Raw genomic sequence first — 48457 nt, 5'->3', positions numbered from 1 at the left:
GGCAACCCCCGGGGGCGCCGCCCCCGCGCCCCCGGTTGTGGCCCCCCCGCGTGCGGCCCTGGGGGGGGCCTGGGGGGGGGGGGGGGTGGCGCGGGGCGGGGCCGCCCACCACCGCGACGTCCTTGTGGTGGCCGGCGAAGGCGTCTTCCCCGCCCAGGAAAGCAACCGCCCGGTGGGCCGCCGTGGCCAGGTCGTCGCTGAGCCCGGCGGAGAGTTCGTCGACCCGGTCGTGGTCGATGTACCGCTGCTCACGCAAGGACGTCAGGTGGCCTTGAGCGCGGCGGAGTTCGGTGAGGTGCCCGATCCAGGCGTCGGCGCTGTCCAGGGTCTCGCCACGCCCGCGGCGCACGAGCGCGGCGATGCGGGTGACCGCCTGGTCCAGGGCGTCGGCGGCCTGAGCGGTCAGGGCCGTGATCGCCGCGAACTCTTCCAGGATCTGTTCGGCAGTGCCCCGGACCTCGGCCAGTGGCTCGTGCAGTTCCCCGAGGCCGTGCTCAGTGAGCCAGTGGTGGCGATCGGCCGTCCGCACGCACGCCGCGGCGACGGCCTCGTACACGGCGGCGTTCGGGGTCATCTCCTCCGCCATGCGGGCGACCGAGAGGCAGTCGGCTATGCCGCGCACCAGATCGGCGTTGCCGACGCGGTCCAGCGGTCCGGTACCGCTCGGCCGGCCGAGGGCGTACGTGTCCGTGGTGTAGGGGGTGTCCCATACCTGCACCGGGTGGACGCGGGCCGGTTCGGTGGAGTCGGCGCGCAGCAACACCAGGGTGCCGTCGTCGAGGAGCGCGTACCCGTGACAGGACAGCGGGCTGCCGACCTCCTTCCGGATGACGTTGTACGGGAGGAGCACGGTGCGGCCCTCGGCGGGAGCGTGGAAGACGTACAGCACGTCCTCGCCGTTCGGTGACCGGACGACCCGATCGAACTCCAGGCCCTCGGTCGGAATGTCGAAGGTCCGCACCGCGCCGGTGGCCAGGCAGTAGCCGCCCGGGAAGATCACCCCTTGCTCGTCGGGCAGGGTGAGGCAGGCCTGCCCGAGACCGTCCAGCCGGATCACCTGGTGCGTTCGGGTGTTCGTGGCCAGGTACCGGGCGGCGTTCTCGTTGTACGGGCGGACTCGCAGCAGGATCAGCGCTCCGGCGCGGGCATGGGCGATGTCGGCGTCGGCCAGCGCCTGCAGCGGCTCGTCGACCGGCTCGGAGTACACCTCAACGCCGGTGCCGCTGTCGTTCTGTGTCCTGACCGTGAGTGTGCCGCCCACCGTGGACACGAAGACCTCGCCCTCGATCGACACGTGTGGGTGACGGCCCAGGACGTGGTCGTCGCGGGTGGTCTCCCGCCACGCGATGTCGTACGCGGGCGGCACGACGTGGTCGCGCTCGCCGCGGGCGTCGAGGTACGAGGCCGTGCCGTCGGCGGACACCTGCCAGCGCAGGACACGGATGTCGGTGAGGGCCGGACCGGTCCGGAACACCGCGAGCAGCCGGGTGCCGAGGACCCGTAGCCGGAGCAGGCGGGCGTCGCGGTAGTAGCGGTACAACTCCGCCAAATCCTGCCGGACACGTGGGTTATCCAGCAGCCCGGAAACGGTGTCGGTGCCTACGGCCTCGAAGTCGCCCAGGTCGTGAAGCGAGAACACGTCCCCGACGGAGCCGCCGCTTCCTGGTGCGTCGTGACCGAGCAGCAGTCGTCCGCCCACAGTCGCGATGTCGCGCGGGACACACGCGCCCGCAGTGCACAGGCGCCCGCTGCGGGCCAGCCGTAGCCCCCCGGATCCGAAGGTCTCCACCCGGCGGGCGTTCAGTGCCTGAGTCCTGTCGGACAGTTGGCGCGCGGCGGCGGTGAGCCGGGTGCGCAGTACCTCGTACGTCCCGGCTTCCAGTCCGCCGTGCTGCTGCTCGGTGACCATCGTGTACGTGCCCCTCCGTTCTCCTCGGCCGGCTGTCAGGCGTGGGCCGTGCCGTTGAGGCCGGCGACCGGGGTCTGGTCGAGTCCGAGCTCTCGTGCCGTGTCGAGCAGTTGCCGGAACTGCCCGCTCTGGGTGCCTCCCGCGCTGATCAGGCGCATGAGCAGGGCGGAGACCGTCAGGTCGCGGACCCCCGCGGCGTCCACGGAGCCCAGCACGCGAGCCAGGTCGTCGGCGATGTTGGACTCGCCGTCCAGCCAGGGACGGGCCAGCGCCTGGACGGTGTCGGAGTGCCCGACGAAGGCGTCCACGCTCCTGCCGAACGAGACGGACTTCACCAGCCGGTCGAAGAACACGCTGTCCCCGCCGACGATGTCGATCTTGGCCTTCTCCAGTCCCGCGCCGACCAGCGCCGCCTGCGCCTCGGCGATCTGCCGCTGGACGTCCAGTCCCGCCAGGCGGATGTCCTTCTCCGCGGCCAGCCGCAGCCGGTACTCCTCGTGCCCGCGCGACGCCTCGTCCAGGGCGGCCATCGCGGCCGCCTTCTCGGTGAGGCCGGCGGCCTCCGCCTTCAGCTTCTCCCCGATCTCGGTCGCGGCGGCGTGCGCCTTCTCGACGGCCACGGCGGCCTCGGCCCGTCCGGTCTTCTCGATCGCCTCGGCGTCCTTCTCGCGGACCTGCACCGCTGCCAGGCCCTCCGCGGCGGCCTCCGCCTGCACGCCCTCGGCGAGCCGGACCTTGGCCTGGGCGTCGAGCTCGGCCGCCTGCCTGCGGGCTTCGGCCAGCGTCAGCGTCTCGCGGGCCTTGTGGTGGGCCGCCGCCTCGGCCGCCTCCGCCGCCTTGATGTCCTTGACCAGCTTCTCCTGGGCCTCGGCCTCGGCGTGGATGACGACGGACTGGCGGGCGCGCTCGGCCTCCTCGACCGTGCGCAACCGCTTGATGCTCTCCTCCTGCTCGGCGACGGTGCGGTCGACGGCCACGCGCTCGCGGATGACCTCGGCGATCTCCCGCTTCTCGCCCTCGACCTCCTTGTCCTTCGCAATGCGGGTCAGCTCGGTCTCGCGTTCGCGCGCGATGACCTCCAGCAGCCGGTCCTTCTCGATCCGCTCGTTCTCCACGGCGATCACCCGCTCGCGGTTCTTCTGCGCGACGGCGACCTCGCGGGCCTGGTTCTCGCGCTGGATGCCCAGTTGCTCCTCGGTGCGCAGGAAGGCGCCCTGGGCGTTGAGCCGCTGCTCCTCCTGAACCTGCGCGGTGGTCGCCTCCTCCTTGGCGCGCAGGGTCTCGACCTCACGCCGCTGCCGGATCTCGGCCTCGGCCTGGCGGCGCTCCAGCTCCAGGATGGTCTCGCGGGCGTCGACGTTCTGGCGCGTGATCTCCTTCTCCTCCGTGCGCTGGAACTCGTTGGTCCGCACGTGCTCGATCGCCGTCAGCTCGGTGATCTTCCGGATGCCCTGGGCGTCCAGGATGTTGGCGGCATCCAGCTGGGTCATCGGGGTCTGCTCGAGGAAGTCGATGGCCGCGTCGTCGAGGTGGTAGCCGTTCAGGTCGGTGCCGATGACCGAGATGATCCGGTCCCGAAACTCCTCACGCTTGGTGTAGAGGTCGACGAAGTCCAACTGCTTGCCGACCGTCTTCAGCGCCTCGGAGAACTTGGCGGCGAAGAACTGCTGGATCGTCTCCTGGCTGCTGGCCCGTTCCGTGCCGATGGACTGGGCCACCTTGATGACGTCCTCGACAGTCTTGTTGACCCGTACGAAGAAGTTGATGTGGATGTCGGCGCGGATGTTGTCTCGGCAGATCAGACCCTCGCGGCCGGTACGGCGGATCTCCACGGTCTTCACCGAGATGTCCATGACCTCGGCCTTGTGCAGTACGGGCAGCACCACGGCCCCGGTGAAGGTGACGTCGACCTTCTTGGCCTTGGAGATGATCAGGGCCTTGCTCTGCTCGACCTTGCGGAAGAGCCGGCTGACGATCAGGAGCATGCCCAGAACGATGAGCAGGACGACGGCGACGAGCACGCCGATCCCGATGGTGATGGCATCCATCAGCGATCCTCGGTGAAGAGATACGGAAAGTGAGAAGACGGGTGGGACGGCGGGCTCAGAGGGCCGGACGGCGATCCGGGTCGAGCGCGGCGTCGTACGGCGCGACCAGGAAGTACTCCCGGACGGCGTCGTAGTCGAAGATCAGGGCGGTGCTGCCGCCGATCAGGCCCTCGTCGGGTCCGGCGGTGCGTACCTGGAGGACAGCGGTCGATCCGTCGTCGGCGGTGACCTCGGCCTGCCCGAACCCGGCGGTGACGCGGCCGGTACGGACGACACAGATCTTGCCGACGAAGTCGGCGCGCGACGGCGCGCGTTCTCGGGGCACCAGCCGGCGCAGCGGCATGAGCAGCGCGCGCGTGCCGGCCCAGGAGCACACCAGCGCTCCCGCCAGAACGGCGGTGCCGGTCAGCGGCCCGCCGCCGGTCAGGACCCGGCCGGCCAGCGCCGTGAACCACGCGATGGTGATCAGCAGCGACAGCGTGACGGTGAGCGGGACCCCGCCGAGCCCGAGGCCTGCGAGGAAGCCGGCGAAGCCCCCCGTGTGCTCGTGTCCGTCGTGTCCGTCGTGGTGGGCGTCGACGCCCTCTCCCCCGTGTCCCCCGTGCCCCCCACCGAGGGCGTCGACGTCAAAGCCACCGAGCAGGACACTCCCCCAGTACCCGATGACCACCACGAGCGCGAAGCTGAACAGGGCCGTGGGGTAACCGAGCGCGGCATCGACGAACTCGCGCATCCCCCTGCCCTCCCCTGCTTCGTGCAGTGGCTCCGTTGTCGGTGCCATGACGATGGTGGCAGGACGGGTGACCGGTGCACATTGCCGGTTCCCGGCAATCTTTACGCTTCGTTGACGGCCTGTTGACGGCGCGACCCGCGGGTCAGAGGGGCTGGTCGGGCCGCCTCCGTAGCGGCCATCCACCTCAGCAGCCTTTGGTGCCCACAGGTGCCCTCGCCGAGATCAGGGCACGAAAGGATCGGCGTCGCGGGGGCCCATTACTGACCCCTGCGTCTGATGATGGTCCCTCGTGCAGGGACGAAACGCACGCGCGATTCCTTGCGCCGTACTGTTCAGGTGAAGTGAATTCGTGTCAGCCGACGCTTTGGAACAGGAATGACACCATCGCTCTGGTCTATTTCCGGCTTGGGTGAGGGGCGCCTTGAGCCCTGATTGCGTCTACCTGCTCGGTGCGCCTCCGTGATCGCGGGCGTAGGTCTGAAAGATCTCGCGGGTGGTGCCGGCAGTGTGGAGGAAGCGTTGCTCCAAGATTGCTGCGAGATCGTCGAGGGCAGCCGTGAGGATGTTGGCGGTGAGATGGACGTCAGCACGGTGGGCGGCACACCCGCGCTGGGCAAGTTCAATCGCATACTCTGCGTGGACGGCTAGGGATGTGGTGTCCTGACCGTCGTGGAAGTAGTAGGACTCGGCGTACTGCAGGAGGTCTACGCCGATCCGAGCGACCTCAGTTGCCAGCCCCGCGAGGAGGATGGCGCCGCTGTCGGTGTCCAGCTGCTCGCTGGTGGGGTCGGTGGTTCGAATATGGGAGATTCTCAGCGCGAGAGCCCGCCGTCGTGCCAGAGCTGGGTAGATACCCAGGATCCAGGAGACCGTAGCGGTCAGCAGAGCGAACCCCACCAGAGCTTCCAGGGGCCCGACGATGCGTAGCCATCCTGCTGTCGGTGCAATGTCGCCCAGGCCCAACGTCGCCAAGGTGACCAGGGAGATGTATACAGCGTCCACAAAGCTGGCGTGTTCGGCGGGTTCCAGGCCAGTTGCGTAGGAGAAGGCCTCTGGTAGGTGTGGCCAGTAGATCAGCGTCCACCCCAGGGTTACCCCGCCGGCCCACATCGCCACTACGGTCACTATGCCGAGCGGTCCTGCGAGCCCTGCCTGCCGCCGGCGTGTACTGAGCCGTGAAGAGAGCCTCCATAGGATCGTCATGACGAACCGGCTCAGACCTCCGTGACGAGTGGGGTGCCACAAGGTGTGGAACACATCTCTCAGGATGATTCCGACGGTTCCCGCGCCGACCAGCGTGATCAGCCATTTCATGTGACCTCCCGACGTTGCGGGTGCAGCGGGAGTCGGCGAGCACAGCGACTCCACCGCCGGTGACGGCGCCGTCTCGACTACCTGTCCGGGCAGCCCTACCTGGGGGATATTGTCGCTGGTCGATATCCTTCATGAAGGCAATTACACCGTCGCATCCGGTGCCTTCTGCGGTGTACCTCCCCCCCCCCGAGGTGCTTCCCATGGCTTGGCGCAGCCGCGGGCGACGGCCAAGCCGAGGTCAACACCGTTACCTCGGGGCCTCGCAGCGGCACTGCCAAGCCCTTCTTTCCCTCCGCCGCAGCGCCCTGGTCAATGAGGCCGAGGCGGACTCCCGGCGTCCCCGACTGACCGGTGAAGGTGAGAAGGCGCCCCCGTCCGGGACCGGTCCGGATCGCCCCGCGGGGGCCGGGGGGCACGCAGCGGCACCCGGCCCTCAGGTCCTCCTCAGGAAAGGCTCAGGGTTCCACCAAGCGACGGGGTGGCGGCCAGCCCGATGATCGAGCTGTCCCGGAGACCGGGACGGGGGACCGGGCTACCCGAGATGCCGATCTGTGCTGCCGGGCGTTGCGGCGTGGGTTCGCTCGGCACACCTGTCGCTGTGTCGCGGGCCGCGCTACTTCGCTCCGACGAACCGTTCGGTGTCCCCGCCATGGAGACCACGGAGGGTCCCGGTCACCGCAGCGAACTGAGAAGAGAAGAGGAGATCCAGTGATCTACAAGAGCAGGCATCCGGACGTCGACATCGTCGATCGCCCCGTCCATGAATGGGTGCTCGGTGATGCGGCCCGGCGCGGAACGAAGCCCGCCATGGTGGACGTGTCCAGTGGACGCACGCTCACCTACGGCGAGTTGGCCGAGCTGGTCCGCGGGCTGGCGGCGGGCCTTGCCGCCGAGGGCATCGGCAAGGGTGACGTGGTCGCGTTGCACTCGCCGAACACGGTCCTGTTCCCCGTGGTCTTCTACGCCACCACGACAGCGGGCGGGACGCTGACCACGTTGTCACCGCTGGCCACACCGGCCGAGATCGCCAAACAGCTGATCGACGCCGAGGCGCGGTTGATGGTGAGCCTGTCGGCACTGATCGAGACTGCCCGGGCCGCCGTAGGGCTGGTCAGGAGGATGACCGGCCGGAACATCGAGATCCTGGTCTGTGACCGGGTCGATGGTCACCGTTCCGTAGTGGAGTTGCTGGGCGACGGCGACGTACCGGCCTTCGAGCTCGACCCGGCCGCCGACGTGGCCGTGCTGCCCTATTCGAGTGGCACGACGGGTGTGCCCAAGGGCGTGATGCTGACCCACCGCAATCTGTGCACCAACCTGGCGCAGCTGAGTGCCCTGCATCAGGTCGGCGAGGACGACCACGTCATCGCGATCCTTCCCTTCTTCCACATCTTCGGGCTGACGGCGCTGATCAACAGCGCGCTGCTGCGTGGCGCGACGGTGTACGTACACGCCCGATTCGATCTCGACGCGTTCCTGACCAGCCTGGAGCGCGACCGCATCACGCACGCCTACGTCGCCCCGCCAGTCATGCTCGCGCTGGCCAAGCACCCCGCGGTCGGGAGCCTGGACCTGTCGCATCTGCGGCGCATCATCTGCGCGGCGGCACCGCTCGACGCCGGACTGCAGGCGGCGGTGGCCGATCGGCTGGGGGTGGAGGTCGGGCAGGCCTACGGCATGACCGAGCTGTCTCCCGCGTCCCACATCCATGCCGACGGCAACCGGGACGAGCCCGTAGCGTGCGTGGGGCACCTGCTCCCGTCGACACAGGCACGCCTGGTCGATCCCGATACCGGGCGGGACGTGGCGGAAGGGGCGCCCGGCGAGGTGTGGATCCGCGGGCCACAGGTCATGAAGGGCTACTTCGGTCGCCCGGAGGACACCGACGCGACGGTCGACGCCGACGGCTGGCTGCACACCGGCGACATCGGCCGGGTCGACGAGAACGGGAACTGGTTCATCGTCGACCGGGTCAAGGAACTCATCAAGTACAAGGGCTACCAGGTGGCCCCGGCCGAGCTCGAAGCCATCCTGGTGCAGCATCCTGGTATCGCCGACGCGGCCGTGATCGGTGTGAACGACGAAGAGGGCAACGAGATACCCAAGGCGTTCGTGGTGCCCGTCACCGGGGTGCCGGTATCTGCCGCCGACGTGATCGCCCACGTCGAGGGTCAGGTCGCCCCGTACAAGAGGATCCGCCGGATCGAGTTCATCGAGGCGGTGCCAAAGGCACCCTCAGGCAAGATCCTCCGGCGCCTGCTTCGGGATCGGGAGCCGGCCCGCCCCTGAGCGGCCGCCGTGCGCGTCGGACCGGTGCTGGGGACGTGGGGTTGAGCGCTCAAGTCGCCTGCATTTGAAGCGTGTTGTAAAGTTTTTGTGTGGGCGGCGCGGTTTATCTCTTCGGTCAGTACACGCTGGACGCGGACCGCCGGCGACTCAGCCATGGCGGGCAGGCGGTCGACACCGAGCCCCAAGCCCTCGAACTCCTGTGCCATCTGGTCGAGCACCGCGACCGCGTCGTAACCGAAGAAGAGCTGCGCGACCGGGTGGGGCACGGGCATGCGGTCAGCGAGGCCACACTCGTCGGCTGGCTCCGGGCGGCTCGTCTCGCGATCGGTGACAGTGACACACGACCGCAGCTGATTCGTGCCGTGCACCCGCACGGCTATCGGTTCGTCGTTCATGCGACGGTGCATTCCACCACGCCCACGGTTCCCGGCGTCCCTGCAGTGGCGGAGGCGGACCACGAGGTCATCCGCTTCTGCCGGTCCGTGGACGGCACACGCATCGCCTACGCGGTCACCGGCGAGGGTCCACCTCTGGTGAAGACCGCCAATTGGCTGACACACCTTGACCTCGACCGGACCACTCCGATGTGGGCGCACTGGTTCGACGGTCTTACCCGCGGCCGGCAGCTCATCCGCTACGACGAGCGAGGCTGCGGGCTCTCCGAGTGGTCGGTGCCCAGCTTCTCCCTTGACGACCTGGTCGCCGACCTCCACTCCGTGGTCGACGCCGTCGGCCTCGACCGCTTTCCTCTGCTCGGGGTGTCACAGGGCGGTGCGGTGGCGGTCGCCTACGCCGCGCGCCACCCCGAGCGGGTCAGTCATCTGATCCTCACCTCCGCCTATGCCCGGGGACAGCAGATCCGTGCGGGCACCGACAGCGAGCGCGATGCGGCCGAGGTCGACCTCAACCTCGCTCGTGCAGGCTGGCGGTCGCGAGAGAACAGTTTCCTTCGCTACTTCGCCTCGCAGTTCCTCGCCGACGCCACTCGCGAGGAATGGGACGCGTTCGCCGACTACCAGCGGCAGACGACCTCGCCCGCCAATGGTCTGCGCTTCCTGGAGGAATTCACCCGCATCGATGTCTCGGGCATCGCAGGCGACGTGACCTGCCCCACGCTGATCATCCATTCCCGTGATGACGCGCGGGTCCCCGTCGCACAGGCCCTGGAACTGGCCACGCTCATCCCCGACAGCCGGCTCGTCCTGCTCGACAGCCGCAACCATCTATACACCGCCGCCGACCCGGCCTGGCCCACTTTCCTTACCCACCTATACAACTTTCTCTCCGAGCGGACGTGAAGGGCCCTCTGGGTCTCTGGCCTGCTGGCCGGGCACGGGCATGAACGTGCCCGCCCCCGGAACGCGGTGGTGCCGCCGCGGTGAGGTTTTCTTCACCGCGGCGGCACCAGAGGAGCCGGATCTCGGGCCAGGGACCCGTCAGGTGGAGGTCAGTGCTGGATCTTCGTGACGTCGACCTCGGCCAGGGCCTTGAGGTGGAGGCCCAGGTCTTGCAGAGCCGGCGATGACCATCTTCACGGACGATGGTCTTACCGGTCCGATGGCCCCGGCCCGCGCGGAACGGTTCTGGAAGAACGCCGAAATCGCGCGTGACGCGAGCGATTTTCGCGCGGGCCGGGGAGGCTTCGACGGCACCCCCGTGGGGTCAGCCGATGACGATGTCGCAGTCAGCCCTGCCGCGGGCCGCGATGTCGGCGAAGTCCGCCTGGATGGCGGGGTCGTATGCCGCCGAGCTGATGGTGCGGGTCTTCTTGCCGGGCACGGCCTTCTTCCCGGTCGAGTGCGAGACGCGCGCCGCGTCCCACGTCAGGTCACAGGTCCAGTGGAAGGTGCGGACGAGCAGGTGGGAGTTGTGCCCGCTCCCGGTGACGGACCAGTTGCCGTCCGCCTTCACCACGAAGGTGACGCTGCCGCTGACGTCCCGGCTGCTGTCGCTCGTGGCGAACGTGATCGACTGGCCGTCCGCGGCGACGATCTTGGTGGTGTCGTTGGCGTGCGCGGGAAGCGTTCCCAGCAGCAGGGAGCCCAGGCCGGCCCCCGTCGCGATCAGCAGCGCCAGCCCCCGACGAGTCCGGGCCGTGCCGGACGTCCTGGTGTTGTTGAGCCGCATTTTCAGTCCTTCTCTCTCGCGTATGTCGCGTGTCTGAGGTGAGTGCCGGGTTGGGTGTGATTCCCCCATGACTGCTCCTCGGCCCGGCACTCCCCAATCATTGGGCTCAGTGGCAGGTCAAGGCTTGGCGGAGGTCTGAGGCTTGCCTGAGGACGGGCTGAGGGTGTGCTGAGGGCGTTTTCCTCAGCACTGGCGGGGTTGGTGAGACGTGTGTGAAAACGACGTCCGATGAGCTGGATGCGAAACTGGGTGTGCGAGGCCGCGGGGATGCTTCCCCACACGCCGCAGGCCGCACGTCGCGACACCGAGCATCGGCGACATCGGACCCTGGATATCGCCGCGTCTGATCGCTTGTGGACCTTCCCTCGAGACGGTCTGATCGCTCATCCTCACCGTCAGCCCGAACCGGCGATATAGGCTGCGCGGCGCATGGTGCTGCAGGCTCGCCCACATGTCGGCGCGGGCCCGCTGTGGAATCAGTCTGAGCAAGCCCGAAGGCAGTCACGGCACGACGTGTGAGTCTCCGTCAGCTTGGAGGAGATTGTGGTCCCCGGCTCTGGGGCCATGCGGCTCACTCGCTCAGGAAAGCGTCGATGTGCGCCAGGAACTCATCCCAGGCTGGCTCGGACGCCGTGAGCAGGTGATTGCGGCTGTCGAGCAGGACCAGCCGGCTGCCGGGAATGAGAGCGGCCAGCTCGTTGGCCTGCGAGACCGGCACCCGTTCGTCGTCGCGGGAATGGAGGATCAGCGTCGGACAGGCCACCCCGTGGGCTATGTCGGACACATCGATCCGGGCGAACTCCTCCAGGAAGCGGATTCCGTTGGCCGGGGAGGTCGTCTGCCGCTGGAACGCGGTGAACTTGTCCCAGTCGTCCGGTGTGCCCTCGGGCAGGAACTGGGAGGCGAAGACCTGCAGGAACCGGGGGTCCTGATGGGTCCATCCCACCCGGGCCACGTCCAGGTCGAGGGCCGCCTCGGCGGCCTCGGTCTCGGTTCGGGCCCGGACCTGGCGTCCACGGGAGTAGGCTCCGGCGAGGATCAGGCGGCTGACCCGCTCCGGATGACGTACGGCGTACGCCACCGCCACCGCACCGCCCTGGGAAACCCCGATCAGCGGGAACCTGTCGACGCCCGCCGCTTCGACCACGGTCTCCAGGTCGTGGACCCAGTCCTCGAACGTGAAACTGGGGACCACCCAGTCGGAGAGGCCGCACCCGCGCTCGTCGTAGCGGATCAGCCGGCGGTTACGGGCGAGGCCGCCCAGCCAGTGCGACCACACCGGAGTCGTCCACTCCAGGTCGAGATGAGACATCCAATTGGCAGCCTTGAGCAGGGGCGGGCCCGAACCGATGGCGGCATACGCGATGCGCGTGCCGTCACCGGCCCGGCAGAACCGGATGGTCTGACGCCCGGCGCCGGTCGGTCCGCCGACTGTTGCCGCTTCGGTGCCGATTCTCTGGTCGCGGCCTGCGGGAGAGGTATCGCCGACGGCTGTCACCGGAGCCACGAACTGACAGCCCCGCCGGTGCACGGTACGGATCAGCTCCTGACGGCTGCCGGTGTCACCCACGGCCCGACGCGCGGTCCGCAGTGCCGTCGTGAGCGCGGCCTCGCTGACGAAGCGGTCACCCCACACTTCGTCGAGCAGCTCCTCCTTGGGAACCACCCGGTCCCGGTGCTCCACCAGGTGGCACAGCAGGTCCAGAACCCGGGGCTCGACGTGAACCGGCTTGCCGGCACGTCGGAGCTGGTGCCGAGCCACGTCCAGCTCGAACTCCCCGAAGTGATACTTGTCCCCCTGCACCTTTGCAGCGTACAACTCCCCCTTGTGGACGTACACATGCCCGATGGTGGCTTGATTCGGGGCCCTCGTGCCAGGACGCACCCGATCTGGACGTACCAATGAACCGAAGCCGGACCATCGACCGTCTGCTGTTCTGGGTGTGCTCGGCAGGTACGGCCTTTCCTCTGACTGCGATTCCGACCGCTCTGATCGGCCAGCCCCAACAATGGTTCCTCGCGGGGACACACGTCATGCAAGCGGCATTCCTTGCCGGTGGAGCGAGGCACTTTGCGAACAAACAACGCAAACAGCGCGAAGGTGCATGGCAACCGCCTGACTCCGTGGGGCCGACCTGAGCGGTCAAAGTGAGGTGACCGATTCACGGGGGATTGCCTGGACGCCCGTGTGGAGCAGGTTTCGGCGTGCAAGAGAGAGGGCCCCGGGGTACCTGCCAGTATTCCGGGGCCTTCGTTTGTCGCTTCTCCGTACGGTTCAACGACCAGACCCCATCATGGTCACGCGCTTGGGTGTCGAAACTGCGACATTGCTGCCGGTGACTGGGCGGTGGTCAAGTAGGGCCGGTGAGGACGTGGCTGGGCTGTACTTACAGGGACGCGGGTCATGCCAGGAAGCCAACGATGTAACGGGTGACATGGGCGGTGTGCCGTCCGCGTGTCGTGCCGGGGGAGGCCTGCGGTCCCCGGGAGCCGCGGAGACTGACTCCATGCCTGGGAAATCCTTCTCGCGGCCAGACTCTGCTGGCCCGAGCGAGCCGGAGCAGATCGGGGCCATGGCGACCCTCACAGTTCTCGCGGGCGCTGTCGACGCGATCAGCTTTCTCACCTTGGGCCATGTCTTCACCGCGCTGGCCACGGGCAATCTGCTGTTCTTGTCTTTCGCCCTCACTGGCAACGGTCACGTGCCCGCGGCCCGGCCCGCCGTCGCGATCGCCGCTTTCACGCTCGGGGCGGTGACCGGATCGCTGTTCACACGACGGCTCCTCGTGCACGGTCGGCGCTGGTTCCCCGCGGCGCTGGCCGCCGAATCCGTCCTGCTCGCGGCAGCCGGCACTCTGGCCTTGTGGCGGCACGGCACCGGCTCCCTCAACGACGACCCGGACTATCTGGTCATCGCTGTCGTGGGTCTGGCCATGGGCATGCGCGCGGACGCCGTCCTGCGCGCCCGCATCCCGGGTATGCCGACCCTGCTCGTCCAGATGTCGCTGATCCGGCTGCTGCACGACTTCACGTCAGGCGACGACGGCATGATTGCGGGCAGTGACCGCCAGATGGCCCGGCTCCGGCTCACGGCGACGATCGTCGGAATTTTTGCCGGAGGTCTCCTCGGCGCGCTGATGGTGCCGTGGGGAACCGGCCGTGCGCTACTGACCGTCGCTGTGGGCGTTGCGGTCGTTGCGTGCGTCAACATGCTGCTGCCCCGCTGCCGCCAGCGAGGCTCGGCAACGTAGCGCTCCGCAGTACGGCGGGGTGGTCGCAGTCCACCCCGCCGTGCATGGTCGCAGAGGCAATCGGTGCAGCGGCAGAGTCGAGCTTCCTGCTCGACTCTGCCGCTGCCACCGAGTGGCGCGGCACCGTGACCTCATGCCGGCAAGGGCACCAATCCTTGTCACGAAGCACTGCGGGCGTTCACGGCGGCGGGCTCGGAACCTCGAGCCCCTCCTGCCCCGTCGGCGTGCCCGCGGTGACAGCGCAGCCGGGAACGATGCCCAGCGACGTCAGGACGGAGTGAACCTGCGCGGCGTGGGCGGGAAAGCCCGTCCCAGGACTCAGCGCCAGGTCTGTGACGCTCCGCCGCAGTTCGGAGAGTCCATCGAGCACGTCGTAGGAGACGGAGCGGCAGCTGGAAGAGGTATTGGTCGGCCCCGTCATCGATCGGTCCCCTCTCGTTCCAGCGGCCGTCCGACCAGGGGTGAGTGAAGGCACCCACACCTACTCACCTCTCATGTTTCGAGACTGTCCCGTCGTGCTCAGCTCAACGGCGTGAAGTCGCGGGCGCCGATGTACTCCGGGCGCCGCGCTGGGGCCGCGAAGGGTTCCGTGGCCGCGTTCTCCACGCTGTTGTAGACGATGAAGACGTTGCTGCGCGCATAGGGTGTGATGTTGTCCCCGCTGCCGTGCATGCAGTTGCAGTCGAACCAGACTGCCGACCCGGCCGGGCCGGTGAACAACTCGATGCCGCGCCGCCTCGCCATGCCGGTCAGGGCCTCGTGGGAGGGGGTGCCGGCCACCTGCATCTGGAGCGACCGGCGGAAATTGTCGGGCGGCGTGGCGCCGGCGCAGCCCAGGAACTGATGGTGCGAACCCGGCATGATCATCAGTCCGCCGTTGCACACGAGGTTGTCGGTCAGGGCGATGGAGACCGACACGGCGCGCATGCGCGGCAGTCCGTCCTCGGCGTGCCAGGTTTCGAAGTCCGAGTGCCAGTAGAAGCCGGTCGCCCCGAAGCCGGGCTTGAGGTTGATCCGGCTCTGGTGGACGTAGACATCGGATCCCAGGATCTGGCGCGCTCGGTCGGCCAGCCGGGGGTCCCGCACGAGTTGCGCGAAGGTCTCGCTGATCTTGTGGACCTCGAAGAGCGAGCGCATCTCGTCGGATGCGGGTTCGACGATCGCCCGGGGATCGGCTCGAACGGCCGGATCGGATCGGAGCCGTTCGAGCTCGGAACGGTAGACGTCGATCTCCCGCGCGGTGATCTGGGCGTCGACGGTGAGGAAGCCGTCGCGCTCGTAGCCGCGCAACTCCGTCGCCTCGATGGGGCCGGGACCCTCCGACCACACGACCGGATCAAGGCGCGGCGTGAGAACTTCCGACATACCGCGGGTGGGATAGGCATCGGTGTGCGTCATCGGGACAGTCATGCTCGGTTCACACCCCTTCGGTCTCGGTGATCAGTGGATAGGCACCGGTGGAGTCGTGTACTTCCCGCCCGGTGACCGGGGGGTTGAACACGCAGACGAACCGCAGGTCGGTGGCAGGCCGCACGGTGTGCCGCTCGTGACCGTCGAGCAGGTACAGGGTGCCTGGTGAGAGGCGGTGTGTCATGCCTGTCTCGTGGTCGGTCACCGCGCCCGTGCCGTCGATGCACAGCACGGCCTCCACGTGGTTCGCGTACTGCATGGTGGTCTCGGTACCCGCGTACATCACCGTCTCGTGGAGTGAGAAGCCGGCACCGTCTCCGGCGAGGACGATGCGCCTGCTGCGCCATGTGCCGCCCTCGGCGGAGACGTCCCGGTCGGTTCCTTCGAGTTCGTGCAAGGTCCGGACGATCACTGTCGTTGTCTCCTCTGTTGCTGTCAGCAGGTTTCGTCGACGGCCTGCGCGAGCAGACCGAGGCCCTGGGCGAGCTCCTCGCGGGAGATGGTCAGCGCGGGCAGCAGCTTGACGACCTCGCTCTCCGGACCGGAGGTCTCCACCAGCAGGCCGAGCTCGAAGGCTCGGGCGCACACCTTCGCGGCTCTGGACCGGTCGGGGAACTCCAGCCCCCACACGAGCCCCCGCCCGCGGTGCACCGCGCCCTCGTGCCGTGAGCAGATCGCCCCGAGCGCCGCCCGCGCGACCTCGCCGTGGGCCCGTGTCTGCCGTGCCAGCACGTCGTCGGACCAGTAGGACCGCAGGGCGGCCGCAGCCGTGACGAAAGCGGGATTGTTGCCCCGGAAGGTTCCGTTGTGCTCGCCCGGTTCCCACACGTCGAGTTCCGGCCGTAGCAGTACCAGGGACATGGGCAGGCCGTACCCGCTGATCGACTTGGAAAGCGTCACGATGTCGGGGACGACGCCTGCTTCTTCGAAGGAGAAGAAGGTGCCGGTGCGGCCGCAGCCCATCTGGATATCGTCCACGATCAGCAGCATGTCGTGGCGCCGGCACAGGTCGGCCAGGGCCCGAAGCCACTCCGGTCGCGCCACGTTCACCCCTCCTTCCCCCTGGACCGTCTCCACGATCACGGCAGCCGGTTCATTGAGACCGGACCCGCGGTCCGCGAGGAGCCGTTCGAACCACAGGAAGTCGGGGACCGAGCCGTCGAAGTAGTTGTCGTACGGCATCGGGGTTCCGTGTACCAGCGGGATGCCCGCGCCGGCCCGCTTGAAGGCGTTGCCCGTGACGGCCAACGACCCCAACGACATGCCGTGGAAGGCGTTGGTGAACGAGACGACCGCCTCTCGTCCCTTGACCTTGCGTGCGACCTTCAGCGCGGCCTCGACGGCGTTGGTCCCGGTGGGCCCCGGGAACATCACCTTGTGGTCCATGGAGCGCGGTTGCAGGACCAGATCGCGGAAGGTTTCCAGGAATTCGCGTTTCGCGACCGTGCTCATGTCGAGGGCGTGGGTGATGCCGTCGCGTCCGAGGTACTCGAGCAGGGCGTCCTTGAGTCCCGCGTTGTTGTGGCCGTAGTTCAGTGCCCCCGCCCCCGAGAAGAAGTCCAGGTACCAACGGCCTTCCTCGTCGCGGATGCGGCTGCCTTGCGCCAGGTCGAAGATGGTGGGCCAGTCACGGCAGTAGCTGCGTACTTCGGATTCCACGGCTTCGAAGACGGATGTGGTCGGTGCGGCGGGAAGAGCCACCGGTTACCTCCTGGCCAGAGTGGGAGCGAACGGCCCGATGCGGTAGAGCAACTCCGTATCGTGTGCATCGGGGAAGACAACGGTGTCGAAGAGGACCTCGCGGGTGACCGGGGCTTCGTGCCGCCCGGCGAAGGAAACGAAGAGCTGCGCGGAAGCGGTGTTCCCCGGGGTGATGGTCGCCTCCAGATGCGACACCCCGGCCGAGCCGGTATGTGATACGAGCGTGTCCAGCATGGCGGCTGCAACGCCGCGGCCGCGAAGCTCGGTATCCACGGCTATCTGCCAGACCACAAGGGTGTTGGGGAGTCCCGGTCGTATGTAGCCGGTGACGAATCCGCAGAGCTCACCGTCCGGACCCTTGGCGACCAGGGATGTCTCGGCGAAGTCGCGGCACCACAACAGGTAGCTGTAGGACGAGTTCAGATCAAGCGCCCCGCTTCGCCGGGCCAGTCGCCACATCCCGGCACCGTCCTGGATCTTGGGCCGTTTGAAGGTCACTCCGGCGTGGGGGGTCACTGCGACGGCAGAGCCCGTATCCATCACAGAACCGCCCTGATGAACTCGCGCGTGCGTTGCTGTCGCGGATCGTTGAACAATTGTTCGGGAGGTCCGGATTCGATGACGCGTCCGCCGTCGAACATCATGACCCGGTGCGAGATGTCCCGGGCGAAACCCATCTCGTGGGTCACGCAGAGCATGGTGATGCCGGTCTGGGCGATGTCCCGCAGCACGTCGAGGACGCCGGCGACCAGTTCGGGGTCAAGTGATGAGGTCACCTCGTCGAGGAGGAGCACCTCCGGCCGCATGGCCAGGGCGCGGGCGATGGCCACCCGCTGCTGTTGTCCGCCGGACAGCGTTGTCGGGTGTGCGTCGGCCTTGTCGCGTAGTCCGACGAGGTCGAGGAGTTCTCGGGCGAGTTCGACGGCTTCGTCCCGGTCCATGCCCAGCACGTGCACGGGCGCCTCGGTGAGGTTCGCGAGCACGCTCATGTTGGGGAACAGATTGAACTGCTGGAAGACCATTCCGATCCGCCTGCGGAGCTGCCGCAAGTGGCTCTCGCTGGCCGGCACCAGGTGTCCGCGCGCTCCGGACATGTGCGAGTACGGTTGCCCGTCCAGGTAGATGACTCCCTCGCTGACGCGTTCGAGTGTCATCAGCAACCGCAAGATGGTCGTCTTGCCCGATCCACTTGGCCCGATCAAGGTCACGCGTTCACCGCGCCGGACCCCGAAGTCCAGTTGGTTCAGAACGGTGTGCTCGCCGAACCGCTTCACCACGCCGTCAAACGTGATCCGGTCGATGCCGTCGCCGACAATGGGCTCGGTTAGGGTCACTACCAGCGGCAGGGATTCAGTAGGGCCTGGCAAGACGTTCCTCCAGTTTGCGCACGGCGACCGAGGTCGGATAGCTCGCGACCAGGAAGATCGCGGCGGTGAGCGTCAACGTCTCGAGATAGGCGAAGTGCTCGGAACCGAACTCGTTGGCCTGGTGGACCATTTCGGCGACGCCGATCACGCTGAGGAAGGGCGTCTCCTTGAACATCGAGATCACGTAGTTGCCCAGTGCGGGAATCACGTTGCGCACTGCTTGCGGCAGGACGACGGCCCACCAGATGCGGTGCCGTGGCATGGACAGTGCCACGCAGGCCTCCCACTGCCCCTTGGGCACGGCGTCGATGCCGGCCCGATAGACCTCGGAGGTATAGGCGGCATAGTGGATGCCGAGTACGGCGACGCCGATCGTCATCACGGGCAGGTGCGGAAGGAGCACCCAGGCGGCGAACAGCTGGATCATCACAGGTGTCGACCGTACGAACTCGACCACGGTTCGAACCGGCAGGCGAATCCATGCTCGAGTGCGGTGCGCCATCGCGACGACCAATCCCAATGCGATGGCAACGAGTGAGCCCAGCACCGTGACGACGAGAGTGAGCTGGAATCCGTGCAGCAGGATCGGTAGTGAGTCGGCGGCGTTGTCCCAGTCCCACATCACGCAGCCCCTTTCGGTTGGGCCGCGTTCGGCGTGGTGGCCGTGCCTCGCAGTCGGGTCGTGCGTCCGGTGCGCTGACCCAGTCGAGCCTTCCCGGCCTTCTCCAGGGCGTTCATGGCGAGGGTGAGGATGTATGCGAGTACGAAATACAGGACGAGCAAGGTCAGGTAGGCGTCTTTGGTGTCACCTGTGGCGGAGCGCAACTGCTGGATCCGGAATGTGATGTCGGCAACCGTGATCAGGGAGACCAGAGGAGTGGACTTCAGCAGTTGGATCAGCAGGTTGTTGAAGGGCGGGATCATCTGCGGCCACGCCTGCGGCAGTACCACCAGGCGCATCCGTTGCAGCGTGGTCATGTTGAGCGCGATCGCGGCTTCCCGCTGTCCCTGGGGAACGGCCGCCAGGGCGCCCCTGACGACTTCGGACCCGTATGCGCCGAAGTTGAGACCGAGCGCCACCACGGCGCAGGCCAGAGGTACGAGCTGGTAGCCCAGGATCGGCAGGGCGTAGAAGATCCAGAAGAGCTGGACGAAGAGCGACGTGCCGCGGAAGAACTCGACGACGAGACGCGACAGGCCGCGGACCGGTCTCCAGGGTGCTCGCGATCCGAAGCCCAGGACGAAGGAGAGGACCAGCGCGAGCAGGGCCCCGAGCACAGTCACTTCCACAGTGACCGCAAGGCTGTCCAGTACTCCGGGCCACGATCGGAAGAACTCGGTGAAGAAGTCACCCATGGCGGTCCGCCGTCAGCTCTTGCAGAGCGCGGCCGTCGTGAGGTCGGCGGGTGGGATCTCGGACTTGCCGAAGCCGTACTTGCCGACGAGGCCGACATACCGGTCGGGGTCGGAGGTGATCTTCTTCAGCTCGGTGTTGAAGGCGTCGCGCAGAGCGGTGTCCTTCGACCGGAACACCGCGCCGCCAGGGCTGTACTGCTGCTCTCCCTTGACCACGGGAACGAAGGGCTGCAGTACCTCGACGGGCGCGCCCTCGTTGGTCTTGGCGAGCCAGTTGAGGGAGATTCCCGTCAGGGCGAAGGCGTCGACCCGGCCCGCTACCAGGGCGTCCAGCCCGTCCTGCTGACTCTGGACCGAGATCACCTTGGCGCGCTCCACGCCGGCTGCCAGGGCGTAGTCCTTCTCCACGGCAGCGGTCAGCACCGCCACCCTGGCGGCGGCCGAAGCGCAGGATCCCAGGTCTGCGAGCTTCTTCGGGTTCCCCTTGCGGACCATCAACGCCGTCGGAGAGATGAACTCCGGCTCGGAGAAGATGGCGTTCTCGCAGCGCTCCGGAGTGATCGCCATCCCCGCACTGACCACGTCGAACCGGTTGGCGTTGAGACTCGGAATCAGAGCCCCGAAGTCGACGACGCTGGCTCTCAGCTCCCGTACGCCGAGCGCGGTGAAGATCTCCTTGTGCAGCGTGGGAGCCTCGCCGGCCAACCGCCCGGCGTCCTTGAAACCGTACGGTGCCTCATTGGCGAAGCCGATGCGTACGTATCCCTGCTTCCGGATCGCGGCAAGCAAGTCGTCCGAGCTGTCCGTCGCACTGCAGCCCATCAACAGGCCGGGGACCGCAACGGTTCCACCGGCAGCTGCGACGCCGGTCAGGAACGTCCTACGAGACAGGCTATGGCTGGGTGACACGAAGAAGAACTCCCTGAGTCGCGCGATGTGAGGCATGGCGCGCCGGATCCCGGGCAGGCGCGAGGCAATGGTCCGGCGGCCGACCTCCCGACAGATTTAGACTATGCAAACTTTGCACAGTCGAACCATTTGCATGGGATGCCGTTACCGAATCGCAGCCAGATGAGTGGTCATGGCGGTCGGCAGCGACCTGACAGGGCTCTGCCGGAGGGCGGCGGCCTCGGCGTCGACCCCCGACGGGGATTCAGCGACGACGTGGCGTCCGGCCCTGCGCGGCCCCATGCTGGGCGGCGCCGCGCATGCCCAGCCTCCGGAGTCCTCCTTCACTCGGAGGGCGGACTCGGATGGCACGGATGCTTTCAAGCGGCCAGGCTTGCGGAGTAGATGTGCGCTTGGGAACGCGGCGGGAGCTCGTGTGGCTGGCGTTGATGACGGCGGCGTCCAGACGCCGGGCAGCGAGGGGCGGGCCCGTCGGCTTCTTCCCGCTGTGCTCCTCGGCTTGGGCTTCGCGGTGGACCGCTTGGGCGCGCCTGAACTCAGCGGCGTGGCCTTCTATCTGGTCGCCCCGCTCATGGCGGCGGTACTGCTGTCTTTTGGAGCCGCCGCCTTGACGGGCCTTGCGGCCGTCGTTCTGGATCTCGTGTCGCTGTCGCGGCACGGAGAGAGCGTGGTCAGCGAGCCGCCGTCGGTGGCGGCTGTGGCGGTGCTGGCTGTCCTCATCAACCGGTTCCTGAAAGGGCGCATTGCCAGGCGAGCGTCTATTCGAGGAGGTCTCGGATCTGCCGCCTTGACGGGCCCCTTTGAGGGCTCGGGACCGTTCGACTCCCCGGCAGACCGTGGGGTCCTGGAACGGGGTGCCGACGCGAGGGGCCGCTTCCGTTTGGTCCGGACCACGCCTTACGGGCTCCGTTGCATCGTGGGTGAGGTTCGGTGCGAGCAGGTGCGTCCAGGAGGGGATGCGGCCGCGCTGCTTGCTGAATTCCGTGCCGCTGCCGATGAGGAACCGACTCTGGCCGAGGTCGTGGGGCGCATGGATCAGGCCCTGCGTCAACAGGCATCGCGGTGTTCTGTCACCGCCTTGCTCTTCGAAGTTCCCGTAACCATTCGCGGCCGGATGGATCGTTGAGCCGTTCACGGGCGTATGGCGGAGCGACGGCTGTGACCGCTCCGGCCGCGTCCTTCCAGCAAGTACGTCCCGGCGGCGGGTGTACCGGAGCGAGTCAGGTTCCGTCGCGAGGTTGTGAGGCGCGTAGGACGGCACCAATGATTAGACTATGCAATGTTTGTATAGTCCCATTGGCTGAGAGGGATGCCATGCCTCACAGGTCCAGAAAGGCTCCGACCGCGACGGGTCTTCGGCGCAGTTTGCTAAGGGCACCGATTCGGCTGTACCGATGGCGCCTGGGATGGCTGCTCGGTGGCCGAATGCTGCTCCTCACGCACGTGGGGCGCAGCACCGGTGTGCCCCGGCAGGTCGTCCTCGAGGTCGCGGGCCGGGACCCGGACACCGGCGCCTACCACGTCGCGTCCGGCTTCGGTGAAGCCTCCCAGTGGTTCCGCAACATCCGGCGCACGCCTTGGGTGACCATCCAGGTCGGGGTCCGCACCATGCCGGCGGTTGCCCGGTTGGTGCCCCCGGAGGAGTCAGGCCGATTGATGGCCGCGTATGCGTCGCGGCACCCTCGTCTCGCGCGGCGGCTGATGCGCCTGTGCGGTCTGGAGACGGACGGCAGCGCCGAGGACTACTACCTGATAGGTCGGGACCACATCCCGTTTGTCGCCGTGACTCCCAGTACTGCTTGATGGGTGATCCAGCCGACGGGCCTGCCGCTTCCGTGTTCCAGTACGGGCAGGCCTGTGCCGTCGGAGGTGATCAATGCGTGCAAGGCCGCGGACAGAGGTGTCCTGTCCGTGACTGCCTGCGGCATCTCCGTCAGATCCCTCACGGTGGCAGCGCTCTGGCTGACGTCTGTCCGCGCCACGGCGAGCGCCTCGGCCACGGCGCGGGCCGTGACGACTCCGTGGTACTGACCATCACAGTCGGTGACAGGCAGGGCGCCGTGCCCCGACAGTGCCAAGGAGTCGGCGGCCTGCGAGAGCGGCATGTCAGTTGAGAGCGGCGTCGGCGGTGACTCCATGACGTGTCCGGCAGATACGGAGGCGAACGGGGAATCGCGGTGTGCCTGATCCAGGTCGATGCCCCGCCGCCGCAGTTTCAAGGTGTAGATGCTGTCGCGGGACAGGGCGCGGCTGGTGAGCGTGGCCACCACGATGGCCAGCATCATCGGCAGGATGATCGAGTATTCGCCGGTCAGCTCGAAGAGTACGACCACCGCGGTGATCGGAGCACGCGCTGCACCCGCGAACGCCGCTCCCATGCCGACGAGCCCGTAGGCGCCGGCGTGACCTCCTGTGGCAGGACTGAGGTGGTGGACCAGAATGCCGAAGGCGGTCCCGGTCATGGCGCCGATGAAGAGGCTCGGCGCGAAGACCCCTCCGGAGCCGCCGATGCCTATGGTGAGACTCGTGGCGAGAACCTTGCCCACGAGCAGGAGCAACACGAAGCCGATGACGTATCGGCCCTCGACGGCATTCTCCAGCGCCGGGTAGCCGACTCCGTACATCTCCGGCAGCGCCAGTAGCACTCCGCCGAGCAGCAGGCCCCCTGCCGCCGGGCGAAGCCATTCAGGCCCGCGCCAGGCCCAGTCGCAGGCGTCCTCGACCAGGTACAGGACGCGCGTGAAGCCGAGGCCGACCATGCCGGCAACTACTCCAAGGGCTGCGAACAGGAGATATTGGACGAGGTGGTCGACATGGAAGGCAGGCAGTGCGAGGAACGCCGCGTCTCCGAAGGCTGCCCGGCCGACGACGCTCGCGGTGACGCTGGAGATCACCACCACCCCGAACGACTCCACGGCGAAGTCGCGCAGGATCAGCTCCATCGCGAAGAACACGCCTGCCAGCGGTGCGTTGAAGGTTGCCGCGATGCCACCGGCGGCGCCGCAGGCCACCAGCATGCGCATCCGGTTCTCCGGGACTCTTAGGACACCACCGAGGGTGGAACCCAGCGCCGATCCGATCTGCACGATCGGGCCCTCCCGGCCGACCGAACCACCCGAGCCCATGCAAAGGGCCGACGCGAGGGCCTTGACCACGGACACTTGCGGCGCGATGCGTCCGCCCCGCAGTGCGACGGCATACATCACCTCCGGCACCCCGTGGCCGCGGGCTTCCTTCGCGAACCGCTGCACCAGCGGTCCGTACAGCAGCCCACCGACCACTGGTGCGAGCAGGACGAACCAAGGTCCCAGCCAGGGGAGGTTCGGGTGCGCCGCACGGCCTGCCGCCGAGTAGTCCTGATGCCCGCTGAACAGCCGCGTGAACGCCTGAATGAGCCACCGGAAGGCGATCGCCCCCAGGCCGGCCCCCAGCCCGACGATCAGGCCCAGTGCGACCACGCCCCACTGAGCCTCGCTGCGCCTGCTTCCGCCCCGAATCCTTTGCATGATGCAAAGGTAGCAGCGTGTGCGCCTAGAATTCGACAGTGCAAAGTTTGTATAGAGCAACACTCGGAGCGAGCAACGTCCACCGGGGTTGCCAATGAGGGGGGAGTTGCTGGTTCAGCTGATCGCCTCGGGATGGCTGATTTCGAACGTACGTGCCAGCATGGTCTTCGGCAGGTCGTTCCTACTGGCTAGTGCAATTTGGGTCACCTGCGCGGCGCTGACCCTCTTGGCCGCTGCCTCCGGCGGGTCCACGTGCAGCTGGGTGGTCGTGGGCGCCGCTGTGGCGATGACGTCGACGGCCGCCGCTGCCCGCCGACGGTTCCGGCCGGGACGATCCGGTACCGACATGAGACCTTCCGACGAGTCTTCCGAGTGCCAATGAAAGGCCTCAGGGGTGAACAGTGTGAGGAGCTGCGGAGTTCATGTCTGGTGGCTCTGTTCGCAGGACGGGGTGTGCCCGAGCCGTCTGCGTTGACATGAGCAGGCGGACTACCAGCCGATGTGCAATGGCGCTCCCTCAGCCACGGATGGCTCGCCGCCGGCCTCGGTGAAGGCCTGCAGGGCACGAATCAGATGGCGCCGTTGGCCGGCCGGCATTGCCTCGACGATGCGAGCGATCTCGGACCTGCGGCGTTCGGTCGCCTCGCGCACGGTCCGCCGCCCCGTGTCGGTGAGGGAGATGACACTTGTTCGCCGATCTGTCGGCAGATATCCACGCGTCACCATGTGCACCGCCTCAAGGCGGTCAAGCATGCGCATAGCGGTCGAGGGCTGCACGCCCAGTTCGGTGGCGAGCTGGGACAGGCTCAGTGCCCCGCGGGTGTCGAGGACCACCAGCATGCGGAACTGCGGAAGCGTCAGGGCGTCCTCAACGGCGGCGAGCGAGCGGGCGGACACCGCGACAAGCAGGCGGGAAGCGGTCAGCAGAGCGCTGACCATCGCCTCAGCGTCGGATTCGGAAGCGGGGGTACGGGCGGCCATAACGTCATTTCTACCGCTCGGCTCGCTGGGCATGGCGTACACCCCTGCCCGAAACGCATGCGCGGTGGACGGTGCCTGGGCGATATCGAGATGGACCGGCGATCAGGTCGGGTCCGTCAGTTCACCCGTAAGGCCGATGAGAGCCGTGATGCGCTTGCCCACCGGCTCGCGGTGCGCATCGATGCTGCGGGAGACTGCGAGGATGATCTCCAGTCCGTGACGTCCCACCCGGCCCGGGTCGCTGCCCAATGCCGCCGGGAGGCCGGGGTCGGTGTCCCACACGGTAACCGCGAGTACCCCCTTGTCGACCTCCAGGTCGAGGAGAAGCCTGCCCGGAGCGTACTTGCACGCGTTGGTCACCAGTTCACTGACGACGAGTTGCGCCATGGCCAACGACGAAGGGGAAACCTGGACCGACTGCACCCGACTAAGGAAGGCCTGCGTGAATTTGCGGGCGTCACCGATGGACTGCGTCCTTCCGTCGTAGGCGGCGCTCTTCCTCAGGGGAAGGCGCTCTACTGCCTGCTCGTCCTCCAGGGCGAGGGAGTCCTGCGCTCTCATGAGGCCAGTCAATCCCCGAAGTGGTCTTCTTCTCCGGAAGCGGCAGGGGACTGCGCGGCGTGCCGTCAGGAAAGGGCGAAATAGCGCAGCCACAGGTACACCCCCGATGCTGCCACTGTGGCGGCGGTGACGATCAGGCCGTACTTGGTGAAGGTCCAGAAGCTGATGGGCTGGCGGTTGCGTTCGGCGATGCCGAGGACGACGACATTGGCGGATGCGCCGATCGCGGTGGCGTTTCCGCCCAGGTCGGCGCCCAGCGCCAAGGCCCACCACAGCACATGCTGACCGGTGGGGGCGCCGCCCAGGTGTTTGACGAGGTCCGCGGTGACGGGAGCCATGGTCGCCACGTACGGGATGTTGTCGACGACGCCCGACAACGCGGCGGAGCCGAAGAGCAGACCCAACGTCGCGCTCAGCTCACTACCCCCAAGGGCACCCGCCAGGGCGTCGGAGAGGTCGCTGATGACGCCGGTCTCGATCAGCGAGCCGACCATGACGAAGAGGCCGGCGAAGAAGGCGAGGGTGGGCCACTCGACCTCTTTCAGTACGGCATTCGTCTCGACCCGGGAGACGAGTACCAGGACACCCGCGCCCAGCAGCGCCACCACGCTCGGCGCATAGTGCAGCAGTGGATGCAGGACGAAGCCGGCGATGACCAGGGCCAGAACCCCGAGCCCCTGTGCGAGGAGCCGGGGGTCGCGGATGGCCTCACGCTCCTCCAGTTCCATGATCTCGGCGGCCCGCTCTTCGTCGTAGACGAAGTGCCTGCGGAACATGAGGCGGCACAGCACCAGGAGGACGCCGGTCAGGACGACGGCGATGGGGGCCAGGTGGATGAGGAAGTCGTTGAAGGTCAGCCCGGCACGGCTGGCGATGATGATGTTCGGCGGGTCGCCGACGAGGGTGGCCGTGCCGCCGATGTTGGAGGCGAAGACCTCGGCGATCAGGAACGGCGCGGCCGGCAGGGCCAGGCGTTCGCACACCAGCAGCGTCACCGGGGCGACCAGCAGGACGGTGGTGACGTTGTCCAGGAGCGCCGAGGCGAGCGCGGTGATCACGACCAGCATGGCCATCACCCGGTAAGGCTTGCCCCGGGCTCGCTTCACCGACCAGATGGCCAGGTACTCGAAGACGCCCGTCTGCCGCAGTACACCGACGATCGCCATCATGCCCAGCAGCAGGAAGATGACGTCCCAGTCGACGCCCGCGTGCTCGCTGTAGAACGCGGTCTTGTCGTCGGTCGCCCCGATCAGCAGCATCAACGCGGCACCGCCCAGGGCGGCGGCCGTACGGTGGACACGTTCGCTGATGATCAGGACGTACGTTCCGGCGAACACCGCGATCGCCGCCCAGCTGTGCCAATTGCTCATGTCACCCCGAGGAGTCGTTCCAGCAGATGGGCCGCGGTGATCACTCCGAGCAGCCGGGCACCCGTCTTGTCCTTGTTCACCACTGCCACCAGCGGGCTGCGCTCCCTGGCCATCAGGGCGGCGACCTCCAGCGCGGTGTCGTCCGGGTCGCACACCGGCGGGATCTGCCGTTCCTTGGGCAGGGCGTCACGGACGGGCCGGCCGGACAGCGCCCGGCACAGCCGGTCGGCGTGCCTCTCGTCCACCACGGCCGCCAGCGTCGGGTCCTCGATCACGTAGTCGGGGACCAGCAGCTTCACCAGACGCGAGGCGGGCAGGATGGCGTGCGGGGTGCCGTCCTCCTTGAGCACCAGCACCCCTGGCAGATGGCGGTCGGCCAGGAGCCGTGCCGCGTCCAAGGTGTCGCTGTCCAGACTCACCGACGGGTACTCCACCGCCAGGTCACGTGCGCGCATGGCCGGTCTCCTCCTTCCGGGCCGCGGGCAGCGGCTTCCGGTCATCGTCCTCGGCCACATCATCGTCCGGAATGCCCACGAGGTCTTCGACGTCGAACATCCGGGCGATCGGTACGTCGGTGCTGCTGTGCGCGATGATCGAGAAGGCGATGCACACCGCGATGAGCGTGTAGGCCTTCTGGCCCTCGGGGATGCCGGACTGCAGGACCAGGAGTCCGTAGACGACGGAGGCGAAGCCCTTCGGGCCGAACCAGGCGGCGGTCAGCTTCTCCCGCCTGTCGATGGTCCGGTTGCCGAGCAGGGACACGAGCAGGGACGCGGGACGGATCAGCACGATCGCCAGCACCGCCGCGCCGTATCCGCCGAGCGAAAGGTCACCGAACAGACCGGGCGTCAGGAGAGCTCCGAAAACGAGCAGGGCCGCGAACTTGGCCAACTCGGCCAGCGACTCGCCGAGCGGCTCGAACGCTTCCCTGCTCTCGGGGGAGACGGAGGCGAACACCGCACCGGCCGAGAACGCCGCCAGGTAAGGGTTGGCATGGGTCAGATGGCAGGCCGCGTACAAGATGACGCCGACGGCAAGGGGCAACAGCGGCTGGAGCTTGGGTTCCGCGCCCAGGAGCCGGAAGCGGACCAGCCACGCGACGACCAGAGGCAGTGTGATCCCCAGTGCCAGACCGCCGATGAGTTCGATTCCGATCTTGCCCAGGTCCGCCTCGGCCGACGCCGCGGTCGGCCCCGCGGCCGCGATCAGCACGAGCACCACGGGAAGGGCCAGGCCGTCGTTCACGCCGCTTTCGACGTTGAGCAACTGGCGCAGCCGCGCCGGCACCTCCTTGCGACCCACGATGGCCGACGCGAAAACCGGGTCCGTGGGTGCCAGCACCGCGCCCACCAGGAACGACGTCGTCCAGTCCAGACCGGCGAGGAAGTGCGTGACCAGCGCCATGCCGAGCAGCGCCAGCGGCATCCCGATTCCCAGCGCGCGTGCCGGGTTGCGCCAGGCCCCGCGCAGCGCCGGGAACGAGACGTGCATCCCGTCGGTGAACAGCACGGCGAACAAGGCCAGGTCAGCAGTCACCGCCACGATCCCGCTGTCCGGGGTGATGTGGATCACTCCGAGGAAGCCGTCACTGACGAGAGCTCCGCCGAGCAGGAAGAGGAGGGAGGTCGATAGCACCGAGCGCGCCGCGAGACCGGACAGCAACACGGCGACCAACAGCGCGGCCCCGAACACCAGCACGAGTACCACGAAAAACCGCCCCCGATCGACGAAGAGAAAGATCCCCTGTTCGCCGACCAGACTTCCCGGCACACCGCAGGGCACCTTACCCGATTCATACGTTCCTCATACGAGACTTTGATGTCGACTTCGACACGGTGACCCAGATGACAAGCTCGAATGTCGCAGATGCCCTGGTCGCCTCGTTTGCTCTGTGCAAAAGTGGTTGACCGGGCATGTTGGTCAGAAGGCGTCACGGAATCCGGAGAGGGAAATCTTGGCCGAGCAGCAGAGGCACCCTGTCAACCTACTGACGGTGCTCCCGTTCGCCATGATGGCCTTCGTCGCCACCGTGGACGTCCTGGCCGGGCCGGGCGTCGGCTTCTTGCCGTTGCTCTCCCTAGGCCCGGCATTCGCCAGCCTGACCGGGACGCCACGCCGCACCGCGGCCATCGGCGCTCTGGCCCTCTCGCTCTGTGTCTTCCTCGGCTTCTACAACGAGCTGTTCCACGTACGCCGCGGTTACACGGCCCTGCTCTCGGTTGCGGGGGTCTCCGTCGCCGCCCTCGCGGCTACGGCCGACCGCCGGCGCAGGGAGGCCGAACTCGACACGGTCCGCTCCGTCGCGGAGGCCGCCCAGCGGGTGCTGCTGCGTCCCGTGCCGCTGGTCGCCGGCAACCTGCGGATCGCCGTCTCCTACACCTCAGCTGCCGCCGAAGCCCGCATCGGCGGCGACCTGTACGAGGTCGTCGCAGCGGACGGCGCGGTGCGCATCATCGTGGGTGATGTCCAGGGCAAAGGGCTGGAGGCCGTTGAGACCGCCGCCATCGTCCTGGGGGCCTTCCGCGAGGCCGCACACGACGAACCTGATCTGGTGTCCGTGAGTTCGCGGCTCGAGCGGGCCCTGAACCGAAGGCTGTCCGGTGAGGAATTCGTTACCGCCGTCCTCGTCGAGGTCAAGGCCGATCGTAAGGTCACCCTCCTCAACTACGGCCACCCCGCCCCGCTGATCCTCCGTGCGGACGGCATATTCTGTTTGGCCGAGCCGCCCAGGAGTGCCCCGCCACTGGGCCTTGCCGAGATCGGTCCCATCGGTCCCCTCCCCTACCGAGTCCCACTCGCTCCAGGTGACCAGATGCTTCTCTACACGGACGGCGTCACCGAGGCCCGCGATCGTGACCGGCGCTTCTACCCGCTCGGTGAACGCTCCCACCTGCTGAAGGACGCCGATCCCGACGCCGCCCTCGAAGCCCTGCGCAAGGATCTCGAGCAGCACACCGGTGGTCCGCTTCACGACGACGCCGCCATGCTTCTGATCCGCTACCGGGGGTCGGCGTAAGGGTCGAGCGCCCGAGCGTTGCACAGGCGAAATTTTGCACTGTAACAACATGGCCTCCGTTCCATCGCGGAAACCGCAGAAGCCCTCGGAATCCCGGTCTCCCCGGCAGCGTGCGCGTTAGCGTCGCGAATGCGCGTACGAATCACGAACAGGAGGCGCCATGTTGCCCAACCGGTTCACGGCCGGAACCGCTCTGGTGGCGGGAGCGCTGGTCTGCACGATCGCCGCCATCGCTTACCCGGCGATGTCCGGCATCGATGCCGCGTCGTCGTCACCGGAGGCCAACGCGTTCTCCACGCAGTACGGGCCCATGACCCCCCTAGACCGGGAGTTCGTCGTGAAGGTACGTCTGGCCGGGCTGTGGGAGTTCCCCGCCGGGCAGATGGCCCTTCAGAAGGGCACCACGCAGGCGGTGAAGACGGCCGGTGAGCACCTCATCGACGGCCACACCGCCCTGGACAGCACCGCCCGTACCGTGGCCACCCAGTTGGGGATAGTCCTGCCCAATCAGCCGACACCACAGCAGCAGGGCTTCCTGGGGACCCTTTCGAGCGCCAACGGACCTGGTTTCGACACCACGTTCGCCAACCTCCTGCGGCTGACGCACGGACAGATCTTCAACACCATCGCCAAGGTCCGCTCCACCACGATGAACAGCCTCGTCCGGCAGTTGGCCGATCAGGCGAACGACACCGTCCTGGACCACATCACCGTCATGGAGCAGACCGGACTGGTCGACTTCCCCCAGGTCGTGTCCCAGACGACCGCGAGCCCGACCATCAACCCGGGCGACGCGGTCGCGCCGTCGCCCGTTCCGGGGGAGCCCACCCTGATCGTCAACCCCACGGCTGTCCCGTCGCTGCCGCCTGCGGTCTCCGCACCGCCAACGTGACCCGCGGAGCGGGGGTCACGGAAGAGGCATGAACGGGCCAGCCGAGAGGAAGGCCCGGATCCTCTCTGCCACGGTGGACCAGTCGTGTCCGCACCAGATGAAGTGGCTGTCAGCCTGGCTCTCGACAAGTTCAGCGCGGGCGATGGCGGCGGTCAGGGACTGGGCGTGCGCGAACGGTACGGCGCCGTCCTTGCGGGTGGCGACCACGAGCGTGGGCTGACGGACTGCGGAGGTGACGTCCGGGACGGGCCGCAAGTCGTTGAGGAAACCACTACCTGATCGCATCCGGGAGAACAGGGAGACCAACGTCGAACGGTCCTCGGGACGCAGAGCGGCGACCACGTCTCGGACCGGCACCGTGGACAACCCACCCAGCAAGAGCCCCAGGCACGTCTCCGGCGCGAGACGCATGAGCCCACGGATCGCAGCCCACGTCGCGTGCTCCGTGGCGGGGGCGAATACCGCGTGTGCGCCAACGCGGGTGAGCCGGTCAGGCCAGGCAAGCCATCCGACCGCGCTTTGCAGGATCAACCGCTGCACCAGGTCGGGATGGCGTGCGGACATCGTTACCGCGCTGGGTCCTCCCCCGGATATCCCTACCACAGCCACGATCTCGGTAATGCCGAGATGCTCGCACAGCGCCCGGATGACGTCGGTGAACCCGCTGACCGAAGTGCCGGTTGACAGCGGTGTATGACCGTAGCCCGGCCGAGACGGCGCCAGCACCGTGTAGCCGGATTCGGCGAAGACTTCCTCTCCCAACGCCAAACCTGCCCGCATGTGTCCGCCGTGCAATACCAGCACGGCGGGACCCTTTCGTTGCTCCAGCCTGTACTCGACCAGGCCCTGGTCCAGGCGAGCGACCGATGTGGACCGCTCTGCCTCGGTCATGGTGACCACCTTCTTGTGCTCTGGTCTGGTCGTCGTCTCATCTGTCGGCCGCGGCAGCCCGAAGTGCAGGCTTCTGCCTTTGTCAGACGTGTTGCCATGGCAGGTACCCCACTGGAAGCACGAAGCTCATGACCACTCCGACTGTTGCGGTCGTGACTGCGCTCACGTGGACGAGCCAATGTCCGTAGTTTCCGAAAAGGAGGCATCGTACGAGGCCCCCCAGCCCGCCCAGGGCGGCGATGATGCCGAGCTCGACGGCCAGGCCGATGTTGAATATCTGCACCACGCCCAGGACGCCGAGGCCCACAGCAAGGGGGGCGCCTCCAGCCCAGTCACGCATGGTTCCTCCCGTCGTCCATCGGCGGTCCTGCGTGCGGTGATGCCGTTGAGCAGTTCGGCGAGGTCGACTCCCATGGTGGAGCTGAGCTGTTCCATGCCCTGCGCCACGTTGTCCGGGACCGTACGGGACAGCCGGCGGGCGCCGTCCGTCGAGATCACGGTCGTCTGGTCCACGGTGCCCATCGGCTCGGACGCCTTGGCGACGACCTGGGGCAACACCCCCACCCAGGCGACGAACACCGTCCCGAGCCCGGTGCTGCCCAGGACGATCGCGCCGGTGAAGCCGAGCATCGACACGAAGCCGGCGATCACCGGCAGCGACAACAGCCCGTCCAGGCCGCCGAGCCCGTCCAGCACGCGGTCGAAGACGAACGCCACCGCCAGCACCACCAGACCGGCGGTGCCGAGACCGAGAAACCACCCCATCCTCCCCCCACCCCCCAGCACGCCGATCGCCCGAAGGCACCGCGATGGTGCCATGAAGCACACCACCGGGACATTGCCGCGTTCCGGCAATTCTTACGCGCGCTTTACGACCTGTTGGTGGCACCCGTCGTTATGGAGGCTGCTCGGGCGGCCCAGAAGCCGGGCGTTCCCGATCACCGGCATTCGCGGCACAGCGCGTCGGGAGACTCGGGAGAGCGCGTGCACCCATCAACGAAAGGCTTCATCCCAGGGGTACCGCGACGGTGCCTCCCTGGGGTCCAATGGTGGTAGACAAGCCCTTCGCACCCGTACCGGTCAGAAGAGGCGCGCAAATGGATCCATGGTTGATCTGGTTGATCATCGCAGCCGTGTTGGCTGTGTCGGAGATCTTCACGCTCACTGCAGCGCTCGGAATGCTCAGTGCGGCCGCCTTGGTCACGGCAGGGTCCGCCGCGGTCGGGCTGCCGCTGCCCTTCCAGTTTCTTGTGTTCGCCATTGTCGCCACTGTCGCCGTACTGTTCGTGCGCCCTATTGCGCTGCGTCACGTGCTCCAGGCGCAATCCGAGCGTTTTGGCATTGATGCACTGGTCGGCAAGGCCGCCTATGTCGTCTCCGAGGTGTCGGGGCGGGCTGGCACGGTCCGCATCGATGGTGAGGAATGGACGGCACGCGCGTACGACGACACGCTGGTGATTCCTCCAGGAGCGACCGTTGACGTCATAGAGATCAGTGGTGCCACCGCAATCGTCTACCCCAGGGACTGAAACCATGGAGACCTCGGCGTTCTTGATCGCCGGCCTGATCATCGCCCTGTTCGCGGTTCTCACCGTGGTGCGGGCCGTCCGTATCGTGCCCCAGGCGCGTGCGCGCAATGTGGAGCGTCTCGGCCGATACCACCGGACCCTGCAACCCGGTCTCAACCTTGTGATCCCTTACATAGATCGCGTTCATCCGGTGATCGACCTTCGAGAGCAGGTCGTCTCCTTCAAACCGCAGCCGGTCATCACCGAGGACAACCTGGTTGTCGAGATCGACACCGTCCTGTACTTCCAGGTCACCGACCCAAGAGCGGCCTTCTACGAGATCGCGAACTTCCTCCAGGCGGTCGAACAGCTCACCGTCACCACCTTGCGCAACGTGGTGGGGTCCATGGACCTGGAGAAGACCCTCACCTCACGTGACACCATCAACAGCCAGTTGCGGGGGGTGCTGGACGAGGCGACTGGTAAGTGGGGGCTGAGGGTCAACCGGGTGGAGATCAAGGCCATCGACCCTCCTCAGTCCATCAAGGACGCGATGCAGAAGCAGATGCGGGCCGAGCGGGACAAACGGGCCGCGATCCTCGGGGCCGAAGGGCAACGCCAATCGCAGATTCTCACCGCCGAAGGCGACAAGCAGGCCGCCGTTCTGCGCGCGGAGGGTAACCGTACGGCTGCGATCCTCCAAGCCGAGGGCCAGTCCCGTGCCATCGACGAAGTGTTCCAGGCCGTGCATCGCAATGATCCAGATCCCAAACTGCTGGCCTGGCAGTATCTCCAGGTGCTGCCCCAACTTGCGCAGGGCTCGGGCAGCACTTTCTGGGTGATCCCCAGCGAGGTGACCTCCGCGCTCCAGGGCGTCTCCCGCGCCTTCAGCGAGGTGCTCCCGCCCTCGCCGGCCACCCGCGACAAACCCTCGGACGACATGGCTGCTCAGGCCGCCAACGACACGGTACAAGCCGCAGAAGCTGCTGCCGCGGCTCTTGCTGACGCGGCCAGGGCCGAGACGCCACCTCCGCCATCCACCCACCCCATCCCTCGCGCTGATGGCGTCAGCTCGTAAGCATCAGCCGCCTGATCACCAGGAAGTCGTAGGTATGAAGACTGCGGCAACCCCCGCCGCGATCGGTGGTGGAAGCCGATCAACTTGCGGTGGGATCCTGGCCGGTATGGCGATGTCTCGGACCACACCGCTGGATCATGGACAGCACTCTGACCATCTGCAGCGTCTTCTACGGCCTGACGGCGTCCCGCCCTAGCGGTTCTTCGGGCCAGCCAAGCAGCCGGGCGCCCATTGCCGCTGTCTGCAGGGTGTAGCGGTGCAAGGCGTCGTTCGGGTCGTAGCCGGTCAGCGTCTTGATGCGGTCCAGGCGGTAGGTGAGGGTGCGCACTCCCAGCCCCAGGCGCCGGGCCGCTTCGGCGTTGACGTAGCCGGCTTCTGCATGAATGGAGATGGTCTCGAGCAGAGGTCCTGCACCGCCGCGAGCTGTGGACAGGGGGCCCAGGACGCTCCGCACGAGGTCTGCCATCGCGGTCCGGTCACGCATCAGGACCGGGAAGACCAGCAGTTCCTCAGCGTGTAGAACCGGAGGGTGCAGCCGCAGCCGTTCGGCGACGTCCAGCGCTCCCAGCGCCTCCTCGTAGGATCGGACGATGCCACCCGCTCCGGCATGAGTGCGGCCCACGGCCACCCGTCGTGCCGCGTCGTATCCGGGGCCCGGATGCAGAGCGGCGTCCGCGAATGCGGCGCTCACCGCCCGGTCCGTGCTGGACGTGACGCACACCAGTCGGCCGTCCTTGGTGGTCAGGAGTATGTTTCGCTCTCCGAAGCGGGAGATCAGCTCCCGTTCGATGCGCCGGATCACGGGATGGCCGTCCTCGAATGCGTCCGCACCGCGACCCACCGCGACCATGTGCTCCTGTCCGAGCCGCAGGCCGAACCGCTCCGCGCGGTCCGCCAGCCGTCCCGGATCACTGCGCCCGTACAGCAGGTCGTCGATGAACTCCTGCCGCGCGGCTTCCTCCTGACGTACCTGAAGCCGCTGGGCCCGCTCATGTCCCTCGCCCAACGCGGCGATCGCCGCCTCCGCCGCCGACAACACCGCCTCACCCATCCAGACTTCCACCCCGGGCAGGGATCGCCAGGCGTCACGCGTCGCCGCCAGGTAACCGCCGACCAGGTCTCGCAAGCCAAGACCCGCGTCCGCACCGCGCTCGCCCAGGTCCCGCAGTCCGTCCAGCTCCGTCCGCCAGAGCCGTCGGCCAGTGCTCGACACCTCGGCCAGCATCTTCAGGTATGCGTCCAGGTACTCGGGCGGTATGCCCCTCGGATTCGACACGTGGACCTCCATCACTTTTTCACCGGCCGCCGTCAGCCGGCCGAACAGATATCGATGCCCTCGCGCTGCTCGGGCGGGTGCGGGCGGGGGCACTTCGGCGCCCGGCCATTCGAGTAGGTTCCAGATATGGGTGAACGACCGCCGCCGTGGCGCAGGTTGGCCTTCCTTGTGCTGGTTGTCCGGCCGGCTCTTTCTGCGCCGAGCTGGCGCTTGGCCAAGTAGCTGAATGGGGCCGCGCTGACATCCGCCCATGCTGCGCGGGGAACCCGGCGTCCCGCAGCTTTGTAATGCTTCACCTCTTACGCCAGTGCCGCTGCGCGGCGCTCAGGACCAGCCCGACAACCAAGAGCGGACAACCGACGGCGAGCAGGGGCAAGCCAGGTCCTGGCAGTACGTACAGCATCGCGCCGGCAAGAACGAGCACGGCCCCGAAAAGGGCCAGGACCGTGCCGGCGATCGGCATCTGTCGAGACCCCTCTCCGGGGGTGGGCGGCGAAGCGCCTTGCCGCCCGATCAGGAATGCGACAAGAAGGCTGATGAGAACAGCCCAGGCCGGTGCGGCCCAGCCTGTGTCGGGCCATGCGAGCGACGTGGCGATGGCCCCAATCCCTATTCCGGCACCCTGCGCCCGCCGGTCGTGGATGAACGCCCAGTAATGCCGGGCGGTGCCGGGATGGCGCAGCTCGTCCAAGCCGGTCCGAACGATCAGGGCGGCGATGACCACGGCGGGTGCGATCGGGGTGGCTTCCATGATGACCCTCAGTCGGAGGTGTCGGGAGGCGTGTGCGCGAAGCCCTCATTGTGGTGATCAGCGGTATCGAGGTCCTCTTCCTCGCACAGGCGGCGGTAGACACGGTTGCGCCGTGCGAGCAGCACCGCGGCAACGGCCGCCGCCGTGGCGGAGCCGACCAGGACAGCGGCCTTGACGTGCTCGACGGCGTCAGGATCTGTGAAGGCGAGTTCCCCGATGAGCAGCGAGACGGTGAAGCCGATGCCCGCCAGGACGGACAACGCCACGACATCCGCCCAGGCGAGGCCCGGGTTGAGCCGGGCGCGGGTGAAGCGGACTGCGAGATATGTGGCCGCGAAGACGCCGAGGGTCTTGCCGACGGCCAGTCCCAGCAGGACACCCAGGGGCTCGGGGCGGGAGAAGACCTGCCCCAGAGCGGAGCCCGAGATGCTCACACCTGCGGCGAACAGTGCGAACAGAGGAACGGCGACGCCCGCTGATACGGGTCGCAGCGCGTGTTCGGTGCGCTCGCCCGGTGACGCCTTCTCCGCCGGACGGTCGTCGGAGGCGTCGTCACGGTGGATGCGCAGGATGAGCCCCATCGCCACGCCGGCCACGGTGGCGTGAACCCCGCTGTTGTACATCAGCGCCCAGATCGTGATTCCGAGAGGCACGTACCACCACCAGCCGCGCACCCTCAGCCGTTGCAGTCCCCAGAAGGCGGCCAGTCCGGCTGCGGCCGCGCCGAGTGCGAGGAAGTTCAGGTCGTGGCTGAAGAAGACGGCGATGACGAGGATCGCGCCCAGGTCGTCGACGACGGCCAGTGTGAGCAGAAACGCGCGCAACGCTGATGGCAGGTGGGTGCTGATCACGGCCAGGACGGCGAGGGCGAAGGCGATGTCGGTGGCCATCGGCACCGCCCAGCCGGCCTTGCTGCCACCACTCGCGGCTACGGTTGCCACGTAGATCCCGGCGGGTACGGCCATGCCGCAGATCGCGGCCACGATGGGCAGGACGGCCGTGGCGGGATTGCGCAGTTCACCGACGGCCAGTTCCCGCTTCAACTCGATACCGGCGACGAGGAAGAAGATCGCCAGCAGGCCGTCGGCGGTCCAGTGTTGCACCGACAGGTGCAAGCCGAGCGCGGGTATCCCGAAATGGAAGTCTCGGACTGTCTCATAGATGCCGGTGAGCGGGCTGTTCGCCCAGACCAGCGCCACCGCGGCGGCACCGAGCAGGAGCAGACCCCCCACCGTCTCCGTCCGTAGAGCCTGGGCGAGTACGGCGCGCTCAGGCCTGGACAGCACTCCGAAGAGCAAGGGGCGGGAACGGGTGGTGACGGGCATCGGGACCGGCCTCCGGCTGTTCGACAGACGGGCACAGCCCGTTTGGACGCCGACCAGACTTCCCGGCACACCCCGCATCGTCTTGACGCGTTCTTTACACCCTAACGGCCGACTGGGCGCGGGGGCGACCGGGTCAAGAAAGCCGCCCCCGTGGGTGTGGCGGTCAGATGCCGGGAGTGGGGGTCTGATGTCCGCGGTGTCGCAGCAGTCGGGCGAGTCCGTGGCGGGTGGCCGCGAGGACGACGCGGTCATCGGGCTGGAGGACGTAGCCGGGATGCAGGTCCCAGGCCAGTTCCGGTTCACGGGTGTCGAGATCGTGGTCGATGGCGGCGGCCAGGTCCGGGCGCCGGTCGGACGGTGCGGCGAGGTCGAGAGCGAGCACCCGCCATTCACCGGGGTGGAAGGCGTCGCGGATGGTGCGCCCCTCAAGCTCGGCGTGCCCGCGTACTTCAACGGCGGCGAAGAGGAGCACCTGACGTTCTACCGGTATGGCGCCGAGGATCTGGCGGCCCATCATGGCGCCGGCGAACGCCGGCGCCGCCAGCGTGGAAACGCTGCGGCTGCGGGTCGTCGCTTCGGGATAGGAGTCGCGCAGCGCCCGGTAGACAGTGGTGGCGAAGTCGTCGTCGAACAGCCGCATCACCACGCGCAGCGCGGGGGCAGCCTCCCGGGCGTACAGCGCGGCTTCGAGATTGGTGGTGTCGTCGCTCGTGAGGGCCATCAGAGCACGGCCGGCGCCGACGCGGGCCGTCTCCAGTACACCTTCCTGGGTGGCGTCCCCGATGACGACCGGCACGCGGCGCGCACGGGCCGTGCCCACGCCGCGCGCCTCGGGGTCCCGTTCGACGCAGACCACGTCGATGTCGAGCGCACACAGCCGGTCGAGGACCCGGCTGCCGACCTTGCCCAGGCCGATCAGGACGACGTGTCCGGACAGGCCCCGGGGCGGCAGCCGCAGAGCGGAGGCGGTGCGGAAGCTTCCCAGTGTCTCCAGCACGATGGCGAAGAGCACCGGCAACAGCGCCATGCCGGCGAGTCCGGACAGCAACTGGAGAATCTGACGTCCTGGGCGCTCGTCCACCGCCGGGTCGTTGATGTTGAGGACGTCCAGCAGCGACAGGTACGCCGCGTGAAGCGGAGAGCCCCCTATGACACGCCAGGTCAGGGCGGCGAAGACCACTTGCAGGACGATGAGACCGGCGGCGGCGTACCTCAGTCGCGGGGAGAACAGCTCCCGCAGTGGCGGTGCGCCCTGGCGGCGCCGCCGGGCCGTGGGCTGGCCCTGGCTCCGGGTGATGGCTTCCAGCACCACGCGGCCGTGCGAGCCGGCCGCGGTCTGGACGGTCCGGTCGTCGGGCAGCAGCCGCGCGCCGCCGGGACCGGGGCCGTCGGCCTCGCCACCCGGATCGGCGTGGGAGTCGGACAGCACGGCCAGGGTGCACAGCGCCGGTGCGTGGCGAAGGCCGTCGTTCTCGCTGTTCAAGGGCCGCTCGGCGGCGCGCAGGAGTAGTCCGTCTGCTTGGACGACCTTGCTGCTCCCGACCACGGCCGCCGCCACCAGCGCCGGGGCGGCGGTGTCCGCGTCGGACAGGACGGTGGTCGACGCGTCGATTTCGTAGGGCCGCAGTTGGGGAGAACGGCTTGCGGCGGCCCGTTCGAGCAGGTCCTCCAGATGGCGGCCCAGCTTGCGGTTGTACATGCGGATGACGAGACGGATGTCGGGATTCATGCGCCGGGCCCGTAAGGCGGCGTGGATGTTCGTCTGGTCGTCGCCGTACGCCAGCGCCAGGGCAACCGCGCCCTCCACTCCCGCCTCGCGCAGGGCCGTGTCGCTCGGTTCCATCGCCTCCAGGACGCGCACGCCGTGTCGCCGCGTGAGCTCGGCGATCTGCGGTCCGTGGTTGTGGCGCAACGACGGCAGGACCACGGTGACGTGCTCGCCGTAGACGGCGGACAGTTCGTAGGCGAGCCGGTGCGCGAGCGCGTCGTCACCGCAGATGACCATGTGGCCTGGTGGCGGTGGATGCTGGGCTTGGCTGGGAAGGCTGTGCACGCCCGTAGCTTCCCTGATGCGTGACAAGGAATCCCCCCGTTTCCCTTTCTCGGCCGGTACTCGGTTGTTCGCCTGCCTGTGTCAGGTGGACTCGGCCCGGGCCTCGACGTCCTCCACTCCTGACGGGCGGCCGGCATGGGCCCAGCGCATGTAGAGGGCCCCGGCGATGGCGAGGGTGGCGGCAAGGGAGAGCACCGGCCATCCGCGCAGCAGGTTGACCAGGAGGGTGAACGCGACGGCTGCGGCCGCCACGGCATTGACCGCTGCCAGTGCCCCCTTGCGCTCGCCGTGTGCGAACCGGGCCATGGCCAGCAGGCCCACCAGGAAGCTGACGAAGACGGACACCGCGTAGAACAGCACCAACTCCTGTTCCTGCCCGGCCGCCGCAACAATGATCAACGCGGCGGCGGCGAGGTAGACCACGACGGAGCAGTACGGAGTGTGGTGCCGGTTGACCCGCCCAAGCACCGGCGGTAGAACACCGGGGCGCCCGGGTGTGCCCGCGAGTGCCTTGAGGAGTCCGGGCCCTGCCTGGAAGGAGGAGCTGGCAGCCGCCAGGAGGAGCAGGGAGCTGGTCAGCTGGAAGGCTCCGTAGAGCCAGCCGGGTCCGGCGGCGGCGCGGGCGATGTCCGCGATCTGGGTCGAGTCCGCGCCGGGCAGCCCGATGTTAAGGCGGACAGCCAGGGCGGTGAGGGCAAGGGTCAGACCGGCGACGACTACCAGCAGCAACGCCAGGGTGCCCCGGCCGAAGCGCCGGCGGTGCGTGTCGCCGAGCTGGCCGAGTTGCGCGATCGCGGTGGAAGGCGCTTCGACGCCGGTGGCCAGAGCCATGGCCACCGGGAAGGCCAGCACCACGGCGAGAACCGCGGAGTGGCCGGGATCGGCCGTCGCCGACACCGTGCCCACGCTGTGCGGGCCGGTGAACCCCAGGGCCACCACGGTCACCGAAACCACGAGGAACAGAACGGTCATGGTTGCGAAGACCAAGCGCCCGCCGTGCCCGAACCAGGTCAGTCCCGCGACGATCAGCAGCAGAAGCAAGGCCAGCGGAATGCGCACCGGAGCCAGCCCCGGAAACAGCGCGATCACCGCACTGGCGGCGGCCGCGATGGAGATGCCGATGGTCAGCACGAAGTCGACCACCAGCGCCCCGATCGGCAGGAACGTCCAGCGGGGGCCGAAAGCCCGGGCGGCTGCCGCGGCGGCGCCTCCGCCCTTCGGGAAGCGCCGCACCAATTGCCAGTAGTTGGCCGTGATCACCACGACCAGGCCCACCACCAGTGACATGGTCGGCAGCAAGAGCGCCAGATCCCCGTGCAGGGCATGCAGCGCGGCTTCGATCGCGTAGGCGACGGAGGAGACCGGGTCCGCGATCACCGCGAAGGAGAACGCGAAGAAGAGCACGAACCGGCGCGTCCGGGGACCGGCAGCGTCTCCGTTGCGGGAGAGGGCGGGGACGGTTGTCCGTGAGGCGGCCATCGAAGGCCTTTCGTGACGGCGAAGACGACAACGACTTATCTCGCCGACCAGGCTTCCCGGCACACCGGGCACCAACGGTACGTCAGAGTCGCAACAAAGAGGCGTTAAGGAACCGTCAAGACGAAGAGACCTGGGCTGACGTGCCCGGTTACGGCAACGAACCGGTTCTCCCGCTGCAGCGGTCGCTCATTCTCCACCGCCGGACACCGTGCGTTTACTACGGGGCATGAACATGACGTCGGTGGCGTGGCCATGCCTGGCCTGGATCGCACCGCTTCTGCTGAGAACGGTGGCGGTGTCGGTCCTGGGACAGCACTGGTCGCGGAAGGCAACCGCAGGGCAGCCGATTCAGGTCTGGTGCCGCATGGAGGGCGACGCGCCGTTTTACCCGTGGCGCTTCGTACGGGGGCGCCTTGCCTGGGACGGGTCGGGTGGCCTGGTGTTCCGTCCTTATGGGCGCGCCCCGATCCCGCTCGGCGGCAAGGGAGCCGTGCTGTCGGTGACCGGCCCTCGTCGTTCACGGCGGTGGTCGCTCGCCCGGACCCGGATCGTGTACGCGCCCGCTCCCGGGGCGTGGCCCGTCCGTCTCGACGTCACGACCGCCTACGCGCCTGTCCTTCTCGCCGTACTCCGTACTGCCGATGTCTCTTCGTCACCGCGGAGACCTGCCGGAAGACCAGTGTGGCGGTGGCTGTCGGCCGGCGCCTTGGTTCCTCTGGTCGTCGCCGTCGGCCTGCTTGGCACCGCCGGCTACATGTACGGGCTGGGGCAGACGGTCCGGGCATCGGTGTCTGCCAACGAGTACGGCCGATGTGCGGTGACCTGGGCAGACCCCTGGGAACGTGTGCCCCGGCATGCCAGGGTCGAGTGTGGCACCGAGCGCGTCGGCTCTTCACTCGAGGTGACGGCCCTTCCCTGGCCCCTGCGCGGACGGGCCGTCGACCGCACCTTCACCCCGTGGCTATGGGGTTTCCCCATCGTCCTGTTCTTGACGATGGGGCTGGTGACGGCCCTCGGCACGTTGATTCGGGAGGCAAGGAGCTGGCGACCGCCCCGGGGAGGCGGTCCTGGCCGCGGAGCGGCCTTAACGGGCTTTTCCGCACTCCACTGAGGTTTCTGAGATCTGCCGCGGTAGCCACGTGGACCGCGACCCAGGTTCTCGCTAAGCCGTGGTCACCGCACGGACTGGGCGCGCTGCTGCTGTTCCGGTTCTACCGATCGGTGGTAGGAACACACACCGTGACGCCCCTACCGCGCAGCCCACAGGCGGCAGGGGCGTCCCTCATTTCCAGGGCAGTCCCACGGGCGTGTGGAGGTACGTCTTGTGGGACCACATATCCATCATGCACTGGTATCCGGGGCACCGCGCCCTGACCTGCGGGCTGCTGTGAGACGGGCCCCTCCTTTCGCACGGAAGCGGCCAGCCTCTGGGCCGAAGCGCGAGGGGGTGGCTCCTTTCTGCTGCATGCTCCCGCGGGCCTGCCGGGGCATGTCGACTTCGTGCCGCGCTACCGCGGATCCATCGGTGCCGCCCGTGGACCGTCGGGGTCGGCGGGGTCAGCCGCACTCCGTCCGCGGGCGTCACGAAGTGGTCATCGGGTAGGCATCTATCGAGCGGGCCCGGGAGCGGTCCGAGGGCGGCAGTGCGGCCGCGGGCAGCCCAGCTGGGGATACGGGTAGCAGGGCCCTACTGCGGTGGCGTCGGCGTTCCTCTCGCGGACAGGAGATCAGCATGAACGTAAATTCTGCTCCTGAAGGCAAAGCGCCGGTGCCTCGGTCGCGATCGGGGCTCGCCGGGCACCGTTCAGAGCGCACCGGGACAGAGACTCCCACAGCCCCCAGTTCCCTTGGTTTGAGACTGGTCCTGGCAGCCATGTTTGCGCCGCTGCTTCTTATCGGAACGGTGCTCTTTGCGCTACTTGCGGCGAGTGCCGAGGCCGAGGGCTCTCCCGGGCGGGGCGGGTACGCGGGGCTGGCTCTGCTGTGCGCAGTCCTCGCTGCGGGTGCCCTGCTCGACGTGATGGTGATCCACGCCCGACGTCGGGAACGTGGCGCCGGACTTGGCTGAGCGGCCGGCCGAGATCGGTGGTCACCGGCCGCGCGGTGCCGGGGCGGCTCGGAGAGGAGGTGAGACCGTGACACGTCCCATTACCGCTGCCAGCGGGCTGGAGCAACTGGAGAGCTCCTTCGCGGGGGTAGTACAGGCAACCGGCGCGTCCGTCGGCTTGCTCTACCTGATTCTTCCCGGTGGGCGGGTGCAGCAGCTGGCACTGATTTCCGGGGCTTCCCGTCGGCTGGCCGCCCCCTGGACACGGGTGGCACTCGATGCCTCCACACCGGTGACGGATGCCATCCGCGAGCGGCACATGGTGTGGTTGGGCAGCCAGCAGGACATGGCGTGCCAGTACCCCAATGTCGGGCTGGTGGTGCCTTACGACTTCATGCTGGCCGCCGCTCCCATCACCCATGGCACGACCGCCTGGGGAGGGATCGCGCTGCTGTGGCCCCAGTGGCACCGGCCGCAGCTCAGTCGCCGCGAGGAGGACGCGATCAGCGCTTTCTGCAGCCACACCGGCCTCCTGCTCAAGCAGGCTGCCGACCGCGGCGAACCCGTATTGCCCCGCAGCGAGCCGCAGTTGCTGAGCCCGCTGCGCCGATTCGACCGAGGGGAGGCCGCGGCCCTGGCCGCCGCCGAGTTCGCGGAACGCCTGCCGATCGGTTGCTGCGCACTGGACCTGGACGGACGGGTCACTTATGTCAACGCTGCGGCGGCCGACCTGCTCGGCTCCGGCGTCGCCGATCTGGAGGGCAGCAGGCTGTGGGAGGCGCTGTCATGGCTGGACCATCCTGTCTATGAGGATCGTTACCGGGCTGCGGTCATAGGCCGCCGACCGACCTCGTTCACCGCCCTGCGTCCGCCGGACCACTGGCTGTCCTTCCAGCTGTACCCGGACGCCTGCGGGATCAGCGTCCACATCACTTCCGCACAGGTCGAGCCGGCGACCGACCGTTGTGACCGGGAGCCCCGGGCAGAGGAGGCCAGGGCGGCGGAGCAGTACCAGTTGATGCACCTGGCGGCGACTCTGACACAGGCCGCCGGCACTCAGGACGTCGTTGATCTGGTCACCGACCAGCTGGTGCCCGCCTTCGGACCTCAGGGCCTGGCCCTGATGACGACGGAGGAGGGGCGGTTGCGCATCATCGGGCACCGTGGGTACAGCACCGACTTCCTGAACCGCTACGACGGCGCCCCCTTGACAGCCGTCACGCCACCCGGACAGGCCCTCATCAGCGGCGTTCCGAGCTTCTTCGCCAGCTTTGCGGACTTCCAGCGCGCTTACCCCGAAGCCGTCCGCTACCGGTCCCGCGACGCCTGGGCCTTCCTGCCGCTGATCACCTCCGGACATCCCGTCGGAGCCCTCGTGCTGTCCTACGACCATCCCCGACCCTTCCCTTCGACGGAACGCGCCGTCCTTACTGCCCTGGCCGGACTCATCGCCCAGGCCCTGGACCGCGCCCGCCTTTATGACACCCAGCACGAACTCGCCCACAGCCTCCAGACCGGACTGCTCCCCCGGAGCCTGCCGCGTGTCCCGGGTCTGGAGGTGGCCGCCCGGTACAGGCAAGCCGGCCGCGGTATGGAGGTCGGCGGGGACTTCTACGACCTCATCCACTGCGACACCGCCTCCTGTGCGGCCGCGGTGATCGGTGACGTCCAGGGCCACAGCGTGCGCGCGGCGGCCCTGATGGGCCAGGTCCGTGCCGCCGTCCACTCCCACGCCACAGCGGGCCCGCGCCCCCACGAAGTCCTGGCCTGCGCCAACCGCCTGCTGATCGACCTCGACCCCGGCTTGTTCACAAGTTGCCTCTACGCCCACCTCGACCTGCCCCGGCACCGCGCCCACCTGGCCACCGCCGGCCATCCCCCACCGCTGATCCGCCACCCCGATGGGCGCACCGATGTCCTCCGGCTCCCGCCGGGCCTGCTCCTGGGCATCCAGCCGCACACCGACTACGCCACCGTAGAGATCCCGTTGCCCTCCGGTACCATGCTCGGCCTCTACACCGACGGCCTTGTCGAATCCCCAGGAACCGACATCGACGAGACCATTACCGAGTTCGCCCGTCAGCTCGCCCAAGCTCCGGAGCAGAGCGTCGATGCCCTCGCCGACACCCTCATCCACCACGCCGGCCGCACCACGCCTGGCACCGACGACATGGCCCTGCTTCTGATCCGCGCAACCTGAGGTACGACGTCGACGAGATCGCAATGCACATGCGGACTCGACCGTTCGGGGCTGATCGACCGGAGTATCGGCCTCAAGATGTGGCGGCCCCTGATTCGGGGGATCGTTGGAGATCGTGAGCCACGACGACACGGACGACCTTGTCCCACCAGCAAGCCCGCACATGGTCGAGGCCGTACTGCAGGGGCCGGCACATGAGGTCGCGCTTATCAGGCAATGGATTGAGTTCCGCTCGGTTGAGGTCCGCAGCTCAATAGTGGACCTGCCGGACGGCACCGTCCGTTGCCGGATGTACGTCATCGCGGAGAGGGAGTAACGCGGCTGTTCCACCCGGTGACGGTCACGCTCCAGCTCTTCCTCACCCCGGAGTTCGTGAACCTGCTGCGTCAGAGGTGGGCCATGACCCGGGCCGCAGCCTTGTCGCTGGCGTGCCCCTCCAGGGCGGCCCACTCGGCGACGTCGAAGGGCCAGCGGGTGTCGGCGTAGGCGATGACGACGTGGCGGCCGTCCTGTCGAATGGTGTGCTGGTGGTCGCCTGGCACGGTCCCGGCGGCCACGACGGCGGCGGCCGAGGAGGCGTTGCGGCACTTGAGGCGGGTCTGGGGCATGATCAGCGCTCCTGCGTTCGCTGGCCGATTGGCGAGGGTGCTATGCGGGAGCCTAATGCGGAGGGCGATCGACCTCTTCCGGCAGGGCGCATTTGGCGCAAAACGGCTGTCGTTGACCCAGAGCTGTGAAGTGCCCCGGCTAGCACACTGCCGGGTATGCGTCCTTCTCATCCCACCGACCCTGCGGTGCCTGATGCGGGCCCGGCCGTTTGCGTGGGCCTGGTAGCGCTCTCACGTGCCTCCCGCGATGTCAGAGCTGTGGGCCCGGACACTATGACGCCTCCTTGACCGAACTCCTGGTAGGCGCACTCACTCGAATGCACCTTCCGGCTTGAAGTTCGTGCGACGTGGCGCGATGCTGCGCGTGCGCGTCCGAGAGCCTCGACCTGCTCCGTAAGCTTCGGGCCTGGGAAGGCCCCCACCGGATCCACCGGTGTGGGGCTCTTCGTCTGGGCCAAGATGCGCTGTGCCTCCACCGGGGCATGCTGAGAGTGCGGCCCCGCCCACGCCCGTCGCCCCGACCCAGGCGGGGTCGCTCATCAGCCGGGTTCGTCCTGACCCCCGATCTTTCGCACGGCCGGTTCCTCAGGGTGGCGAGGCGACGGTCCCGTCTCATCCTGGGCCGAGTCGCGCTCTCCGCGGAAGAATCTCTTTCCGCGCCTGTCGCGTGCTGCACCCCGCCGCCAGGCGAGGTCTGCATCTGATGTGCGGCGATGCAGAAGGCAGCACAGGGGCGGCTGAGACAGCCCCGCCGCCCGCGGGGTCAAGCGTGGACGTATCGATGCAGTGTTCCTCATGGGTGTCCTACAGCCCCTTCCTGTTCGCGTGCGGTCTGCGTACGCCATGATGGACGTGGCCCAAGCAGACCCCATCCTTCGAACATCCTGGGGCCGCGAGTAGAAGGACATCTCGATGGCTGACCTAGACATCACTACTGACCAGTACGACCTTCTGACTCTCTGCGCCCTGCGGGTCGGGGAGGCGTCCGTCGACTGGAGCCTGCTCGCTCGAAACGCCCAGGCTCCCGACGACATAGCTGCCCTGTTCGGAGGCCAGGTGCGTGAGGACTCCCGCACAGCCCGGAAGAACTTGCCGCTGCTGCAGGAGGCGCTTGCCGATCTTGGTCCTGCCCGCAGCAGGGTTGACGCGGAGCTGGCAGCGGCTTGCAAGGTGGGTGCCCGCCTGGTCACCGTTCTCGATGCCGACTATCCGGCCAATCTGCGGATGGTCCCCAATCTCCCGCCGTTCCTCTTCTACCTTGGGGAGCTCGAGCAGCGCGACGCGCGGTCCATTGCAGTTGTCGGCACACGCAATGCCTCAGTGGAGGGCCTGAAGCGCTCGGCGAGAATGGCTCGCGAGCTAGTGGATCACGACGTCGTCATCGCCAGCGGACTTGCCAAGGGCGTCGACGCAGCGGCTCACGAGGCGACTCTCGATGCCGGCGGCCGGACGTTCGCCGTCATGGGCACTGGCATCGCCGCCCCCGTCTATCCGGCCGAGAACCGTCCACTGGCCAAGCGGATCCTTGATGAGGGCGGTGCCTTGATCAGCCAGTTCTGGCCGAACAGCGGCCCCGCTCGCTGGACTTTCCCCCGTCGCAACGTCGTCACCTCAGGAGCCACCTTGGGTAGCGTTGTCATCGAGGCGTCCAGCACCTCTGGCGCCAAAATGCAGGCCCGCCTTGCCGCCGAACACGGCAAGCTGGTTTTCCTGATCAAGTCCCTCGCGGACACTCAGCCATGGGCCGCAAAGATGATCGTAGAGCGGCGAGCCATCCAGGTCACACAGTCCAGCGACATCACCGACAGGCTCGGCACCGCGGCCAGCGTCCAGCGAGCCAGTCAGCAGCGCCAGCAGCTCGCCCTGGCTGGCCTGTGACCACGAGCCTTCCAGAGCCGGCGGGCTTCCCGAACTGTCCGGCGTGCGCCTTCGTACTCACGGGAGCGGCCCGCCTTTGCTCGGACTGCGCCGGCCAGACCCTCCAGCCTGTCTCGGCCTCCCATTGCCCCGTGTGTTCTCAGACGGTTTTGGCAGGCCAGGTCTGCGCCAATCGACTGTGCGCCCTGCCCGTGGAACAGCGTGGGTTTTCCCGTGTGGACGCGGTTGCCATGTACTCGGGAGCCCTCCGTGACAAGATCCATCGCCTGAAGTACGGCGGTGCCCACGGCTGGGCGATCGTTTTCGGACGGCTCCTGGTCGGTTGGATGGAGACCCACCCGGAACTCATGCACGACATCGACTACGTCGTGGGCAATCCCACGCATGCCGATCGAATACCACTGCAGCACATAGAAGCGATCATGGACGCCGCGTACAACGAGGACGTCGCCCACGCCTTCCCGCTCAGCCCACCCGGCGCCCATCTTCTGATCAAGACGTCCGAGACCGCTCAATCGGCCAAGCGTTCGGGTCTGTCCAACGAACGGTGTAACTCGGGTGGTGTGAGTTAGCGGCGGCCGAGGGAGAGTCGGCCGTCGAAGGCGATGTCGAAGGCTTGCAGG

General features: G+C 67.8%; 42 protein-coding genes. 13 read left to right on the top strand and 29 right to left on the bottom strand.

Annotation, left to right across the window (positions count from 1 at the left end; genetic code table 11):
* The 4 genes from ACFW3D_RS30005 to ACFW3D_RS29990 all read right to left on the bottom strand — a co-directional run.
* A partial coding sequence (locus ACFW3D_RS30005) for a DNA repair ATPase (RefSeq protein ID WP_500509228.1) occupies window positions 1–1909 on the bottom strand: 1909 nt, incomplete at its 3' end.
* Window positions 1910–1944: 35 nt separating this feature from the next.
* On the bottom strand, window positions 1945–3957 hold the full coding sequence (locus ACFW3D_RS30000; protein ID WP_500509226.1) for a flotillin family protein: 2013 nt from the start codon (window positions 3955–3957) through the stop codon (window positions 1945–1947).
* 55 nt (window positions 3958–4012) lie between these two features.
* Entirely contained in the window at window positions 4013–4690 is a 678-nt protein-coding gene (locus ACFW3D_RS29995) for a hypothetical protein (RefSeq protein WP_500509224.1), read from the bottom strand.
* Between the two features lie 438 nt (window positions 4691–5128).
* Window positions 5129–6004 (bottom strand): potassium channel family protein, encoded by an 876-nt coding sequence (locus ACFW3D_RS29990; RefSeq protein WP_500509220.1) that lies wholly within the window; start codon window positions 6002–6004, stop codon window positions 5129–5131.
* Window positions 6005–6712: 708 nt separating this feature from the next.
* On the opposite strand from ACFW3D_RS29990, the gene ACFW3D_RS29985 reads away from it, so the two are divergent.
* Together ACFW3D_RS29985 and ACFW3D_RS29980 are read left to right on the top strand one after the other, a co-directional pair.
* Window positions 6713–8293, top strand: coding sequence for an AMP-binding protein (locus tag ACFW3D_RS29985; protein WP_500509217.1), 1581 nt, complete (start codon window positions 6713–6715; stop codon window positions 8291–8293).
* An 89-nt stretch (window positions 8294–8382) separates the two neighbouring features.
* Window positions 8383–9591 (top strand): alpha/beta hydrolase, encoded by a 1209-nt coding sequence (locus tag ACFW3D_RS29980; RefSeq protein ID WP_500509214.1) that lies wholly within the window; start codon window positions 8383–8385, stop codon window positions 9589–9591.
* A 364-nt stretch (window positions 9592–9955) separates the two neighbouring features.
* Here ACFW3D_RS29980 and ACFW3D_RS29975 read toward each other — a convergent pair whose 3' ends face one another.
* On the bottom strand, window positions 9956–10420 hold the full coding sequence (locus ACFW3D_RS29975) for a hypothetical protein (RefSeq protein ID WP_500509212.1): 465 nt from the start codon (window positions 10418–10420) through the stop codon (window positions 9956–9958).
* A 571-nt stretch (window positions 10421–10991) separates the two neighbouring features.
* Complete coding sequence (locus ACFW3D_RS29970; RefSeq protein ID WP_500509209.1) at window positions 10992–12224, bottom strand: alpha/beta hydrolase; 1233 nt, start codon at window positions 12222–12224, stop codon at window positions 10992–10994.
* Between the two features lie 769 nt (window positions 12225–12993).
* Here ACFW3D_RS29970 and ACFW3D_RS29965 point away from each other — a divergent pair.
* On the top strand, window positions 12994–13671 hold the full coding sequence (locus ACFW3D_RS29965) for a YoaK family protein (RefSeq protein ID WP_500509206.1): 678 nt from the start codon (window positions 12994–12996) through the stop codon (window positions 13669–13671).
* Window positions 13672–14190: 519 nt separating this feature from the next.
* Here ACFW3D_RS29965 and thpD read toward each other — a convergent pair.
* From thpD to ehuB, 8 genes are read right to left on the bottom strand one after another with little or no spacing between them, the layout of a single operon-like run.
* Window positions 14191–15081, bottom strand: a complete 891-nt coding sequence (gene thpD, locus ACFW3D_RS29960; RefSeq protein WP_500509204.1) for an ectoine hydroxylase — start codon at window positions 15079–15081, stop codon at window positions 14191–14193.
* Window positions 15082–15088: 7 nt separating this feature from the next.
* On the bottom strand, window positions 15089–15493 hold the full coding sequence (locus ACFW3D_RS29955) for an ectoine synthase (RefSeq protein WP_500509202.1): 405 nt from the start codon (window positions 15491–15493) through the stop codon (window positions 15089–15091).
* 23 nt (window positions 15494–15516) lie between these two features.
* A complete protein-coding gene (ectB, locus tag ACFW3D_RS29950) occupies window positions 15517–16782 on the bottom strand; it encodes a diaminobutyrate--2-oxoglutarate transaminase (protein WP_500509200.1) in 1266 nt (421 codons plus the stop codon).
* A 3-nt stretch (window positions 16783–16785) separates the two neighbouring features.
* Window positions 16786–17322, bottom strand: a complete 537-nt coding sequence (ectA, locus tag ACFW3D_RS29945; protein ID WP_500509198.1) for a diaminobutyrate acetyltransferase — start codon at window positions 17320–17322, stop codon at window positions 16786–16788.
* Window positions 17322–18128: an ectoine/hydroxyectoine ABC transporter ATP-binding protein EhuA gene (gene ehuA / locus ACFW3D_RS29940; RefSeq protein WP_500509264.1), complete on the bottom strand. Its 807-nt coding sequence runs from the start codon at window positions 18126–18128 to the stop codon at window positions 17322–17324. Before ehuA ends, ectA begins: the two co-directional genes overlap by 1 nt.
* Window positions 18129–18132: 4 nt before the next feature.
* Window positions 18133–18771, bottom strand: a complete 639-nt coding sequence (ehuD, locus tag ACFW3D_RS29935; RefSeq protein WP_500509196.1) for an ectoine/hydroxyectoine ABC transporter permease subunit EhuD — start codon at window positions 18769–18771, stop codon at window positions 18133–18135.
* Window positions 18771–19505: an ectoine/hydroxyectoine ABC transporter permease subunit EhuC gene (gene ehuC / locus ACFW3D_RS29930; RefSeq protein ID WP_500509195.1), complete on the bottom strand. Its 735-nt coding sequence runs from the start codon at window positions 19503–19505 to the stop codon at window positions 18771–18773. The genes ehuD and ehuC overlap by 1 nt, the downstream gene beginning before the upstream one ends.
* 12 nt (window positions 19506–19517) lie before the next feature.
* Window positions 19518–20414 carry an ectoine/hydroxyectoine ABC transporter substrate-binding protein EhuB gene (gene ehuB, locus ACFW3D_RS29925; protein ID WP_500509261.1) on the bottom strand — a complete coding sequence of 299 codons (897 nt, stop codon included), beginning with the start codon at window positions 20412–20414 and terminating at the stop codon, window positions 19518–19520.
* Between the two features lie 499 nt (window positions 20415–20913).
* Between ehuB and ACFW3D_RS29920 the strand changes: the two genes are divergently transcribed.
* Window positions 20914–21540, top strand: coding sequence for a hypothetical protein (locus ACFW3D_RS29920; RefSeq protein WP_500509194.1), 627 nt, complete (start codon window positions 20914–20916; stop codon window positions 21538–21540).
* Between the two features lie 137 nt (window positions 21541–21677).
* On the top strand, window positions 21678–22217 hold the full coding sequence (locus tag ACFW3D_RS29915; protein ID WP_500509193.1) for a nitroreductase family deazaflavin-dependent oxidoreductase: 540 nt from the start codon (window positions 21678–21680) through the stop codon (window positions 22215–22217).
* Here ACFW3D_RS29915 and ACFW3D_RS29910 read toward each other — a convergent pair.
* The 7 genes from ACFW3D_RS29910 to ACFW3D_RS29880 form a co-directional block, all read right to left on the bottom strand.
* On the bottom strand, window positions 22160–23920 hold the full coding sequence (locus ACFW3D_RS29910; protein ID WP_500509192.1) for a chloride channel protein: 1761 nt from the start codon (window positions 23918–23920) through the stop codon (window positions 22160–22162). The genes ACFW3D_RS29915 and ACFW3D_RS29910 overlap by 58 nt on opposite strands.
* 114 nt (window positions 23921–24034) lie before the next feature.
* Window positions 24035–24268: a hypothetical protein gene (locus ACFW3D_RS29905; RefSeq protein ID WP_500509191.1), complete on the bottom strand. Its 234-nt coding sequence runs from the start codon at window positions 24266–24268 to the stop codon at window positions 24035–24037.
* Window positions 24269–24409: 141 nt separating this feature from the next.
* Window positions 24410–24901, bottom strand: a complete 492-nt coding sequence (locus ACFW3D_RS29900; RefSeq protein WP_500509190.1) for a MarR family winged helix-turn-helix transcriptional regulator — start codon at window positions 24899–24901, stop codon at window positions 24410–24412.
* Between the two features lie 102 nt (window positions 24902–25003).
* The gene (locus tag ACFW3D_RS29895) at window positions 25004–25462 is read right to left on the bottom strand and encodes an ATP-binding protein (RefSeq protein ID WP_500509189.1); all 459 of its coding nucleotides are present in this window, start codon (window positions 25460–25462) and stop codon (window positions 25004–25006) included.
* Window positions 25463–25527: 65 nt separating this feature from the next.
* Window positions 25528–26832 carry an ArsB/NhaD family transporter gene (locus ACFW3D_RS29890; RefSeq protein WP_500509187.1) on the bottom strand — a complete coding sequence of 435 codons (1305 nt, stop codon included), beginning with the start codon at window positions 26830–26832 and terminating at the stop codon, window positions 25528–25530.
* The gene (locus ACFW3D_RS29885) at window positions 26829–27287 is read right to left on the bottom strand and encodes a CBS domain-containing protein (protein ID WP_500509185.1); all 459 of its coding nucleotides are present in this window, start codon (window positions 27285–27287) and stop codon (window positions 26829–26831) included. The genes ACFW3D_RS29890 and ACFW3D_RS29885 overlap by 4 nt, the downstream gene beginning before the upstream one ends.
* Complete coding sequence (locus ACFW3D_RS29880; protein ID WP_500509259.1) at window positions 27274–28539, bottom strand: cation:proton antiporter; 1266 nt, start codon at window positions 28537–28539, stop codon at window positions 27274–27276. The genes ACFW3D_RS29885 and ACFW3D_RS29880 overlap by 14 nt, the downstream gene beginning before the upstream one ends.
* Window positions 28540–28840: 301 nt before the next feature.
* Here ACFW3D_RS29880 and ACFW3D_RS29875 point away from each other — a divergent pair, with 301 nt between their 5' ends.
* Both ACFW3D_RS29875 and ACFW3D_RS29870 read left to right on the top strand, forming a co-directional pair.
* Entirely contained in the window at window positions 28841–29848 is a 1008-nt protein-coding gene (locus ACFW3D_RS29875) for a PP2C family protein-serine/threonine phosphatase (protein WP_500509256.1), read from the top strand.
* 160 nt (window positions 29849–30008) lie between these two features.
* Window positions 30009–30740: a DUF4142 domain-containing protein gene (locus ACFW3D_RS29870; RefSeq protein ID WP_500509183.1), complete on the top strand. Its 732-nt coding sequence runs from the start codon at window positions 30009–30011 to the stop codon at window positions 30738–30740.
* Window positions 30741–30755: 15 nt separating this feature from the next.
* On the opposite strand, the gene ACFW3D_RS29865 is transcribed toward ACFW3D_RS29870, so the two are convergent.
* Complete coding sequence (locus ACFW3D_RS29865; RefSeq protein WP_500509180.1) at window positions 30756–31631, bottom strand: alpha/beta fold hydrolase; 876 nt, start codon at window positions 31629–31631, stop codon at window positions 30756–30758.
* 162 nt (window positions 31632–31793) lie between these two features.
* Window positions 31794–32396 (bottom strand): hypothetical protein, encoded by a 603-nt coding sequence (locus tag ACFW3D_RS29860; protein ID WP_500509177.1) that lies wholly within the window; start codon window positions 32394–32396, stop codon window positions 31794–31796.
* Window positions 32397–32728: 332 nt separating this feature from the next.
* Here ACFW3D_RS29860 and ACFW3D_RS29855 point away from each other — a divergent pair, with 332 nt between their 5' ends.
* Window positions 32729–33160, top strand: coding sequence for an NfeD family protein (locus ACFW3D_RS29855; protein ID WP_500509175.1), 432 nt, complete (start codon window positions 32729–32731; stop codon window positions 33158–33160).
* Window positions 33161–33164: 4 nt separating this feature from the next.
* Window positions 33165–34217, top strand: coding sequence for an SPFH domain-containing protein (locus ACFW3D_RS29850; protein ID WP_500509173.1), 1053 nt, complete (start codon window positions 33165–33167; stop codon window positions 34215–34217).
* A gap of 169 nt (window positions 34218–34386) precedes the next feature.
* Here ACFW3D_RS29850 and ACFW3D_RS29845 read toward each other — a convergent pair whose 3' ends face one another.
* The 5 genes from ACFW3D_RS29845 to ACFW3D_RS29825 form a co-directional block, all read right to left on the bottom strand.
* Entirely contained in the window at window positions 34387–35505 is a 1119-nt protein-coding gene (locus ACFW3D_RS29845; protein WP_500509171.1) for a PucR family transcriptional regulator, read from the bottom strand.
* A gap of 280 nt (window positions 35506–35785) precedes the next feature.
* Entirely contained in the window at window positions 35786–36244 is a 459-nt protein-coding gene (locus tag ACFW3D_RS29840; protein ID WP_500509169.1) for a hypothetical protein, read from the bottom strand.
* Between the two features lie 8 nt (window positions 36245–36252).
* On the bottom strand, window positions 36253–37569 hold the full coding sequence (gene nhaA / locus ACFW3D_RS29835; protein WP_500509165.1) for a Na+/H+ antiporter NhaA: 1317 nt from the start codon (window positions 37567–37569) through the stop codon (window positions 36253–36255).
* A 163-nt stretch (window positions 37570–37732) separates the two neighbouring features.
* Complete coding sequence (locus ACFW3D_RS29830) at window positions 37733–39574, bottom strand: NAD-binding protein (protein ID WP_500509254.1); 1842 nt, start codon at window positions 39572–39574, stop codon at window positions 37733–37735.
* A 129-nt stretch (window positions 39575–39703) separates the two neighbouring features.
* Window positions 39704–41026 (bottom strand): amino acid permease, encoded by a 1323-nt coding sequence (locus tag ACFW3D_RS29825; RefSeq protein WP_500509163.1) that lies wholly within the window; start codon window positions 41024–41026, stop codon window positions 39704–39706.
* 2210 nt (window positions 41027–43236) lie between these two features.
* On the opposite strand from ACFW3D_RS29825, the gene ACFW3D_RS29820 reads away from it, so the two are divergent.
* Both ACFW3D_RS29820 and ACFW3D_RS29815 read left to right on the top strand, forming a co-directional pair.
* Window positions 43237–45348: a SpoIIE family protein phosphatase gene (locus tag ACFW3D_RS29820; RefSeq protein WP_500509252.1), complete on the top strand. Its 2112-nt coding sequence runs from the start codon at window positions 43237–43239 to the stop codon at window positions 45346–45348.
* A gap of 115 nt (window positions 45349–45463) precedes the next feature.
* Window positions 45464–45664: a hypothetical protein gene (locus ACFW3D_RS29815; RefSeq protein ID WP_500509161.1), complete on the top strand. Its 201-nt coding sequence runs from the start codon at window positions 45464–45466 to the stop codon at window positions 45662–45664.
* A gap of 70 nt (window positions 45665–45734) precedes the next feature.
* On the opposite strand, the gene ACFW3D_RS29810 is transcribed toward ACFW3D_RS29815, so the two are convergent.
* A complete protein-coding gene (locus ACFW3D_RS29810; protein WP_500509159.1) occupies window positions 45735–45956 on the bottom strand; it encodes a hypothetical protein in 222 nt (73 codons plus the stop codon).
* A gap of 912 nt (window positions 45957–46868) precedes the next feature.
* On the opposite strand from ACFW3D_RS29810, the gene ACFW3D_RS29805 reads away from it, so the two are divergent.
* Window positions 46869–47834 carry a DNA-processing protein DprA gene (locus ACFW3D_RS29805; protein WP_500509157.1) on the top strand — a complete coding sequence of 322 codons (966 nt, stop codon included), beginning with the start codon at window positions 46869–46871 and terminating at the stop codon, window positions 47832–47834.
* A 131-nt stretch (window positions 47835–47965) separates the two neighbouring features.
* Window positions 47966–48406, top strand: a complete 441-nt coding sequence (locus ACFW3D_RS29800) for a hypothetical protein (RefSeq protein ID WP_500509155.1) — start codon at window positions 47966–47968, stop codon at window positions 48404–48406.
* Window positions 48407–48457 lie beyond the last annotated feature (51 nt).

This window comes from Streptomyces sp. NPDC058864, assembly GCF_042742985.1.
In the GTDB taxonomy this organism is placed as follows: domain Bacteria; phylum Actinomycetota; class Actinomycetes; order Streptomycetales; family Streptomycetaceae; genus Actinacidiphila.
This window is presented reverse-complemented; position numbering and strand designations above follow the sequence as displayed.

Excerpts from the sequence above, each read along its gene's own strand:
- thpD (WP_500509204.1), bottom strand. The coding sequence starts at position 15,081 with ATGACTGTCCCGATGACGCACACCGATGCCTATCCCACCCGCGGTATG.
- ACFW3D_RS29900 (WP_500509190.1), bottom strand. The coding sequence starts at position 24,901 with ATGGCCGCCCGTACCCCCGCTTCCGAATCCGACGCTGAGGCGATGGTC.
- ACFW3D_RS29995 (WP_500509224.1), bottom strand. The coding sequence starts at position 4,690 with ATGCGCGAGTTCGTCGATGCCGCGCTCGGTTACCCCACGGCCCTGTTC.
- ACFW3D_RS29885 (WP_500509185.1), bottom strand. The coding sequence starts at position 27,287 with ATGCGCGCACGTGACCTGGCGGTGGAGTACCCGTCGGTGAGTCTGGAC.
- ehuC (WP_500509195.1), bottom strand. The coding sequence starts at position 19,505 with ATGGGTGACTTCTTCACCGAGTTCTTCCGATCGTGGCCCGGAGTACTG.
- ACFW3D_RS30000 (WP_500509226.1), bottom strand. The coding sequence starts at position 3,957 with ATGGATGCCATCACCATCGGGATCGGCGTGCTCGTCGCCGTCGTCCTG.
- ehuD (WP_500509196.1), bottom strand. The coding sequence starts at position 18,771 with ATGTGGGACTGGGACAACGCCGCCGACTCACTACCGATCCTGCTGCAC.
- ACFW3D_RS29905 (WP_500509191.1), bottom strand. The coding sequence starts at position 24,268 with ATGTCGGTACCGGATCGTCCCGGCCGGAACCGTCGGCGGGCAGCGGCG.
- ACFW3D_RS29810 (WP_500509159.1), bottom strand. The coding sequence starts at position 45,956 with ATGCCCCAGACCCGCCTCAAGTGCCGCAACGCCTCCTCGGCCGCCGCC.
- ACFW3D_RS29910 (WP_500509192.1), bottom strand. The coding sequence starts at position 23,920 with ATGCAAAGGATTCGGGGCGGAAGCAGGCGCAGCGAGGCTCAGTGGGGC.
- ACFW3D_RS29990 (WP_500509220.1), bottom strand. The coding sequence starts at position 6,004 with ATGAAATGGCTGATCACGCTGGTCGGCGCGGGAACCGTCGGAATCATC.
- ACFW3D_RS29840 (WP_500509169.1), bottom strand. The coding sequence starts at position 36,244 with ATGGAAGCCACCCCGATCGCACCCGCCGTGGTCATCGCCGCCCTGATC.
- ACFW3D_RS29865 (WP_500509180.1), bottom strand. The coding sequence starts at position 31,631 with ATGACCGAGGCAGAGCGGTCCACATCGGTCGCTCGCCTGGACCAGGGC.
- ACFW3D_RS29975 (WP_500509212.1), bottom strand. The coding sequence starts at position 10,420 with ATGCGGCTCAACAACACCAGGACGTCCGGCACGGCCCGGACTCGTCGG.
- ACFW3D_RS29915 (WP_500509193.1), top strand. The coding sequence starts at position 21,678 with ATGATTAGACTATGCAATGTTTGTATAGTCCCATTGGCTGAGAGGGAT.
- ACFW3D_RS29870 (WP_500509183.1), top strand. The coding sequence starts at position 30,009 with ATGTTGCCCAACCGGTTCACGGCCGGAACCGCTCTGGTGGCGGGAGCG.
- ACFW3D_RS29860 (WP_500509177.1), bottom strand. The coding sequence starts at position 32,396 with ATGGGGTGGTTTCTCGGTCTCGGCACCGCCGGTCTGGTGGTGCTGGCG.
- ACFW3D_RS29965 (WP_500509206.1), top strand. The coding sequence starts at position 12,994 with ATGGCGACCCTCACAGTTCTCGCGGGCGCTGTCGACGCGATCAGCTTT.
- ACFW3D_RS29855 (WP_500509175.1), top strand. The coding sequence starts at position 32,729 with ATGGATCCATGGTTGATCTGGTTGATCATCGCAGCCGTGTTGGCTGTG.
- ACFW3D_RS29890 (WP_500509187.1), bottom strand. The coding sequence starts at position 26,832 with ATGAGCAATTGGCACAGCTGGGCGGCGATCGCGGTGTTCGCCGGAACG.
- ACFW3D_RS29895 (WP_500509189.1), bottom strand. The coding sequence starts at position 25,462 with ATGAGAGCGCAGGACTCCCTCGCCCTGGAGGACGAGCAGGCAGTAGAG.
- nhaA (WP_500509165.1), bottom strand. The coding sequence starts at position 37,569 with ATGCCCGTCACCACCCGTTCCCGCCCCTTGCTCTTCGGAGTGCTGTCC.
- ectA (WP_500509198.1), bottom strand. The coding sequence starts at position 17,322 with ATGGATACGGGCTCTGCCGTCGCAGTGACCCCCCACGCCGGAGTGACC.
- ACFW3D_RS29875 (WP_500509256.1), top strand. The coding sequence starts at position 28,841 with ATGATGGCCTTCGTCGCCACCGTGGACGTCCTGGCCGGGCCGGGCGTC.
- ACFW3D_RS29805 (WP_500509157.1), top strand. The coding sequence starts at position 46,869 with ATGGCTGACCTAGACATCACTACTGACCAGTACGACCTTCTGACTCTC.
- ACFW3D_RS29845 (WP_500509171.1), bottom strand. The coding sequence starts at position 35,505 with ATGGAGGTCCACGTGTCGAATCCGAGGGGCATACCGCCCGAGTACCTG.
- ACFW3D_RS29830 (WP_500509254.1), bottom strand. The coding sequence starts at position 39,574 with ATGGTCATCTGCGGTGACGACGCGCTCGCGCACCGGCTCGCCTACGAA.
- ACFW3D_RS29850 (WP_500509173.1), top strand. The coding sequence starts at position 33,165 with ATGGAGACCTCGGCGTTCTTGATCGCCGGCCTGATCATCGCCCTGTTC.